General features: G+C 60.5%; 46 protein-coding genes, 1 tRNA gene and 1 other RNA gene (1 of these 48 only partly in view). 37 read left to right on the top strand and 11 right to left on the bottom strand.

Going from position 1 to position 57,671, the window contains the following annotated elements; translation table 11 throughout:
• Window positions 1-312: 312 nt before the first annotated feature.
• Window positions 313-1,191, bottom strand: coding sequence for an ATP-dependent sacrificial sulfur transferase LarE (locus DW661_RS02740; RefSeq protein WP_118373170.1), 879 nt, complete (start codon window positions 1,189-1,191; stop codon window positions 313-315).
• Between the two features lie 173 nt (window positions 1,192-1,364).
• Here DW661_RS02740 and DW661_RS02735 point away from each other — a divergent pair, with 173 nt between their 5' ends.
• A complete protein-coding gene (locus tag DW661_RS02735; protein WP_089573501.1) occupies window positions 1,365-2,015 on the top strand; it encodes an HAD family phosphatase in 651 nt (216 codons plus the stop codon).
• Window positions 2,016-2,252: 237 nt separating this feature from the next.
• Here DW661_RS02735 and DW661_RS02730 read toward each other — a convergent pair whose 3' ends face one another.
• Entirely contained in the window at window positions 2,253-3,386 is a 1,134-nt protein-coding gene (locus DW661_RS02730) for a LacI family DNA-binding transcriptional regulator (RefSeq protein ID WP_233542314.1), read from the bottom strand.
• Window positions 3,387-3,698: 312 nt separating this feature from the next.
• Between DW661_RS02730 and glmS the strand changes: the two genes are divergently transcribed.
• A complete protein-coding gene (gene glmS / locus DW661_RS02725) occupies window positions 3,699-5,546 on the top strand; it encodes a glutamine--fructose-6-phosphate transaminase (isomerizing) (protein WP_118934489.1) in 1,848 nt (615 codons plus the stop codon).
• Window positions 5,547-5,833: 287 nt separating this feature from the next.
• Here the strand turns inward: glmS and DW661_RS02720 are convergent, their stop codons facing one another.
• Window positions 5,834-6,535 carry a GntR family transcriptional regulator gene (locus DW661_RS02720; RefSeq protein WP_117635995.1) on the bottom strand — a complete coding sequence of 234 codons (702 nt, stop codon included), beginning with the start codon at window positions 6,533-6,535 and terminating at the stop codon, window positions 5,834-5,836.
• Between the two features lie 193 nt (window positions 6,536-6,728).
• Here DW661_RS02720 and DW661_RS02715 point away from each other — a divergent pair, with 193 nt between their 5' ends.
• The 3 genes from DW661_RS02715 to DW661_RS02705 all read left to right on the top strand — a co-directional run bounded on the left by DW661_RS02715 (window position 6,729) and on the right by DW661_RS02705 (window position 9,914).
• Complete coding sequence (locus tag DW661_RS02715) at window positions 6,729-7,763, top strand: YeiH family protein (RefSeq protein WP_117817017.1); 1,035 nt, start codon at window positions 6,729-6,731, stop codon at window positions 7,761-7,763.
• Window positions 7,764-8,036: 273 nt separating this feature from the next.
• Entirely contained in the window at window positions 8,037-9,254 is a 1,218-nt protein-coding gene (locus DW661_RS02710) for a helix-turn-helix domain-containing protein (RefSeq protein ID WP_118373166.1), read from the top strand.
• A 234-nt stretch (window positions 9,255-9,488) separates the two neighbouring features.
• Entirely contained in the window at window positions 9,489-9,914 is a 426-nt protein-coding gene (locus tag DW661_RS02705; RefSeq protein WP_147346300.1) for a hypothetical protein, read from the top strand.
• Between the two features lie 41 nt (window positions 9,915-9,955).
• Here DW661_RS02705 and DW661_RS02700 read toward each other — a convergent pair whose 3' ends face one another.
• Entirely contained in the window at window positions 9,956-10,477 is a 522-nt protein-coding gene (locus DW661_RS02700) for a nitroreductase (protein ID WP_117564325.1), read from the bottom strand.
• 294 nt (window positions 10,478-10,771) lie between these two features.
• Here DW661_RS02700 and DW661_RS02695 point away from each other — a divergent pair, with 294 nt between their 5' ends.
• From DW661_RS02695 to DW661_RS02680, 4 genes are all read left to right on the top strand, one after another.
• Window positions 10,772-11,062, top strand: a complete 291-nt coding sequence (locus tag DW661_RS02695) for a hypothetical protein (protein WP_055251737.1) — start codon at window positions 10,772-10,774, stop codon at window positions 11,060-11,062.
• A 181-nt stretch (window positions 11,063-11,243) separates the two neighbouring features.
• A complete protein-coding gene (locus tag DW661_RS02690) occupies window positions 11,244-11,744 on the top strand; it encodes a MarR family winged helix-turn-helix transcriptional regulator (RefSeq protein WP_117629839.1) in 501 nt (166 codons plus the stop codon).
• The gene (locus DW661_RS02685; RefSeq protein ID WP_117629838.1) at window positions 11,744-13,468 is read left to right on the top strand and encodes an ABC transporter ATP-binding protein; all 1,725 of its coding nucleotides are present in this window, start codon (window positions 11,744-11,746) and stop codon (window positions 13,466-13,468) included. Before DW661_RS02690 ends, DW661_RS02685 begins: the two co-directional genes overlap by 1 nt.
• A gap of 1 nt (window position 13,469) precedes the next feature.
• Window positions 13,470-15,485 (top strand): ABC transporter ATP-binding protein, encoded by a 2,016-nt coding sequence (locus DW661_RS02680; protein ID WP_118934487.1) that lies wholly within the window; start codon window positions 13,470-13,472, stop codon window positions 15,483-15,485.
• Between the two features lie 111 nt (window positions 15,486-15,596).
• On the opposite strand, the gene cysE is transcribed toward DW661_RS02680, so the two are convergent.
• Window positions 15,597-16,301 carry a serine O-acetyltransferase gene (gene cysE / locus DW661_RS02675; protein ID WP_089573511.1) on the bottom strand — a complete coding sequence of 235 codons (705 nt, stop codon included), beginning with the start codon at window positions 16,299-16,301 and terminating at the stop codon, window positions 15,597-15,599.
• A 224-nt stretch (window positions 16,302-16,525) separates the two neighbouring features.
• Between cysE and DW661_RS02670 the strand changes: the two genes are divergently transcribed.
• Both DW661_RS02670 and DW661_RS02665 read left to right on the top strand, forming a co-directional pair.
• Entirely contained in the window at window positions 16,526-17,173 is a 648-nt protein-coding gene (locus DW661_RS02670) for a DedA family protein (protein ID WP_117629836.1), read from the top strand.
• 289 nt (window positions 17,174-17,462) lie between these two features.
• Window positions 17,463-18,515 (top strand): branched-chain amino acid aminotransferase, encoded by a 1,053-nt coding sequence (locus DW661_RS02665; protein ID WP_089573513.1) that lies wholly within the window; start codon window positions 17,463-17,465, stop codon window positions 18,513-18,515.
• A 561-nt stretch (window positions 18,516-19,076) separates the two neighbouring features.
• On the opposite strand, the gene DW661_RS02660 is transcribed toward DW661_RS02665, so the two are convergent.
• The gene (locus tag DW661_RS02660; protein ID WP_089573514.1) at window positions 19,077-19,628 is read right to left on the bottom strand and encodes a LemA family protein; all 552 of its coding nucleotides are present in this window, start codon (window positions 19,626-19,628) and stop codon (window positions 19,077-19,079) included.
• A 212-nt stretch (window positions 19,629-19,840) separates the two neighbouring features.
• Here DW661_RS02660 and DW661_RS02655 point away from each other — a divergent pair, with 212 nt between their 5' ends.
• Window positions 19,841-20,425, top strand: a complete 585-nt coding sequence (locus DW661_RS02655) for a TetR/AcrR family transcriptional regulator (RefSeq protein ID WP_117757518.1) — start codon at window positions 19,841-19,843, stop codon at window positions 20,423-20,425.
• Between the two features lie 3 nt (window positions 20,426-20,428).
• On the opposite strand, the gene DW661_RS02650 is transcribed toward DW661_RS02655, so the two are convergent.
• Window positions 20,429-20,518 (bottom strand) — tRNA-Ser (locus DW661_RS02650).
• A gap of 51 nt (window positions 20,519-20,569) precedes the next feature.
• On the opposite strand from DW661_RS02650, the gene tadA reads away from it, so the two are divergent.
• From tadA to DW661_RS02595, 11 genes are all read left to right on the top strand, one after another.
• The gene (gene tadA / locus DW661_RS02645) at window positions 20,570-22,351 is read left to right on the top strand and encodes a tRNA adenosine(34) deaminase TadA (RefSeq protein ID WP_118289254.1); all 1,782 of its coding nucleotides are present in this window, start codon (window positions 20,570-20,572) and stop codon (window positions 22,349-22,351) included.
• Between the two features lie 453 nt (window positions 22,352-22,804).
• Window positions 22,805-22,900, top strand: an RNA gene (gene ffs / locus DW661_RS02640) — signal recognition particle sRNA small type.
• 238 nt (window positions 22,901-23,138) lie between these two features.
• Window positions 23,139-24,983 (top strand): ABC transporter ATP-binding protein, encoded by a 1,845-nt coding sequence (locus DW661_RS02635; protein ID WP_118934485.1) that lies wholly within the window; start codon window positions 23,139-23,141, stop codon window positions 24,981-24,983.
• The gene (locus DW661_RS02630) at window positions 24,984-26,843 is read left to right on the top strand and encodes an ABC transporter ATP-binding protein (protein ID WP_118934483.1); all 1,860 of its coding nucleotides are present in this window, start codon (window positions 24,984-24,986) and stop codon (window positions 26,841-26,843) included.
• A 323-nt stretch (window positions 26,844-27,166) separates the two neighbouring features.
• Window positions 27,167-27,718 (top strand): flavodoxin family protein BilS, encoded by a 552-nt coding sequence (gene bilS, locus DW661_RS02625; RefSeq protein ID WP_117716340.1) that lies wholly within the window; start codon window positions 27,167-27,169, stop codon window positions 27,716-27,718.
• 809 nt (window positions 27,719-28,527) lie between these two features.
• Entirely contained in the window at window positions 28,528-29,085 is a 558-nt protein-coding gene (locus tag DW661_RS02620; protein WP_334203957.1) for a signal peptidase I, read from the top strand.
• A 70-nt stretch (window positions 29,086-29,155) separates the two neighbouring features.
• Entirely contained in the window at window positions 29,156-29,914 is a 759-nt protein-coding gene (locus DW661_RS02615; RefSeq protein ID WP_117716342.1) for a SipW-dependent-type signal peptide-containing protein, read from the top strand.
• Window positions 29,915-30,004: 90 nt separating this feature from the next.
• Window positions 30,005-30,652, top strand: coding sequence for a hypothetical protein (locus DW661_RS02610; RefSeq protein ID WP_117716343.1), 648 nt, complete (start codon window positions 30,005-30,007; stop codon window positions 30,650-30,652).
• A 30-nt stretch (window positions 30,653-30,682) separates the two neighbouring features.
• Window positions 30,683-36,127 (top strand): hypothetical protein, encoded by a 5,445-nt coding sequence (locus DW661_RS02605; RefSeq protein WP_118934481.1) that lies wholly within the window; start codon window positions 30,683-30,685, stop codon window positions 36,125-36,127.
• Between the two features lies 1 nt (window position 36,128).
• The gene (locus DW661_RS02600) at window positions 36,129-36,710 is read left to right on the top strand and encodes a hypothetical protein (RefSeq protein WP_117640426.1); all 582 of its coding nucleotides are present in this window, start codon (window positions 36,129-36,131) and stop codon (window positions 36,708-36,710) included.
• Window positions 36,711-36,712: 2 nt separating this feature from the next.
• Entirely contained in the window at window positions 36,713-37,411 is a 699-nt protein-coding gene (locus tag DW661_RS02595; protein ID WP_117843266.1) for a hypothetical protein, read from the top strand.
• A 711-nt stretch (window positions 37,412-38,122) separates the two neighbouring features.
• Here DW661_RS02595 and DW661_RS02590 read toward each other — a convergent pair.
• On the bottom strand, window positions 38,123-40,423 hold the full coding sequence (locus DW661_RS02590) for an LTA synthase family protein (RefSeq protein WP_118934480.1): 2,301 nt from the start codon (window positions 40,421-40,423) through the stop codon (window positions 38,123-38,125).
• Between the two features lie 213 nt (window positions 40,424-40,636).
• Here DW661_RS02590 and DW661_RS02585 point away from each other — a divergent pair, with 213 nt between their 5' ends.
• The 5 genes from DW661_RS02585 to DW661_RS02570 all read left to right on the top strand — a co-directional run bounded on the left by DW661_RS02585 (window position 40,637) and on the right by DW661_RS02570 (window position 46,385).
• Window positions 40,637-41,509 carry a nitroreductase family protein gene (locus DW661_RS02585; RefSeq protein ID WP_118934478.1) on the top strand — a complete coding sequence of 291 codons (873 nt, stop codon included), beginning with the start codon at window positions 40,637-40,639 and terminating at the stop codon, window positions 41,507-41,509.
• A 159-nt stretch (window positions 41,510-41,668) separates the two neighbouring features.
• Window positions 41,669-43,696 carry a KUP/HAK/KT family potassium transporter gene (locus tag DW661_RS02580; RefSeq protein WP_118934476.1) on the top strand — a complete coding sequence of 676 codons (2,028 nt, stop codon included), beginning with the start codon at window positions 41,669-41,671 and terminating at the stop codon, window positions 43,694-43,696.
• A gap of 60 nt (window positions 43,697-43,756) precedes the next feature.
• Window positions 43,757-43,927 carry a hypothetical protein gene (locus DW661_RS10140; RefSeq protein WP_156333780.1) on the top strand — a complete coding sequence of 57 codons (171 nt, stop codon included), beginning with the start codon at window positions 43,757-43,759 and terminating at the stop codon, window positions 43,925-43,927.
• Window positions 43,928-44,041: 114 nt separating this feature from the next.
• A complete protein-coding gene (locus DW661_RS02575; RefSeq protein ID WP_118934474.1) occupies window positions 44,042-45,667 on the top strand; it encodes an ATP-binding protein in 1,626 nt (541 codons plus the stop codon).
• A gap of 4 nt (window positions 45,668-45,671) precedes the next feature.
• Entirely contained in the window at window positions 45,672-46,385 is a 714-nt protein-coding gene (locus DW661_RS02570; RefSeq protein ID WP_199665671.1) for a response regulator, read from the top strand.
• A gap of 94 nt (window positions 46,386-46,479) precedes the next feature.
• Here the strand turns inward: DW661_RS02570 and rlmKL are convergent, their stop codons facing one another.
• Window positions 46,480-49,038 carry a bifunctional 23S rRNA (guanine(2069)-N(7))-methyltransferase RlmK/23S rRNA (guanine(2445)-N(2))-methyltransferase RlmL gene (gene rlmKL / locus DW661_RS02565; RefSeq protein WP_118934472.1) on the bottom strand — a complete coding sequence of 853 codons (2,559 nt, stop codon included), beginning with the start codon at window positions 49,036-49,038 and terminating at the stop codon, window positions 46,480-46,482.
• 251 nt (window positions 49,039-49,289) lie between these two features.
• Between rlmKL and DW661_RS10135 the strand changes: the two genes are divergently transcribed.
• Complete coding sequence (locus DW661_RS10135; RefSeq protein ID WP_158558713.1) at window positions 49,290-49,439, top strand: hypothetical protein; 150 nt, start codon at window positions 49,290-49,292, stop codon at window positions 49,437-49,439.
• 52 nt (window positions 49,440-49,491) lie between these two features.
• On the opposite strand, the gene DW661_RS02560 is transcribed toward DW661_RS10135, so the two are convergent.
• Entirely contained in the window at window positions 49,492-50,319 is an 828-nt protein-coding gene (locus tag DW661_RS02560) for an HAD hydrolase family protein (protein WP_117640421.1), read from the bottom strand.
• Between the two features lie 49 nt (window positions 50,320-50,368).
• The gene (locus tag DW661_RS02555) at window positions 50,369-51,232 is read right to left on the bottom strand and encodes a MurR/RpiR family transcriptional regulator (protein ID WP_117635579.1); all 864 of its coding nucleotides are present in this window, start codon (window positions 51,230-51,232) and stop codon (window positions 50,369-50,371) included.
• Window positions 51,233-51,481: 249 nt separating this feature from the next.
• Between DW661_RS02555 and DW661_RS02550 the strand changes: the two genes are divergently transcribed.
• The 8 genes from DW661_RS02550 to DW661_RS02515 all read left to right on the top strand — a co-directional run.
• Entirely contained in the window at window positions 51,482-52,735 is a 1,254-nt protein-coding gene (locus DW661_RS02550) for an MFS transporter (RefSeq protein ID WP_370448136.1), read from the top strand.
• A 114-nt stretch (window positions 52,736-52,849) separates the two neighbouring features.
• Window positions 52,850-53,704 carry a class II fructose-bisphosphate aldolase gene (locus DW661_RS02545; protein ID WP_117635577.1) on the top strand — a complete coding sequence of 285 codons (855 nt, stop codon included), beginning with the start codon at window positions 52,850-52,852 and terminating at the stop codon, window positions 53,702-53,704.
• Between the two features lie 10 nt (window positions 53,705-53,714).
• Window positions 53,715-54,143, top strand: coding sequence for a PTS sugar transporter subunit IIA (locus DW661_RS02540; protein ID WP_117635576.1), 429 nt, complete (start codon window positions 53,715-53,717; stop codon window positions 54,141-54,143).
• A 29-nt stretch (window positions 54,144-54,172) separates the two neighbouring features.
• The gene (locus DW661_RS02535) at window positions 54,173-54,676 is read left to right on the top strand and encodes a PTS sugar transporter subunit IIB (protein ID WP_117635575.1); all 504 of its coding nucleotides are present in this window, start codon (window positions 54,173-54,175) and stop codon (window positions 54,674-54,676) included.
• 64 nt (window positions 54,677-54,740) lie between these two features.
• Window positions 54,741-55,535: a PTS sugar transporter subunit IIC gene (locus tag DW661_RS02530; protein ID WP_199584829.1), complete on the top strand. Its 795-nt coding sequence runs from the start codon at window positions 54,741-54,743 to the stop codon at window positions 55,533-55,535.
• A complete protein-coding gene (locus DW661_RS02525; RefSeq protein ID WP_117635573.1) occupies window positions 55,532-56,368 on the top strand; it encodes a PTS system mannose/fructose/sorbose family transporter subunit IID in 837 nt (278 codons plus the stop codon). Before DW661_RS02530 ends, DW661_RS02525 begins: the two co-directional genes overlap by 4 nt.
• Before the next feature lie 97 nt (window positions 56,369-56,465).
• Entirely contained in the window at window positions 56,466-57,410 is a 945-nt protein-coding gene (locus DW661_RS02520; protein ID WP_118934465.1) for an aldo/keto reductase, read from the top strand.
• Window positions 57,411-57,412: 2 nt separating this feature from the next.
• A protein-coding gene (locus DW661_RS02515; RefSeq protein ID WP_118934463.1) for an alpha/beta hydrolase crosses the window boundary here: on the top strand, window positions 57,413-57,671 show its beginning. 821 nt of this gene lie beyond the right edge of the window; only the first 259 of its 1,080 coding nucleotides appear in the window; it begins with the start codon at window positions 57,413-57,415; its stop codon lies beyond the right edge, outside the window.

Below are 57,671 nucleotides of genomic sequence, written 5' to 3'. Positions count from 1 at the left end.
AGATTCTTAAAGATTGGGGAGGCGCGCTATCGGTCCATTTGTCCCAGAAGGGACTGCGATGGTTGGGATGTGCGGGGCTATCCGACGTTTCCCAAGATAAAACCTACCAAAATAAACCAGTCCCCTTTTGGCAGGTCAGTTAACGCAGTTCAGGTTGAGCACGCGCGAGCGAGCAGGTTCCGGGTGCGGCAAGGTGACGTGAAACAAGCGGGCGCTGACCTTTTGGTCGCGCCCGTGCAGTTGAACGTCAGATTGCCGTGCCCGGGGCCTGCGCAGCGCCGAGCGGTTACGCCGTTTGTAAAACGGCGTAACTTAAAGATTCATGTTGCCGTGGATGTAGGGGGCGACCTCGGGGGAGATGTGTCCGCAGCCTAGGTTGCGCAGCGCGGACTCGATGGCGGCGGGAAGCGTGGCCTTGCCCTCGTCGTTGACCGCGGTGCTGCCGAGGGCGGCGATCTTGGCGACGTCTGCCGGCGCGGCCTCGATATGCATGCAGCCGCCGACGAGGCGTGCGCGGACCTGGTCCAGGCCAAGGTCGTGTAGGTAGTCCTCACAGGTGCGGATTACATCGACCTTCTCGCGCGTGAGCTCCTCGCCCGTGGGGACTCGCGTGGCCAGGCAGGCTCCTGCCGGCAGGTTCCAGACGGGGTATCCCCAGGCGCGTAGCAGCTCGCGCTCCTCGTCCTTGGTAAAGCCGACCTCCATAAGCGGCGAGCGCACGCCGAGCTCCTGGGCGGCGCGCATGCCGGGGCGGTAGTCGCCGCGGTCGCTTGCGTTGCTGCCGTCGATGACGGTGGGAAAGCCCAGCGACTTGGCGTGGTTGACGATGGCGGTAAAGCCGGCGCGCTTGCAGTGGTAGCAGCGGTCGGCGTCGTTGCAGGCTACCTGGGGGAGCTGCAGCTGATCGACCGAGAGGTTGAGTACGGGAAGCTTAAAATGCGGCCCCTCATCGGCCTGCCCGTCAACCGCCCGCTCAAACGAAGCCTGCTCGGGCGTGCCGATGAGCGGCGTGGTGAGGTGAACGAGAAGCGTGCTGGCGGGCATGATGCGGGCGCAGACCGCGGCCAAAAAGCTGCTGTCGACGCCACCGGAAAAGCCGATGGCGACGCGTCCGTATGCTAAAAGCAGCTGCTCGAGCGCTGCGAGTTTGTCCTGAAGCCCCTCTGCGGGTGCGGTGGTGTCTGAAAGCATAAGTCGATCCTTGCCGTTGAGTACTCGGTCGAAAACTATAATCCTACCGAGTCGCTTGTCATAAGACTTCTATCTATGTAACGAAAGTGCAATATGCTATATACGTTATATACAAGTTTACAGGTGCGGTAAAGTTGCGGGAGTACAGCAGCGCGAAGCGATGGGGGACCGATATGATCAAGGCCGTTATTTTTGACATGGACGGAACGCTGGTCGATACCGAGCGTTTGGGTATCAAGGCGTGGAAGGCGGGCGCGGCCGAGCTGGGATTCGCGATTGATGATGCGCTGATCCATCAGTTTATCGGTCGCACGCTGCCCGATGTCATGGAGATCCTTGATGAGCATTACGGCAGCTGCGAAACCGCTGAGGCAATCTATCGTCGCCATAGGGAGATTCGCGACGAGATGGTCAAGACCGATCTGGAGCTTAAGGACGGTGCCGCCGAGTGCCTCGACGAGCTGCTGGCTGCGGGCTATCACGTGGGTCTTGCGACGTCATCGCGCCACGTTACGGCCGAGCGCAACCTCAAGACGGTTGGCCTCTTTGACAAGTTTGAGACGGTGACCTGCGGCGAGGACGTCGTGCGCGGCAAGCCCGACCCCGAGATGTACCTGCTCGCCTGCGAGCGCGCGGGCTTTGCCCCCGAGGAGTGCGCCGTGGTCGAGGACTCACGCAACGGTTGCGTCTCGGGCATCACGGCCGGTTGCCATGTGTTTGCCGTTCCCGACATCGTGCCGCTGCCGCAGGACGTGGTGGACGGCTGCGAGGCTGTGCTCGATACGCTGTTCGATCTGACAGCCGCGGTCAAGGTCGTGTGTTAGCGTTCGCACGCGAGTCGCCATGCCCCGCGCCCGATCCCGCAGGACGGCGACGGCAACGGCGCCCGCGCGGAGGCACTGTTCTAAAAAATGGAATTGAATCCATTTTTGCAAAAAAGCTAATGAAAAATGGATTACATTCCATAAAAATCCGTAGCCGCAGGTTCGGCTAAACGGGGAAGGCCCGTGGGGTCAGCAAAAACGCCGCAGCGGGGCTGTTTCCGTTGCGGCGTTTTTTTGTTACAGGTAGGCGCCCAGGTTGATGTCGGTTGTCGGGACTATGGGTTGGCCCGTCGGATGCGGCTTGGCATTTTGGGTGCTTACGCGCTCGAGCAAGAAGGGACGCACGATTTCCTGACGGTTGATGTCCTCGGTGGCCGGGACCGTGGTGACGGTGCGCGCGGCGGAGCCGATGCGGACTCGTTTGGTCTTGGCGGCAGGTTTATCCTCGATTTGTTCCATGAGCAGCTGCACGCCCTTGCGGCCAATCTCGTAGCCTGGGGGTGCTACCGTGGTGAGCGGGACCGATCCGCTCCAAGCGAGCGGGTTGCCGTCGCAGCCGGCCACGCGGACCTGGCCGGGGACGGAAATGCCTTTGTCGGTCAGCGCCGAGATAACGCCCGAGGCCAATACGTCGGTCAGGCCGATGACAAAATCGGGGCGCTCGTCAGCAGGGCGTTCGGCAATCTGGGTACCGATGCTGTAGCCGTCGGCTGCGGTATTCCACTCCCCGGCATCGATGACCTCAATTTTGATATCAGGATGCAGGGCAAGTGCCTTGTGGATGCCAAGGACGCGCAGGCCGAGCTGCATAAATGCCGCTCGGCCCACAACGGTGATATGGCGTGCGCCGCGGGCGATGGCGAGCTCGGCGATAATACGCCCCTGTGCCTCGTTGTCGGCGGCCACGTAGTAACCGGGCTCGGAGCAATGGATGTCCAGATAGACGATCGGCACGGGCATCTTGGTCATAGCGGGGTGCCAGTCGGGGGACGCCATGGGCTGAACCATGACGCCGGACATCTGCGTGCCCATAAAATAGCGCAGGTAATGATCCTCGAGAATATCGTCGTTATCGGCATTGGCGATGAGCAGATCGTAGCCGTGCTTGCGGGCCTCGTTGTGGGCGCCGCTGGCGATTTGGAGCGAAAAGCCGTGGTCGAGACGGGGGAGCACCAGGCCAAAGGACTTGGTGGCGCCGCCCGCGAGCTGACGAGCGCTTTGGTTGGGCAGGTAGCCCAGGCGATTGATGGTCTCGTTGATGAGCCTGAGGGTCTCGGGGCGCAACTTCTCGGGATGGTTGAGCGCGTTGGAAACCGTGCCAAGCGAAACCCCGGCCTCGCGCGCGACGTCGCTGATTTTAACCTTTGCCATAGCGGCCCCTTTGATGCGTTTCAAGTACAAGCCAGATTGTAGCATCCTAAACCAACCAAAAAGTGACAGGTTTATTTTGGCAGGTTTTATCTGGGGAAACGCCGTTGCCAGCGCGACCACCACAAAGGTGCCTGTCCCCATTGTGGCGGTTTGGACCGGCTGGGCATGTGTGCATCGGGTGGTATCTAAGTTGAGATACCACTTCTGGTATATCAGCTTGCGCTTGCGTGAGTACAATACTCGAACGTTATACGTCTCAGCGCCCCCTGTGCGTGGACGTCTTGCAGTCACGCGAACGAAGGGATTTATCCTATGTGCGGAATCGTCGGCTACACCGGCTCTGATATTGCAAAGAACATCCTGGTCACAGGCCTTAAGCGCATGGAGTATCGCGGCTATGACTCCTCGGGCGTTGCGCTCGAGGTGGGCGAGGGCGCCGCGGCACACCTCGACGTCATCCGCCGCGTGGGCAAGGTTGCGGGCCTGGAGAGCGAGCTTTCCAATATCGATAGCGACGCAACCTGCGGCATCGGTCACACCCGCTGGGCCACCCACGGCAAGCCTTCTGTCGTTAACGCTCACCCCCACACCAGCTGCGACGGTCGTATCGCCATCGTCCACAACGGCATCATCGAGAACTTCGCCGAGCTGCGCGAGGAGCTGGAGGGCCGCGGCCATCACTTTAAGAGCGAGACCGATACCGAGGTCTTCGCGCATCTGATCGAAGAGGCCTATGCCGAGACACACGACCTGATGGCCTCCGTGCGCGAGGCTTGCACCCACGTGGTGGGCGCCTATGGCTTGGCCGCCGTGTGCGCCGACGAGCCTGGCGTAATCGCCGTTGCCCGCAAGGACTCCCCGATCGTGGTCGGCGTGGGCGAGACCGGCTCCTACGTTGCCTCCGACGTGATTGCGCTCATCGACGCCACCCGCGATGTCGTGGTGCTCGAGGACGGTCAGTTTGCCAAGCTCACGCCTGCGGGCGTCGAGTATACCGACGAGGCCGGCAATGTCATCGAGCCCAAGGTCACCCACATCGATTGGGATCTGGATATGGCCGAAAAGGGCGGTTATCCCGACTTTATGCTCAAAGAGATTCACGAGCAGCCGCGCGTCGTGCGCGATACGCTGGTGGGTCGCATGACCCCCGCCGGTGAGCTCGATATCGACGAGCTGGGCCTGTCCCTCGAGGAGCTCAACGATATCGACCGCGTGTATGTGATTGCCTGCGGCACCAGCTACCATGCCGGACTCATCGCTAAGAACCTTATTGAGGGCTGGGCTCGTATTCCTACCGAGGTCGAGGCTGCCAGCGAGTTCCGCTACCGCAACCCCATCATCACACCGACGACGCTCGTCGTTGCCGTGTCCCAGTCGGGCGAGACGGCCGATACCCTCGCCGCCATTCGTGACGCGCGTATCAAGGGCGCCAAGGTCTTTGGCATCACCAACGTGGTGGGTAGCCCCGTGGCGCGCGAGAGCGACGGCGTCATCTACACCAAGGCCAACAAGGAGATCGCGGTCGCCTCGACCAAGAGCTTCATCGGTCAGGTCGTTAGCCTCACGCTTTTGGCCCTGCTGCTGGCGCAGGTCAAGTACCGCATGACCACCAAACAGGCACGCATGATGTTCCGCGAGCTTTCCGATACGGCCGAGCAGATCCAGTGGATTTTGGACACGCAGACCGAGGCCGTTCATGAGGCCGCCCTGCTGTGCAAGGACGCGCAGTCGGCACTGTTTGTGGGCCGCGGTATGGGCGCTGCCATCTCCTACGAGGGCGCGCTCAAGCTCAAGGAGGTCAGCTACCTGCACGCCGAGGCCTACGCCGCCGGCGAGATGAAGCACGGCCCCATCGCGCTGATCGATCCGGGCTTCCCCGTCATCGCCGTGGCCACCAAGAGTGCCACCTACGACAAAACCGTGTCGAACCTTATGGAGTGCAAGGCGCGCGGTGCCAAGGTCATCGTCGTTGCCACCGAGGGCGACGAGGAGATCAACAAGATCGCCGACTGCATCATCCGCGTGCCGGCCGTCCGCGACGTGTTCAGCCCCATCACGGCGAGCGTCCCGCTGCAGCTGCTCGCCCGCGAGGTGGCCATCCTGCGCGGTTGCGACGTTGACCAACCTCGAAACCTCGCTAAGAGCGTGACCGTCGAGTAATTGTTGTTCCGGCGTTTTACCAAACGCCGGAACTGCTCGACGCTGCGCGAGCCGCATTCACGCCAATCTGACGTTCAATTTCGAGGGCGCGACCAGAAGGTCAGCGCCCTCTCATTTCACGTCACCTTGGCGCAAATGCGGCTCGCTCGCTGTTGGTGACTGACATCAGGTGCTCCGTTGTCGAAACGCGCTAACAAGAAGGGCCCGGCTCCGTTGTGGCGGAGTCGGGCCTTGTTGCGTTTGCCCAGATAAAACCTGCCAAAATAAACTTGTCCCTTTTTGGCAGGTTAGCGGAGCTTGCTGGTCTCGAAGTACTTGGGATATTGGTCCAGGACCTCGGTCTGGTTGCGGAACATCATATGCAGGTGCTTGCTGACCAAAAAGCTCGCCTCGATGGGGTCGCGACCGGCGATAGCGCGGCGGATTTTCTTGTGCTCGTTAACAATCTCCTGATTGTCGAGCCTCTGCGTGGCGGCGCGCAGCCAGCGGAAGCGCTCCAGGTCGGCATTGGTCGCCTCGAGCCACGACCACACGGTGCTGCGGCACGCGATGTTAAAGATCATGCGGTGCATGAGGTTGTCGCTTAAAAAGAAGCCGATGCGATCCTCCTCGGCCATGGTCTTTTCCTGCAGCGCGATGGCTCGGTCGAGCTGCTCGATGCCTGCCGAGGTGGCACGGGCGCAGCACTCTACAATCACCTGCTTTTCCAGGTGTTCGCGAATGTAGCAGGCGCTCTCGGCAAGAGTGAGGTTGATGGGCGAGACATAGGTGCCGCTTTGGGGCACGGTACGCACCAGGCCCTCTTGCGCCAGACGCACCAGCGCCTCGCGCACAGGGGTGCGCCCCATATCCAGGTCGTCACAAAGCTGCTTGACACCCAGTTTTTCGCCCGGTTTGTAGTCCAGGTAGACGATTTTGCGTCGAATGGTGTGGTAGGACTGGTCCTGTAGGCTCGTTTCCTGCTCGCCGACGTGCATCGATTCTTCCATAGTGCCTCGCAACCGTTCTATCACACTGATATGTCAGCTGTTAATTATGCCGCGAATCGGCTCTCCGCGGTGGGTAATTCGACTGTTGCCCAAGAACTATTGCGGCATCTTGGTCTGTGTTTACGCATGGCTGTGCTCAACGTTGCCGTATCATAAGCCGTCGCAAACGTGAAATAGAAAGAAGGAATCCCATATGCAACTGGCAAATATCGTACGCGAGCGCTGGAAGGGCGTTTTGTTCTGCCTGATCATCGCCATTCCCGCAACGCTGCTCGGCAAACAGATCGAGGTGGTCGGCGGGCCGGTATTCGCCATCCTCATCGGCATGGTTCTGGCACTTGTCTTTCCCAAGCATCGTCGTGAGCCGCTTGCCGCCGGCGTTACCTATACGTCTAAAAAGATCTTGCAGTATGCGGTCATCCTGCTTGGCTTTGGCATGAACCTCTCCCAGATTCTGTCCAAGGGCGCCCAGTCGCTGCCGATTATCGTGGCGACGATCTCGACCTCGCTTGTCATCGCCTTTGTGCTCTGCCGCGTTATGAACGTGCCGGGTAAGATCTCGACGCTTGTGGGTGTGGGTTCGTCGATTTGCGGCGGTTCTGCCATCGCCGCGACCGCACCCGTCATCGATGCCGACGATCGCGAGATTGCCCAGGCTATTTCGGTCATCTTCCTGTTTAACGTTATCGCGGCGCTCGTGTTTCCGACGCTCGGTGGTATGCTCGGGCTGACCAACGAGGGCTTTGGCCTGTTTGCCGGCACCGCCATCAACGACACCTCGTCCGTAACGGCTGCGGCGAGTGCTTGGGACAGTATGCATCCCGGTGCCAATGTGCTCGAGAGCGCCACGGTGGTCAAGCTCACCAGGACGCTGGCCATTATTCCCATCACGTTGGTCCTCGCATGCTGGCAGATGCATCTGGCGCGTAAGGCCGGCGGCGACGCCAAAAGCACGTTTTCGCTTAAACGCGCGTTTCCCATGTTCGTGCTGTTCTTTGTGCTGGCAAGCGTGGTCACCACGGTGTTTCAGCTTCCCACGTCCATTACGGCGCCCATCAAGGAGCTTTCGAAGTTCTTTATCGTGATGGCCATGGCGGCTATTGGCTTTAATACCGATATCGTCGAGCTGGTCAAAAAGGGCGGCAAGCCCATCGCGCTGGGCTTTTGCTGCTGGATTGGCATTGCGTGCATGAGCTTGGGAATGCAGCACGTGCTGGGAATCTGGTAGAGAAGTAGCTTATTCGCGTGCTGGTTGCTGGTTGCTGGTGAGCGCAAGCCTGCGGTGGAGCGATAGGAGCTCTTGCGGGTATGGCTTGTCCGCAGGTTTATAAGTCCCGAAGAGCTCTTATCGCCCCGCCAGGATGGCGATGCGGGGCAACACCTATACTCGCAGGACGGCGCTTTCTGCCCTATAGTGTTTGGTGAGCAATATCGTTCAATTTTGAAACACTCGGTCGTGCGACCGTCGGCGGTTGCACGTCGCCGCGGACAGGGGCAAATCATGGATAGCGATGCCAAGCTGAACATCTTGACCGAGGCCCTGGCTGCTGCCGGGGCCTCGGCATTGGCAATCGATGCGCGTGGGGACGTCGCGATTTCGACCATGAATGACGCGGCGCTTGAGCGGGATGTGGCAGCTTTTGTTGCCGAACGCCTCGACCGTATAGGAGACGGCGCGCGTCTGGTTATGGGGCGTGCGGGTACGCGCCTGAGCCTGACCGTTCGCCCCGCCGACAAAGAGGGCGGGGGCCTTTGGGTCGTCGTGGTCCGCGAGGTGCGCGGCGCCGCGGCGCACGCGGGCATCGAGTGGCTCAACGCCGACGAAGTTGAGGCCCGCTACGAATCGAGCGCGTACGGCATCGTTGAGGGGCCTGCCTCGGTGGCTGCGCCGGTCGCCGAGAGCTACGCGCGCGGTGTGCCCCTTATGCTCGAGGGCGAGCTGGGAACGGGTCAGGTCGAGATTGCCATGCGCCTCTATCTGGACGGTCCTTTTGTCGATCAGCCCTTTGTTGCCGTTGCGCTCGATGAGCTAACGGATCGCGGCTGGCGCCATCTGCTCAAAAGCGCCGAATCGCCGTTGTTCCAAACGGGGCTGACGCTTTGCATTGAGGGCTGGAACACGGTTGGCCCCCAGCGTCTCCGCGAGCTCGTTTCCACGATGGCCGACACCGCGTTGGCGACGCGCTGCCATGTGGTGCTGACGGCGAATGACATGCCGGGCGGCAGCGAAAGTGATCAAGCCGCCTTTGTGACCGAGCGCTTCGCCTGTGCGGTGAGCGTGGCGCCGGCAATCGTCGAGCAGGGAGCCACGTCGCAAAAGATTGCGCGCTATTTGGAATATCTCGCTGGTGCATTTGGGACGGCAGCGCCCACGCTGTCTGCCGCGGCGACGAAGGCGCTCGATGCTTACCGCTGGCCGCGCAATTATCTGCAGCTCCGCGAGGTCTCGGAACGACTGTATATATTGGTGGGGGCGGGCACGGTGGATCGCGCTGTGGCGGAGGAAGTGCTAGCCCAAGAGGACGTGATTAAGACCGCAACCTTTGGCGCCCCGACACTCGAAAGCGACCTGTATATCCTGCGACCGCTGGCCGATACCGAGCGAGATATCGCGCATCTGGTTGTAGATCATCTCCACGGCAACCGAACCCGTGCGGCGGAGGTGCTGGGCATAAGCCGAACAACGCTGTGGCGCTTACTGAAGGACGATGACCGTTGAGCGAGGCGCCCGTGACCGCGCGCGACGCGTGTGCTACAGTCCAAAGCGTTATTGTTTCGATTTGGTTACGGCGTGCGGGGGCGTATGGCTGAGACTACAAAACCGAGCCGCAGAAGGCGGAGCGCCGCGCCGGTTAACCGACGCACAACATCGGTGACGTGGGGCAAACACGCCTCGGGGTTTGACGGCTCGTTCAAGCGCACTAAATACGGCTATCCTTCGACAGGTGCCCGCTTGGCAATGCAGGCAGAGTCCTCGCTGTGGGACCGCAAACGCGTGGTGGGTTCAAAGCTCAAGCACGACGGCACGCTCGGCTACATCAGCCGCGGGGCGGCTCGTCGCAGCGGACTCAATCCGGCTGGTTGGCATCGTTATGTTCCGATCGCGGTCGTCGTTGCAGTGATCGTCATCGCACTCGCTGCGCTTGGCTACGCCGGCGACGGTGCCAACTTGGACGCGATGTTTAAATCGCCCGAGCTCGCGCATGCAGGCACAGAAATTGTCGAGGGCGCTCAGACCCAGACGGGCGTCGCGCCCCAGCGCGGTATCGTTGCGGCGGCCTCCACCATCGCCGACGCTCAAAAGGACGAGGGCGAACAGGGCGACGGCGCCGAAACGACCCACACGAACGAAACGACGACAACTCCATCGGCAAGATAAGTTGCGAGCGGGTCCGCCGTTCGTTAGAACGGCGGAACTAATTACCTAACGTACACCACGTTGTCGCGGCGGGGTTTGGGCTCGGGTAGCGTGTCTTCGGCATAGCCCAGAATGCAGTGACCGACGCCGCGCAGGCTGCCGTCGGCGGGCAGGCCCCAGCTGGCCAGCAGCTCCAGGCCCTCGGGCGAGTCAAAGACCTCATGCGCGCGGTGAATCCAGCATGAGTCGACACCCAGTGCATAGGCGGCGTTGAGCAGGTTGCCCATGGCGAGCGATCCGTCTTCCAGGTGCGTGGGCACGCTGCGGTCGACCAGTACCACCACAACGGTCTTGGCGCCATAGAAGGGGTCGCTGTTGCTGCCCATGACCTGTGCGTTGAGCTGCGAGAGGCGCTCAACGGTCGTGGGGTCGGTGACGGCGACAAACGTCACCGGCTGGCGCCCCATGCCACTGGGTGCATACTGGCCGGCCTCGATAATGCGTGCGAGCTTTTCGGCCTCGACGGGACGATCACTGTATTTGCGGCAGCTGCGGCGGTGGATGAGTGCTTCGATAGTCTCCATGGTGTCTCCTTGCGGTGGCGTTGCAGATGCCCCGTTCATACCCGTCGGGCTCAAACGATAGACGGTCAATTGCCCGGCCAAAAGGGTAGATCCCAATTGGGAAAGTAGGTTTGCATAAAAGTACCTTCAGAATGTGACAAACAAATGGGATGGTTAAACGTTTTATCCCGTCTACCCTGCGGTTTTTTACCACTTGCCTAAATGACGAACGCATAACCTCTGATAAAGGTTTTACTAAAGGAGTACCAACGTTTATCAATGCGCCGTGGTGGCGCCGGGCCAGGAGGTAACATCATGTTCCAGGCTGGAGATGTCGTCGAGACCGACTTCGAAGGATTTCTGAAGCTGCTGCGTTCCAAGACGCGCGCTTTTGTGACGATTGACGATCACGAGTACTACATCACGCACACCGATGGCTATTGGCGTGTTCAGGATTGCGAGGCCCTCAACGACAAGGGCCACTTTACTGACTGCTCCGAGCTGGTCAACACGGTCTGCGAGGTCGTCGAGCTGCCGTGGATTGCCGGCAAGAGCCTGCATGACAGCTTCTCGGGCGCTACGGTCTATGAGGCCGTCGCCGCTTAACGGGCAATAAAACCCGATTTTCACGTGACCGCTGGCGCTGCCCCCGCGCCGGCGGTCTTTTTCTGCCGATAGGCCATAAAAGTGCAAGCATTTGCGGAGAGCCTGTTGACGATAGTCAAAACTCGGACTAATCTAGAGATACAAAATTGGTCAAAAATCGGACAATCGAATGGTGGGATAGATGAATAGTGCGGTTACGCTGGTCGACTTCGACCGGTTGCTCAATGGACTCGACCATATCTATTCGGAGTTCTCGCGCGCCTGCGGTCTTTCGGACTGCGCTTACTGGATGCTCGTCGATACCAGCACGGCGGGCGGCAGTGTTGCCGTAAGCTGTCTGACAAGCGAATGGTTCTACAGCAAGCAGACTATCAACTCGGCAATTAAAACCTTGACGGCGCGGGGCTTCGCAACGTTGGAGTTTGCCGAAGGCAGCCGTAAGAACAAGGTTGTGCGTTTGACCGAAGCGGGCATGCGGTTTGCCGAGCGTTATGCGTTGCCGGCACTCAAGGCCGAACAGCGAGCCTTTGGTGCGCTTGAGCCATGTGAGCAGCGCGAGATTATGCGCTTGATCGGCAAATTCTCTCGGGTGCTCGGCGATGAGTGCGATGCCTTTAAGCAGCATATCGCTGCCGAGAGCCAGGCCGAGAATCAAGGTGAGGGGGAGTCGTGCGACTCTTAATGAGGTTTATGAAGCCGTATCGCAGGCTTGTCGCGGTGACGTTGTTGGTGCTGCTAATCGACAACGTCGGTACGCTGTTGGTTCCCACGATGCTGGCGAACATGGTCAACACCGGCATCACCACGGGCGATGTCGACTACATCCTGCGCAACGGCCTCTACATGCTTATCGCGACCGGCATGGCCAGCGGCGGCGCGGTGCTGGGCTGCTATCTTTCGGCGCGCCTGGCCGCCAACGTGGCCTGCGATATCCGCAACGCCGTCTACGACAAGTCGCTTGAGCTGTCTGCCAGCGACTTTGAGCGCTTTGGCACGGGCTCGATGATCACGCGTTCGCTCAACGACATCAACGTGATCCAGCAGGCGATTCTGCAGACGATTCAACTGGTGCTGCCGGTGCCGTTTTTGGCCGTGGCGGGCATCATCTTCGCCTGGTTTATCGATCCCGCCATGGGCACGCTGCTGGGCGTCGTGGTTGCGATCGTGCTGGTGGCGGCGGTCTTTACGGTCGCTAACGCCGCGCCGATTTTTATGCGCCTGCAGAGCTTTATCGACCGCATGAACGTGGTGCTGCGCGAGAACATCGTGGGCGTTCGCGTCATCCGCGCCTTTAATAAAGAGCGCCACGAGGAGCAGCGCCTGGACGAGGTGTTTAGCGAGTACGCGGACAACGCCATTAAGGTCAACCACCTTTTTGTGGGGCTCGACAGCTCCAGCTTCTTTTTGATGAACATTGCCGAGGTGGCGGTGCTGTGGGTGGGCGGCAACCGCGTGGGCGCCCACGCCATGCAGATCGCGAGCATCTCGGCGGTGCTGGAGTACGCGCTTCTGATCCTGTTCTTTGTGATGATGGCGCAGATGGTGGTGCTGACGCTTCCGCGTGCCGCCGCATGTCTGAACCGCGCACAGCAGGTGCTGGAGATTAAGCCGAGCATCGTCGATGGCCAGCGTACGCTCGATGCGGCCGCGTCCGACTCAAAGGACGGGGCCGATACGGTCGCCGTGTTCGATCACATGTCGTTTCGCTTTGACGATGCCGACGAGGACACCCTGTGCGACCTGAGCTTTGCCTGTCGTCGCGGGCAGACCACCGCGATCGTGGGCTCGACGGGCTCGGGCAAGTCGACGGTGGCAAAGCTTCTACTGCGCTTCCACGATGCCACCAAGGGCATCATTCGCCTGGACGGCGTCGATCTGCGCGAGCTTTCGCAAGGTGAGATTCGCGGGCGCATTGCCTATGTGCCGCAGAAGGCGTGGCTGTTCTCGGGTACCGTGGCAAGCAATCTGCGCTTTGGCAACGAGGACGCGACCGAGGCGGACATGCTTCATGCGCTGCAGGTTGCCCAGAGCACCTTTGTGCTCGATCAGCCGCAGGGGCTCGATACCCCGGTGGTGCAGGGCGGTACGAACTTTTCGGGCGGCCAGCGCCAACGTCTGGCCATCGCCCGTGCGCTCATGAAGCATGCCGATCTATATATCTTCGACGATAGTTTTTCGGCCCTGGACTTTAAGACCGATGCAGCCCTGCGCCATGCGCTGCAGGACGAGACGCGCGACGCCGCGGTGCTCATCATCGCGCAGCGCATCTCGACGATTCTGCACGCCGACCAGATTGTCGTGCTCAAGGATGGCGAGGTCGTGGGCCTGGGCACGCATGGCGAGCTTATGGAAACCTGCGAGGTGTACCGCGCCATCGCGGAATCGCAGATGAAGGGAGGTGAGTAGCATGACCGAGGAGCTCAAGAAGCAGGGCGACCTTGTCGATGCCGCCGCTGCGGACGCTGCCGATAAAACGGTCGACCAGGCTGCCGCGTCGACCGAGCTGGATGACGCCGCCAAGGCGGCGGCCGGGCGCGAGGCTCGTCGTCAAGCGCTTTACGAGGAAAACGAACGAGCCGAGGATGAGCGTGCCCGCGCCGAGGCAGAGCGCATGCGCGACGTGGATGACGAAGACGAAGACGAGACGCCCCGTGATACCTGGGCGACGGTGCGCCGCCTGTGGAGCGAGGCTGCCGGCGACCATTGGCGCTTCTATATCGTGTTTGCGAGCATTGTGTTCTATGTCATCTTTAACACCGCCGCGCCGGCATATAGCGCCCGCGTGATCGATGAGCTGTGGGGCCACATTCAGGTGGCGTTTGCCAACGGAACCACCTTCAACATCACCTGGGAGAACTGCGGCAAGACCATCTTCGTCTACTTTATGATCTGGACTGCCGCCGCCTCGTTCTATGCGCTCCAGAGCTTTTTGATGTCGAGCGTGGCCGAACGCCTCAACCTGCGTCTACGCAACCGCATCGCACAAAAGCTCAACCGTCTGCCGCTTGCCTTCTTTGATGCGCATCGTCCCGGTGAGGTCGTCAGCCGTGCGACCAACGACTTGGACAAGATGTCCGAGAGCATGCAGCGCGGATTGCTGCAGCTGCTTGTGTCGATCGGCACCGTGGTGGGCGCCGTGGGCGTGATGTTCGTGTTTAGCGTGCCGCTTACGCTAGTCTTTTTGTTCTTTACGGCGTTGTCGCTGCTGGTGACCAAGGTGGCTTCGCGCCGTACGCATGATGTGACGGGCGAGCGTCAGGAGTGGGTGTCCAAAATCACGAGCGCGGTCGAGGAAGGCTATTCGGGCCGTTTGGTGATTCGCGCATTCAACCGCGAGCACCAGAGCTCTGCCGAGGTGCACGAGGCCTCGGGCGAGCTGGCGCGCGTGAGCACCAAGGCCGACTTTATGATTAACGCCGTCGGACCCGCGGTTCGCTTTATCGGTCGCCTGGCGCAGATTGTGATTGCGCTCGTGGGCTGCAGCATGCTGGTCGCCGGTCACATGACCGTCGGCGTGTTCCAGGCGTTCTTCCAGTTTATCTACGAGGCGTCCGAACCCATGACGCAGCTGTCGTTCACTTTTAACTCGCTGCAGAGCGCGCTGGCGAGTGCGGAGCGCGTGTTCGACCTGCTTGATGAGCCCGAGATGGAGGCCGATCCGCTGCCGGACGAGGCCGCCAAGCTGCCGGGTCGCATTGAGGGCCGCGTCGCTTTTGAGCACGTGCGCTTTGGTTATTCGCCCGACAAGCCGCTTATGCGCGACGTGTCGTTTGCCGCCGAGCCGGGCCAAAAGATCGCCGTGGTGGGAACCACGGGTGCGGGTAAGACCACGCTCATCAACCTGCTTATGCGCTTTTACGAGATCGACGGCGGCCGCATTACGCTCGACGGCGTGGACACAAGCTGCATGGACCGCGGCGAGCTGCGCCAGCAGTTTGGCATGGTGTTGCAGGACGCCTGGCTGTTCGATGGCACCATTGCCGAGAACATCGCCTATGGCTGTCCCGAGGCGACGCGCGAGGAGATTGTCGCGGCCGCACGTGCCGCTCAGGTCGACTTCTTTGTGCGCACTATGCCGCAGGGCTACGACACACGGGTGGCTAACGATGCCGAGAGCATCAGCCAGGGCCAACGTCAGCTGCTGACCATCGCGCGCGTGCTGCTCAACAACCCGGCGATCCTCATCCTGGACGAGGCGACGTCGAGCGTGGACACGCGCACCGAGCTTGCCATCGGCCGCGCCATGGACGCGCTCATGCGCGGGCGCACGAGCTTTGTGATCGCGCACCGTCTGTCGACGATTGTTGATGCCGACCTCATCCTGGTCATGGATCACGGCAATATCATCGAGCAGGGTACGCACAAGGAGCTGCTGGCTGCCGAGGGCGCTTACGCCGACCTCTACCTAAGCCAGTTCGCATAAGGTGACAAAGGGGCAGTCCCGCATGTCGCATCGAAAAGAAGGCGCGCCGGGGGCTGATTCCCTGGCGCGCCTTTTGTGCTGGCGTTCATGCTGTGGCGGCTGCCCACGGCCCTAGCGCTCGTCCACGAGCTTGGCGACGAGGGCTTTGAGCTCGGCCACCTCTCGCTCGAGTTCCTTGACGCGACGGGCGTTTTCGTTGATGCCCTGGCGGTTGAGGGCGCTCTGCTCGGCGGCATCGTCGGGCATGTACTCGCGATGCTGCTTGGCGTCGAAGCTCTCCTCGAACACGCGGCAGCCGTTGCGCTTGATGATGCGCCCGGGCACGCCCACGACGGTGCAGTTGTCGGGCACGTCCTTGACGACGACCGAGTTGCCGCCGATCTTGACGTTGTCGCCAATGTGGATGTTGCCAAGCACCTTGGCGCCCGTGCCCACCGTGACATTGTTGCCCAGGGTGGGATGGCGTTTGCCGGTCTCGTTGCCGGTACCGCCGAGCGTGACGCCTTGGTAGAGCACGCAGTTGTCGCCCACAATGGTGGTCTCGCCGATGACAACGCCCATGGCGTGGTCGATAAAGAAATGTTTGCCGATCTGTGCAGCGGGATGAATCTCGACGCCGGTGATGTGGCGGGTGATTTGCGAGAGCACCCGGGCGAGCGAGCGATGGCCGTGCTCCCACAGCCAGTGCTCGGGCACGTGGTTCCACTTGGCGTGCAGGCCGGGGTACGAAAGAAAAATGACCAGACCGTTTTGCGCGGCGGGGTCCTGCGCTTGGACGGTCTTGATGTCCTCGCGAATGGTATTGATAAAGCTCACTGGCCGCCCTCCCTCAGCGCCGTGACAATGCGATTCAATAAAGTATAGCGATTCGCTAGGGATTAAGAAGGGCGATCTTGCTTTGCTTTGGGCGACAAGTGTCAGTTATGCAAACTTGCTGGTAATGGAGTCATGCTTTTGTGGGGTTGCGCACGAGGGGGCGCCGCAACCGTATACTGGTCAACTTGGACGTGTCCGCGCCCACAACTGAGAGGTTTTACTTCATGGGTTTCATTAACTTTATCGCCGAGCTGCTCAAGGACCCGCGCACCGCGATCGCCAGTTGGATCGCCGCCGGCCCGCTTATGGCCTACGGCTGCGTGTTCCTAATTATCTTTATCGAGACGGGCGTGGTGTTCTTCCCGTTCCTTCCCGGCGATTCGCTGCTGTTCGCTTCGGGCTTCTTTGCCCACAACGGCGGCTTTAACATCGTGGCCCTGTTGGCCGTCGCATGGACGGCCGCCATCTTGGGCGACCAGTGCAACTTTATGATCGGCCATTTCTTTGGCCGAAAGATCATCGTCTCGGGCAAGGTCAAGGCCATGACGCCCGAGCGCATTAAAAAGTCCGAGGACTTCCTTGACAAGTGGGGCCACCTGGCCATCTTCCTGGGTCGCTTCTTCCCGTTTATCCGCACCTTTGTGCCCTTCATCGCCGGTATGGGCGGCATGCACTGGCGCAACTTTGTCATCTATAACGTGCTGGGCGGTATCACCTGGTCGACGGTCTTTACACTGCTGGGCTATTTCTTTGGCGGCATTCCCTTTGTGCAGGAGCACTTTGAGCTGCTGATCGTGGGCATTGTTGCCGTGTCGATTATTCCGACCGTGGTCGGTTTGGTTAAGGCAAAGCTGGGCAAAAAGAACGCGTAGCTCGAGCCGGCGCACAAATCGTGTCGTTGAGGCCCGTCACCGTTTACGGTGGCGGGCCTCTCTAGCTTCGGTCAAATGAAAATACTTTAGTTAGTTAAAGAAAAACGTTTTATCCGATGCGTGTGCGGAGTACAATCTCGTGCATGCGAATCGACGTGTCATCGGCTTCGATGTCGTCCGCGTGTCCCGTCCGGCTCTACGCTCCGGGCGTGTGACGTTGCGACACGGTCGGCCCCGGTCCTTGCGTGCGGGTTCGCGAGTATGCAACTGTGTATGTAAGGAGCGACATATGACTGTCGAGAAGAAGGATATCGATTGGGGTAGCCTCGGCTTTGGCTACATGAAGACCGATTACAGCTACGAGGCTCATTGGAAGGATGGCGAGTGGGACGAGGGTGGCCTGACCACCGACCACACCCTGCATGTCTCCGAGTGCGGTGGTATCTTCCACTACTGCCAGGAGGTCTTTGAGGGCCTGAAGGCCTACACCGCCGAGGACGGCAGCATCGTCTGTTTCCGTCCCGACATGAACGCTGAGCGTATGTACAACTCTGCGCAGCGCCTCGAGATGCCCCCGTTCCCCAAGGACAAGTTTGTCGAGGCCGTCAAGCAGGTCGTCTCTGCCAATGCCGCATGGGTTCCGCCCTTCGGCTCTGGCGCAACCCTGTATGTGCGTCCGTTTATGATCGGCTCCGGTGACGTAATCGGCGTGGCTCCCGCTCCTGAGTACACGTTCCGCATTCTCGTGACCCCGGTCGGTCCGTACTTTAAGGGCGGCCTTAAGCCCGTCAAGCTGCGCGTTTCCGAGTACGACCGCGCCGCACCGCACGGCACCGGCAACATCAAGGCCGGCCTCAACTACGCCATGTCCCTGAAGCCCACGATGGAGGCTCACCGCGAGGGTTATGCCGAGAACCTGTATCTCGACTCCGAGTCCCGCACCTATGTCGAGGAGACCGGTGGCGCTAACGTCCTGTTCGTGAAGGAGGATGGCACCCTCGTCGTTCCGCAGTCGCACACCGACTCCATCCTGCCCTCCATCACCCGCCGTTCGCTCGTTCAGGTTGCTCAGGACCTGGGCATGACCGTCGACCAGCGTCCCGTCGAGTGGGCCGAGGTCAAGGCCGGCACCTTTGTTGAGTGCGGCCTGTGCGGCACCGCTGCCGTTATCTCCCCGGTCGGCGAGATCGACAACAAGGTCTACGGAGCCGATGAGACCGTGACCTTCCCGGCTGGCTACACCGAGATCGGTCCTGTGATGAAGAAGCTCCGCGAGACCCTGACCGGCATCCAATCTGGTGCTGTCGAGGATAAGCACGACTGGGTTTACACCGTCGCGTAAGCTGCCATAGCTGTTCGGCCCGAGGGCAACCTTCCTTTCCGGCGCGTCCTCGGACATGCAAGAACCTCCGCAGCGCACTTCGTGCGGCGGAGGTTCTTTCGTCCTGCGGAGTGCGCCGGAAAGGAAGGTTGCCCTCGGGCCTGCGTTACCTCGGCGCTGCCGTTACGGGCAATATAGATCTGAATGAAAGATGGCGCGCGGCTTTTTAGGCCGCGCTTTTGTTTTGCGTCGCGCCATGTGGGGGTGGTGGCGACGTGCATTTTTGCGAGTATTCTGCAATCGAAGGCCCTTGCATACCGACCTCGGGCGAAAAATCGGGATTTATCGATGTTTTCTACGAATGATGGGCGGGGTTATGGGCTGACAGCATTTGATTTGCAGGGATATTCGCGGTCTTTGGCATTTATCGTGGCGCTCGAAGCTGTCGGGCATGCTGAATACTCCCAAAAATGCACGGCGCCTTGAGGGGGACCTTCGCGACAAGGGAAACCGCCCCGTCGAAGTATGCATTCGACGGGGCGGTTTATGCATATAGCGGATTAAGGATGCGCTGGCAACCTGTTAGAACTTGACGGTCGGTGCCTGGCGGGCTGCTTCGGCGGCCTCGAAGCCCTGGCGCTCCTTAAACTGGAAGATGCCGGCAAAGATGACGGCAGGGAACGTCTGGATGGCGTTGTTGTAGCTGAGCACGCAGTCGTTGTAGCTCTGGCGCGCGTAGCTCACCTTGTTCTCGGTGTCTTCGAGCGTGGCTTGGAGCTGCGTAAAGTTGGTGTTCGCCTTAAGATCGGGGTAAGCCTCGGCCACGGCGAAGAGCTGGCGCAGAGCGCCGGTCAGCACGTTGTCGGCTTCCATCTTGGCTTCGGGCGTGGTGGCGCTTACGGCGGCGTTGCGCGCGTTGACCACGGCGGCAAGCGTGTCCTGCTCGTGTTTGGCATAGCCCTTGACGGTCTCGACTAGGTTAGGGATCAGGTCGTTGCGGCGCTGCAGCTGCGTGTCGATATTCTGCCAGGCGTTATCAATGCGATTGCGCTTGGTGACCATGTTGTTGTAGATGCCGGCGATGGCGCAGACAATCACAACGACAACAACGATACCGATGATGACGGGAATCATGGTGTCTCCGTTTCGAATGGCCGCGGCGTCTTCCGCCGGCTGCCGTTGGTGTAACGCTACTAGTATACCCGCAACCCTTGGCGATACCGAACTTTCCGGTAAGCGTTATGTTTCCACCAAGGTGAGGCCGTTCGCCAGGGGGTGGGCGATACAGGTGTAAGATATGCGACAGATTAGTGAGCGATGTCTTTTCCTTGAGGAGGGCGATACGTATGGACCTTCGCATCAAGAAAACCTATCGGGCCCTGTTCGAGGCCTTTACTGAGCTGCTCGAAGAGCATCGGTTTGAGGACGTGACGGTTGCCATGCTGTGCGACCGCGCTATGATTCGTCGGACGACGTTCTACAAGCACTTCCGCGACAAAAACGATTACTTTGCCTTCTATATCGATGAACTCATGTCGGGTCTGCCGCAAAAGCGGGCCGATGCGGATGGCGCGGAGGGCGCCGAGGACGTGCGCGCGCTTCGCCACGAAGTGTTCGCCGATGCCATGGATCTGATTCTGGCGCATGAGCAGCTCATGGATAACATTTTGGCGAGCAGTATGTCGGGCATGCTGACCAGCATGATTTGCGACCGCATCGCGCGCTCCATACGCGGGCGCGTGATGAGCGCGCTTGACGAGGATGCGCTTGCGCCCGTATCGCTCGAGACGACGTCTGAGTTTGTCGCCGGCGGCATTATTCGGCTCTTCACCATGTGGTGGGAATCGGGCCACGTACTGGAGCGCCGATCCGAAATCGCCGACGTGGTCGATGCGCTGTTCGAGCGGACCATGACGCCGGTGAGTCACTAAGAGTGGCGGAGAGAGGGGGATTCGAACCCCCGGAACGCTCTCGCGCTCAACGGTTTTCAAGACCGCCGCATTCAACCGCTCTGCCATCTCTCCGTGAGTCGTAATGATAGCATCGTTTTGGATTTGCAACAGGGGAGGCGAACGATGACGAGCACCGGAATCGATGAGAAGTTCATGCGTGAGGCGCTGTCGGAGGCGCGTGCCGCCGCGGCGGTGGGCGAGGTGCCGATCGGTGCCGTAGTGGTGCGCGCGGGTGAGATTGTCGCGCGGGCGCATAATCGCCGCGAGCTCGACCAGGATCCTTCGGCGCATGCCGAGTTTGCGGCCCTATGCGCCGCCGCTCAGTCGCTCGGTCGTTGGCGCCTTTCCGATTGTACGGTCTACGTGACGCTCGAGCCCTGCTGCATGTGCGCGGGGCTTATGGTTAATGCGCGCGTGGGGCGCTGCGTGTACGGCGCGGCCGATGCTAAGGCGGGCGCCCTGGGGTCGCTATACGACCTCAATGCCGATTCGCGCCTGAATCATCGGTTTAATGTGACGGCTGGGGTCTTGGCGGATGAATGCCGCGAGCTGCTGAGTAGCTATTTTGGCGGTCTGCGCGGAGCGGGCGGCGCTGATTGCGGTTGTGGGGCCGATCTTGAAGCACACGCCGCTCACGCCGCAGCGCTTGCAGGTGCCGGTGAGGATGCTGGCGCGGCAGTTGACTTTGGTCCTGCGTGCCGCCGGCCCCGCCGTGTGCTGCTGGCGATTGACTCCTTTAAGGGCAGCGTGTCGAGCGCGCAGGCGGAGGCGGCAGTTGCCGGGGGCGTGCGCCGCGTGTGGCCCGATGCCCAAGTAAGCGCGCTGCCGCTGGCGGATGGCGGTGAGGGAACGCTCGATGCCGTTGCCGCGTGCGGCGGTGAGATTGTGACCTGCGAGGTGGCGGGTCCCTTGGGCAAGCGCGTGGCTGCCCGGATGCTGGTGGACGGCGAGCACGAGTCGGCTGTCATTGAGATGGCCGAAGCCGCGGGCATCGGGTACTCGCCGTGCACGGAGTCGGCGGCGTTGGCCGCGACGACCTATGGCGTGGGCGAGCTGATGCTTCGTGCGGTTCGCGCGGGGGCGAGGACCCTATATATGGGACTGGGCGGCAGCGCCACCAACGACGGTGGCGCCGGCATGCTGCAAGCGCTGGGCGCGCGTCTTGTCGATGACCGTGGCTGCAATATCGCTCCCGGTCTTGCGGGCCTTGAGCAGGTGGCGAGCGTTGATTTGGCGCCAGCGCTGCAGGCTTTGGATGGCGCGCGTGTCGTGGTGCTTTCCGATGTCGAAAACCCGCTCGTGGGGCGTCGCGGGGCACTTGCGGTGTTTGGCGGGCAAAAGGGCCTGCCGACAGACGATGTCGAAGCGCTGGGCGGGTGCGACGGCTGGATGGTCGGCTACGGCCGCCTGCTCGATACGGCGATTGCCGAGGTACGGGCTCAGGGATTGCTGCGCGTGTCCGAGGGTGCGCGGACGTTTGGCTCGGTGCTCGGCGTGCCCGGCGCCGGTGCCGCTGGCGGTCTGGGCGCCGCGCTGCTAGCGCTCGGTGCAGAGCTACATTCGGGCGTGGAGACGGTGCTTGATCTGATTGGGTTTGACGAGCGCGTGCGGGATGTCGATCTGGTCATAACGGGCGAGGGCAATATGGACGAGCAATCCGCCGCCGGCAAAGCGCCGGTGGGTGTGGCCCGCCGTGCCAAGCGCTATGGCAAGCCGGTGGTCGCCGTCGTGGGCGGTCGCGCTGACAACCTGGATGCGGTGTATGAGCAGGGCGTCGACCTGGTTTTGACGATCTGCCGCAAGCCCATGGGCCTTGAGCTGGCGCTCGATCCCCAAGAAGCCATAACCAACCTTATCTGCGCCGGCGAGTCTGCCGCTCGATCCTACGACCTCGCCCGCCTCTAAAACCCATCCCCTCGATAAGTTGCGGTGAAATACGGAGTGTTTTTGCCTTTAAGGTGCCAATTCAGTCCGTATTCCACCGTAACTTCGTGAATGGTCATCCGAGGCTGGTCGACATGGGTTTCGAGTCGGACCGTTTGCCACGAAACACGGCTATCTACTACGTTTAACCGACCACCCTCGACTATCTCGGAATTTGCAAAAATGAAACCGCAGGTAGAGAGCTTGCCGATTTCCGAAAAAGTCGGCTATGGTCGACCCCTGCGACCAAAACGTAGTAGATGGGGCCTTTTCGTGGCGCAGCACCAGATCAGTCTTTTTGGGACGGGGCTTTCTTGGCTACTTTCGTCACCCTGATGTCCCCAGTCAAAAAGTAGTCAAAAAAGCCCCGTCCCAAATTAGCTGTCTTGCCCCATCGGGCGGGAGCAGGTAAGATATATCGAGCGCCTAGCGCGTTCGATGGGTTCGGATGACGACATGTTCCGAATCTGGTCAGGTCCGGAAGGAAGCAGCCATAAGGAGCCTCTGTCGGGCATCCGAATCCATCGAGTGCGCAGGCGCTTTTTCGTGCCGCGGCTACCCGCGAGTGCCGGCAGGGTCACATTTATCTGATAATTGAATCCCTGGCGTTATGTCGCTCGCTGGCGTTGCCAAAACATCGGCTGCTACGTGCCTTGGGCGCTAGCGGCCGTTGCCCTTACATCTGTAACGAGTTGCTTACGCATCTTCAGGGTTCGCCGTACTATCATGAATCAGATTGAAGAGAGATGATGATAGGGAGCGCCTTTTTATGATTGAGCTGCTCAGGCGTTTTGGTGGTAAGTTTCGCCGATATATGGTGATCGGCCCTGCGTGCAAGTTGATCGAAGTGATCTTTGACCTGCTGACGCCGCTGGTGATTGCCCAGATGATCGATAAGGGCATTGGCTCGCACGACGTTAATGCCGTTATCCACTACGGCATGGTACTTGGCGCCATGGCTGTGATCGGCATCTCGTTTACGCTCGTCTGCCAAAAGATGGCGGCGCTCACCTCGCAGGGCATGGGTACCGATATCCGTGGTGCGCTCTACCAGCACATCAACAAGCTGAGCTATGCTGAGCTCGATCGCTTTGGCACGCCGTCGCTCATCACGCGCATTACCAACGACGTCAACCAGGTGCAGCTTGCCGTGGCGCTGGGCGTGCGCATGCTCATCCGCTGGCCTTTCCTGGCGGTGGGCTCCATGGTCGCGGCCCTTGCCATCGACCTTAAGCTTGGCGTGATTTTCTTGATTTGCACGCCCGCCATTGGCCTGGTGTTTTGGTTTGTCATGGCGCGCTGCATTCCGTACTACAGGCAGCTGCAGGCAAAGCTCGACCGCATCGCGCTTATTTGCCGCGAGGGGCTTTCGGGCGCCCGCGTGGTTCGTGCGTTTGTGCGCGAAGACCACGAGCGTGAGCGCTTTGCCCAAGCCGCCGACGACCAGGCCCATACCGCCATCGCGGTGGGCAAGCTCTCGTCGATCCTTAACCCCGTAACGTTTTTGGTGATGAACCTGGGCGTGTGCGCCATCCTGTGGGTGGGCGGCATTCAGGTCAACGTGGGTGAGCTTACGCAGGGCCAGGTCATGGCGTTCGTCAACTACATGACGCAGACCCTCACCTCCATCGTGTATGTCGCCAACCTGGTCGTGGTCTTTACCAAGTCGAGCGCCAGCGCGTCGCGTATCAACGAGGTGCTCAATTGCGTGCCGAGCATCACCGACGGGGGCAACCAGCCGGTCGCACTGCCCGAGCCGGGCAATGTCGCTCCAGTTCCTGCGCTGAGCTTTAGCCATGCGAGCTTCTCCTTTGGCGCCGGCGCCGCCAACGTCGTCAACGATGTGACCCTGGAACTGCCGCTGGGCAAAACGCTCGGCATTATCGGCGGCACGGGTAGCGGCAAGTCCACGCTCGTCTCGCTTATTCCGCGCCTCTACGATGCGGGCACCGGCAGCGTGAGCGTGATGGGCTCCGACGTGCGCGCCTGGCCGCTCGACCAGCTGCGCCATGTGGTTGCGACCGTTCCGCAGCGTGCGTCGCTGGTGAGCGGCACCATCCGCAGCAACCTGACCTGGCGTGACGAGTCGGCGACCGACGAGGAGCTCTGGGCGGCGCTCGAAATGGCGCAGGCGAGCGAGTTCGTGCGCAACAAGCCGCAGGGGCTCGACGCCCCGGTCGAGGCGGGCGGCAAGAACTTCAGTGGCGGTCAGCGCCAGCGCTTGACCATCGCGCGCGCCCTGGTGGGCTCGCCACAGGTCCTGATCATGGACGACTCCGCCTCGGCGCTCGACTTTAAGACCGACGCAGCGCTTCGCCATGCCATTCGCGAGCGCAGCGTGCGCGGTGCCGCCGAGGGCGGGCTGCCGCTGACCACGGTGATTGTGAGCCAGCGCGTCTCGACCGTGCGCGACGCCGACATGATCTGCGTGCTCGATCACGGTTCGGTCGCGGGCATGGGCACGCACGATGAGCTGTACGCGACCTGCCAGCTCTACCGCGAAATCTGTCAGTCGCAGCTTCGCCGTGAGGAGCTCGAGGGTCAGCAGGGGAGTATGGCGCCCACACCCGCCCCGACTGCCCCTGCGCCTATCTGCACAAAGGAGGGCTGCTAGATGAATCCGTATACTTCCTCCGGTTCGGTCGCCACGATGACCGCTAACGTGTCCGGCAACGATAACCTTAACGACCTGGGCGACGGTCCGCGCCAACCCGGTGATCCCGAGCGCTATCCCGTGGGTGCGGTGACCCGCCGCCTGCTGGGCTATGTTCGCCCGCACCGCGTCTCGTTTGCGGCTTCGTTTGTGAGTGCCGCCATCTCCGTTATCCTGCAGCTCTACACGCCCATCCTCATCGGCGAGGGCATCGACCTCATCGTTGCCGCCGGGCAGGTGGACTTTGACGCGCTGCTGCCGCTCGTCACCAAACTCGCGATTGTCGTCGTAGGTGCCGCGGCCTTCCAGTGGCTGCAGGGCTACTGCGTTAACCGTCTGTCCTACGAGACGGTGCGCGACATGCGCGTGGAGGCGAGCGACAAGCTCAGCCGTATGCCGCTCAGCTTTATCGACAGCCATGCCCACGGTGACCTTATGAGCCGCGTAGTCAACGACGTCGACCAGGTGGGCGATGGTCTGCTGCAGGGCTTTACCCAGCTCTTTACCGGCGTCATCACCATCGTGGGCACGCTCGCGTTTATGCTTTCCATCAACCTGACCATGACGCTTGTGGTGGTGCTCGTCACGCCGCTTTCCATCTTTGCGGCCGGTGCCATCGCCAAACTTTCCAATAAGAGCTTTACGGCACAGCAGCGCATCCAAGGCCAGCTCGGTGGCCATATCGAGGAGTATGTGGGCGAGCAGAAGCTGGTGGATGCGTTTGCCTATGGCCCGAACGCTCAACAGCGCTTTGATGCCCTTAACGCCGAGCTCTATACGGCAGGTGAGCGCGCGCAGTTTATGGGCTCGCTCTCCAACCCCGGCACGCGCTTTATCAATAACATCATCTATGCCGTGGTCGCTGTGATCGGCTGCGCGGGCGTGATCACGGGCGTGCCTGCGGCGCTCACGGTGGGCGGCGTGCAGATCTTCCTGTCCTACGCCAACCAGTACACTAAGCCGTTCAACGAGGTCACGAACGTCATCACGCAGATCCAGACTGCGTACGCCTCGGCGCGCCGCATGTTTGCACTGCTCGATGCGCGCGAGCAGGAGCCCGATGCGCTAGATGCCGTGGAACTTGCCGCCCCGCAGGGTGAGGTGACCTTTGAACATGTGGACTTTAGCTATGTGCCCGACCGCAAGCTGCTGCAGGATGTCTGCATCGAGGCTAAACCCGGCATGCGCTTTGCCCTGGTCGGTCCTACGGGCTGTGGCAAGACAACGCTCATCAATTTGCTGCTGCGGTTCTACGATATCGACGCCGGTCGCATTGCGGTCGATGGCCGTTCCTCGCGTGACTACACGCGCGCAAGCCTGCGCCGCGCCTTTGGCATGGTGCTGCAGGACACATGGCTGTTCGAGGGCACGGTGGCGGACAACATCGCTTACGGTTGCCCAGGAGCCGCGCGCGAGCAGGTTATCGAGGCCGCCAAGCGCGCGCACGCGCACAAGTTTATCGTGCAGCTGCCAGGCGGCTACGATACGGTAATCGGCGAGGACGGCGGCACGTTTAGCCAGGGTCAAAAACAGCTGCTGTGCATCGCGCGCGTCATGCTCACCGATCCGGCGATTCTGCTGCTGGACGAGGCGACGTCGAGCATCGATACGCGTACCGAGCTGCAGGTGCAGGCGGCATTCGACGAGCTCATGGCCGGTCGTACGAGCTTTGTCGTGGCGCACCGCCTGAGCACCATCCGCAACGCCGACTGCATTCTGGTGATGCGCGACGGCGAGATTATCGAGCGCGGCACGCACGACGAGCTGCTCGCGGCAGGCGGCTTCTACGCCGAGCTCTACCGCAGCCAGTTCGCCCAGTGAGCAAGCCCGTGGGGCAAATTAATCAGGTTTGTTTGTCCCATAGAGCGATCTTGTTATATAGCGTTCTACCAGCGCGTGAAACATTTTGACGATACTCCGTGACGCAATTTGACGGCGTTTTGTGAAACAGTTTTTCGGCCATTCGTGAAACGTTCTGTGGCGGTTTCAATCCGAAGTACATACTGTTCGAAATCTGTCCAAAGATGTCGTCTGCGTCGCCAATCGACAGACGGTGGTTTACATCTGTCACGTTAGTACTAAGATATTCATCTAATAAATTGCATTAGTGGCTTTAGTTTTGGGGGAAACGAGGCAACGTGACTATGACGTGCTCTTTGGTGGTTAACAGCAAGAGCGGTAATACCAGGATGGTTTCGGGTGCGATTAAGCGCGCTCTGCAGGCTGCGGGCGTTGAGTTTGTCCATGCCGCGGCGTTGAGCGACGATGCGGATGCAGATCAGGTTGCGCTCGAGGCGCAGGGCGCCTGCGCGGCCGACACGGTGCTCGTCGGTTTTTGGTGTGACAAGGGCGCGTGCACGCCTTCGGTCGCGGCGTTGCTCTCCGCCTTGCACGGTAAGCGCGTCTTCCTGTTTGGCACCTGCGGTTTTGGCGCCGACCAGAGCTACTATCAGCAGATTATCGACCGCGTAACTTCCAATTTGGCTGGGGATGCCGAGCTTGCGGGCTGGGCGATGTGCCAGGGCAAGATGGGCCCCGCGGTCAAGCAGCGCTACGAGGCCATGCTCGAGCAAGATCCCGAAAACGCCCGATTTAAGATGCTGCTCGACAACTGGGTTGCCGCGAAGGACCATCCCACCAAGGAAGACCTGGACAACATGGCTGCAGCCGCCAAGAAGGCCGTGCTGGGAGAGTAGCTTCGCCGTTCGCGGTCCTTCGTGCAAAACAATACAAATGTGAAAGCCTCGAAGTTCTCGAGGCTTTTTTTCATGACACGAGGGCGCCCCTTTATTGATGGAAGGCCTAGTAAGCTGATTGTTCTATGCCCGGATGTGTGCGGAGTGGGATGGGATTTCCGGATGGGTGGGGTTGCGGAAGCTGCGTCCCGGAATTTGCCTTTGGAATGGGATGCGGTTTCCCGGTGAAGGGCTCTGTGGAAACTACATCCCAGCATTCGGTCGAGAAATGGGATGAAGTTTCCGGTTGAGGGTCTTGGCGGAAAGTGCGACCCGGAATTTGTGATCGAAGCGGGATACGGCTTCCCAACGGGGGCACAAGCGGAAGCCGCATCCCACTCCGGACGGGAATTCTGGGACACGGTTTTCAGAGGGTTATGGGCTGCGAACTACATGGGGCTGTCATAAAACTCCAGTAAAAGGGGTCGGAAATAAAGGACACTTCCAGCAATTTGTTTTAATGTGGGGGGGGGTACCATTATTTTAGTTTCGCAAAAAATAATCCCTCTATGGGGAAGTTGCGTAGGGGGTTAGTCACAGATATTGGATAAAGCAGACCAATTTGGGGATAAATGACCACTTACGCCAAAATTAGTAGCATTTAGCGACAAAACATTGAAAAATGTGTAGCACATCGCTATGTTTTTATTACGAAAAGATTCCAAATTGGCTTATTTCGGACTCACTTTTCAAGCGCCTTGCGGTTCCTGTTGAAACTTGCTGACCTTTGGATGGGTCGAATAGGTCCTCAAGGGGGATGAATTATCACTTTGACGGCGCGTAGACTCAAACGATTTATTGCACTTTTGAGTAGCTTGGCGTTCGCGCTTGTCATAGCCCTTGCCGTTGTTTCTTTTGTTCCTCGTGCATTTGGATACATGCCCTTTGCTGTGCTCTCGGGCTCTATGGAACCCGATCTTCCCGTTGGCTCCATGGTGTTTGTCCGCCAGGTTGAGCCAACGGATATTACCGTGGGCGACAATGCAACCTTTTACCGATCGGACGGCGCCGTGGTGACGCACCAGGTGTACGAGATCGACCCTGCCGCGCAGATGATCGGCACGCAGGGAATTGCGAACAAAAATGCAGACGGAAGCATCATGCACGATGCCGAGCAGACGCCTTTTTCGAGTGTTATCGGCACTGTTTCTTTTTGTGTCCCTTACCTGGGCTTCGTTAACGCATATTGCACGACGATGCCCGGTTTGCTTGTTGTGGTGGCCGTTCTGGCGCTGCTGGCCGCGGCGTCGATTGTGCTCGATCGGATGGTTCCCGACGAGCCTGCGGGCAAGCATACCCGCGTGCATGCGAGGGAGCGGCGTTCATAGCGGCAGGGAAAAGCGTCGGCGGCGGTAGGGGCCGTTGCCGGGGAAAACGATTCTCGAAAGGAAGAGAACGATGGAAAACAAGAAGAAAAAGCGCTACGGCATCATTGCCGCCCTGTTGCTGTTGGTGCTGGCTGCCGGCGTGGGTACCTATGCATGGCTGACGGCGCAGGAGCACATTGACAACGTGTTCACGGTGGGTAGCTTTGGCCACCCGGAAAACAAGCCTGATCCGACCGATCCCGAGAAACCGGCCCCCGATAATCCGAACACTGAAAAGGCCTACCTGTTCGAGACCCAGTGGGTTGCCAACTCCAAGATGGTTCCTGGCGCCACTGTGGCCAAGAACCCCAATGTCGGCATCAAGGCTGGCTCTGATGATGCATACGTATTCATTTACGTAAAGAATGCCATCGTCAAGCCTGGCACCAGCCTTGAAAAGACCCCGTACTTTACGCTCAAAAATACGAATTGGAAGCCCGTTGAGGGTCAAGTCAAGACCAACCAATCTGACAACTCTGGCAACCAGTACGTGAGCGGTCTGTTTATGTACTCCAAGAACCCTGCCGCAGAGAACCTGCCTGCAAAGCTCGAAGCCAACAAAGCAGCGCAGGACGTTTATACCGATGAGCTTTTCACTGCCGTGACGATTCCCTCTGCCATGAACAACACCGATGTTGTCGAGACTACTACTGACCCGAAACAGGCTCCCACGATGACGGTCTCTGCCTACATCTTTGGCGCGGGCCAGAATGGCACCGAGCAGGGTGAAAATGCTGACGCGCAGAATGCCCTTAAGCAGGCCAAGGAATGGGCTAAGACTCAGGCTTAATCCCCCTCCACCGAGATCCCGGCCCGCTCCCCATCCCCATTTTCGGGCTGGGATCTCGGTCCCCCTTTTTATCGACGACTGGCGAACGTAATGCTCAATAATCTTTCCGACAATCAGAAACGCACCTTGGCGCTTGCTGCGATGGCGCTGTTGGCCCTGGCGTGCCTGTGCGGCACGCTGGCTTTTACCGTTGATATGGTTCCGGCGAACAACGTCCTATCGTTTGGCAGCGTGAAGGTACGAGTCTGCGAATACACCCTCAACGTGCAGGGCGAGGAGATTCCGTTTGATCCCAACGAGCACGGTGACTATCCCGACACCAAGGCCGGGGGTTCTGACATCAGCCGCATTGTGCGCGTGGAGAACGTCGGCGCGCAGCCTGAGTACGTTCGCGCGCGCCTGCGCATGACGTCGGTGGCGCCCGACGGTTCGAGCGCGGATGCCTCGGACAACGTCGCGTTTCATGTGAACGCGGGCGAGGGGTCTCCGTGGATCGATGGCGGCGATGGGTGGTACTACTACCGTGGATTGACCGGGCGTGGCGGCGTGCTCGACCCCGATGCTATGACGGAGAGCCTCATGGACTCGCTGCGTTTTGTGGGCGACTACCATGATGCCGCGCGCGGTGGCTCATTCAGGCTCGATATCGATGTTCAGGCCGTGCAGGCCAAAAACCAGCAGACAAGCGATACCGCCCTCGACGTACTTGACGTTGTGGGTTGGCCGGAGGCGAACTAGCCTATGAAGATCAGGAACATAAACCGGGGCATGCTTAGCAGGCTGGTTGCCGTCGCAGCGATTGCCCTTTGCTGCGTTATGGCGCTGCCAACGGTGGTGCATGCCGAGGACGTGCCCGAGAACACAAACGAATACCACATCAAAAACGCGAACGACTTTTTGGTGTACGTGGCGCTTTCGCGTGAGCGCGATACGTCCGGCTGGCGCGTTTATCTCGATAACGATATCGTGCTTAATGATGACGACATGAAGACCATTGTCTCGCACACCGTTAAGCATCTGTCGTTTGGCAACAAGGAGCATCCGTTTAAGGGCGTGTTCGATGGTCAAAACCACACCGTTGAGGGCCTGAGCTACGATAAAGACGCTTTTGACCCCGAGCGCGATACGGGATTTTTTGCCGAGACCAACGGTGCCACCATCAAAAACTTCCTGGTCAAGGACGCCAACGTGTGGGCGGACTTCCGCGGTGGCATTATCGTGGGCAAGGCCGTCAAAACGCGCTTCGAAAACGTTATGGTCATGGAGAGCACGCTGCACGTGACCTGCGCCAACAATGCTCTCAACCTCATTACCAACGCAGGTTTTGAGGGCGGTCTCATCGCCGGCGAGCTCGACGGCTGCACCCTCTACAACTGCGAGGTCCGTGGCGGCCGTGCCGTCAACAACGCGACCTCGGGCGTGCAGGCGCTCGGCGGTGAGGGTCTGTATATGGCGGCGTTTGCCGGCTACGTTAAGAACTCGACTATCGAGTACTGCCGCGTGACGCCGACGCGTAAGGACGACGGCTCGATTGCCGAGAAGGGCATGACCGACGTCACCAATAAGTACGACGTGGCAATTGGCGCCCTGGGCGGCAACAACGTGTACGCCTCGGGTTTTGTGGGCTGCATGGCGGGCGAGGCCAAGATTATCGACTGCTTCTCGACGGCGCAGTGCTACAGCTATGCCGCGTCATATGTGGGCGTCGTCGCCGTGACGCGTGCGTGGACAGGCGGCCTGGCGGGCCGAATTTTGACCGCCGAGGGCAACGAGCTCGTCCGCAGCCATTTTGCGGGCGATTTGAGTTCGCGCCAGTACAATCCCATCGCCGTGATCCCCATCATTCAAAACGATGTGAACCTGGGCGGCATTGCCGCGCGTGCCAACAGGGATGATGCCACGGTCACCGAGTGCTACTTTAAACCGAGCGTGAGCTTGAATGGCAATAGCCAGGGCAATCCCGCTAAAAAGAAAATCCCCGCGTTTGGCGGCGACGGTACCACTAAGGGCGACGGCTATGGCCCGTGGGACGACGAGCGCTACATCACGCGTGAGCTATGGGAAGAGCACGACTACGACTTCTGTGCCCGCACCATGCGCTCGACCGCCAACGACGATGCCCTGGGTGGCCAGCACACCAATGAGTGGGCGATGGATTACAAGCTGAATATCCCCGTGCATGGCCAAAGCGTTAAGGCGACGATCGATTTTCCCGGTGCGGGCACCGCGACAATCGAGAAGACCAAACTTGGCAAAGACCAGGCGACCTCGGATCCGTACGCCTTTGCCGTGAGCGCCGTGCTGGCGGGAACGGCCCAAGGCCTGGCCCAGGGCGATACATCGGTAACGTTTAAGCAGGATACCTCCGCAAAGCCAGAGGGTTTGACCGAGGCCAACGGCGGCTACCGCTTTATGGGCTGGTTCCGTGAGCCCGGAGTCAATGTGAACCGTATCGATGCCGATAACGCCTGGTTTAACGGCAAGACCGATGCCGATGCCGTTAAGGCTGGCAAGCAGGTCCAGAAGAACGAAGCGCACGAGATAACGTCGAGCTATACCGCCGATAACGCGAAGGGGGCCGAGGCCTTTAAGGGCAACGACCTGTTTATTGCTTCGTACGAGGCGCAGGTACTGTTCTATAACGTCAAGGGCGAGACGCTCGCGTGGCAGAGCGGCGAGGAGCACGACAAGTCGACGGACTGGTACCGCTATGGCGTCGGTTTAACGCCGGCTGCCCCTGCGGACCGCGGCACTCTTTCTGCCAGCGCCACCTTTATCGGTTGGACGACGCAGCCGAGTGGCGAGGCCGGGATGCATGGCGGTTACGCGGCCATCACCTCGCCTGAGCTTGCCGAGTTAAAAAACGCCGGTGCGTTCTATCCTGCCGGCACCGAGATCACTGTGCTTGGCCCTACCGATTTTTATCCGGTGTACACCGACTATGTGTCGAACATCATGACGGTGTTTGAGGGCAATGAGCAGGATGCAACCGACGATCAGACTCGGCGCGACGGTGTGGGCAAAACTGACGTTAAGGTTGAGACTGCAGAAGATGGCACAAGCGCGTATACCGTACAGGTGCTCGACGTATCCGGTAAAGCTATATCCGAGGAGGGCCAGCTGCCCGACGGCTATCGTTTCCTGGGTTGGTATGAAAACAAGGGAACCGAGGATGCCCCGCTCGAGGTGCGCGTAAGCCGCGACCCCAGCTATACGCTCCCCGCCGATGTCGATTTAACCGCGCCGCATACCTACATCGCCCGCTTTGAGTACCGAGTGGATTATTACGTTCGGGCTTATACCAACCATGAGTTTACGGACAGCAAGCTACTTTGTTCCGTTTGGAATCGCTATCAAACGCCCTTTGAGGAAAACGTCGGTAGTACCTTCGTGCGTGAAAACGTCGTCCACTGGGGCCCGGAGCATGTTGACCACGGTATAAAGGATAGTTATGAAACGTGTGGCACGCGCTTCACGAAGGAAACCCTTGTCGTGAGTCCCCTTAACGCGTACTCGCACAACGTTAAAAACGATACGGGAGCCGATACTCTAAAAAACCTCTATGCCGATACCGATTTTCCAGGCGCTGCAACGCTAAGCGATACTTGGACTTCGGCTTCGCTGAACGTAACGGTCAAACCGGTGAATGATCGCTATCGCCTGAATTTCTGGACGCTTGAGCGCGATGGTGAATATTGGACATATGTGAAAAATCCCATCGAGAGCATGGTGCGTACAGATAAGAAGTACTACGTTCGCGCGATGATTACCACGGACGTTAATTTCTACAACAAGGGCGATAATGTCGTGAGGACTGCCACGCGGCGCTATGAGAGTAACTTGCTGCAGACCAAGGTGAACGGGGCGGATCCGACGTTCACGTATTACTACCCGCATGTTAATAAGTCGGTTAAAGTGGCCGAAAAGCCAGAAGATGGTGAGAAGGGATCGTATGAGAGCCCCCTGACCCTCGAAGCTTCCCCGACCGATGCCGACATGGCCGTGCCGGGCTATAAGTTCCTGGGCTGGATTTCGACCGCCGAGGTCCAGAGGGATTCTGACGTCTGGAAGTATATCTACGATGTCGAGGGCGATTCCTTCACCACTTCTGACCCGGATAAGGCCGAACCGTATCTGGTGAAACCAGATTTTAAGGTCACCCAGTGGCAGGATGCCTATCCGGTGTACGCGAAGTACGATGTTAGGTACACCACCAACCTGTATCGCGCCGGTTTTAAGGGCACGGACAAGGTTAATGTGCCTAGGTACGACATCGATCCCGTTATCAACGCGGGCACCGACCCTGCTACGGCAACGGTGACCCCTGACGTCACGACTCCGGTTTATAAAGCAGGCGGTGAGCTGTATAAGTTGCAGAAGGTTGAGATCGAGCTTCCGAATGGCGAAGTTGAAGAGATCGAACCTAACGGCGATAACTCGTATTCCCATCAGGTGGAACCCGGCGGGGCCTATACATTTGTGGCGTACTATTCGCCGTTGGCGGTCGTGTACCATCTCAATGCCAAAGATGTTGACGGCAAAGTTGCTCAGCAAGGCGATATGCTCGGCAACCTTGATGGCGGCATCCCGAAGCCCACTTATGACGTCAGCGCTATCGATAGGGATACAGGAGGTGCGTTCAACGCCTTCGTGGGCTGGACGGAAGCCAAGCCGGCACCTGTCAAGGGCTATGTCGCTTGGTCGGAGGGTATCCGCATGGTGAGTGCTTCTACCGTGGTCAGGGCCCCCATGGAGCTGTACCCGGTCTACCGTCCCAGCCTGGTTACCGTTCAATCGAACATCGACTTAAATCTCGCGAATCCTGCTCTTGTCCGCGGTCTCGGCCGTACTGATTCCGGCGACCAGATCTCTCTTGAGGTCAAGGCTGTCAAGGAGGTTGTGGGCATTGACGGCACCAAGTACGACTTTGTCGGCTGGTCGCGCGATTATGTCAATGACGGGCAGTACACCCTGATGACTGACGATGAGAAGTATCCCCTCGAGGGCAGCGAGCCCTTTGAGAGCGTGACCTACACTGCGGTGTACAAGAAGACGCCGCTTAAAGTGCGCTATCACGACACCGAAGGCAACGTCATCTACACCGCTACGGTAGACCCGAACGATACGAGTGTTCTGCGTGGCCAGGATGGCAATGCCGGCTTTGTTCAGACAGTTAAGGTGCCCAAGATGTACGAGAACGGCAACCCGGTCTATGACGACAAGGGTGAACCCGTCATGGAGCCAAAGGAAGTGGCCTACGATCCCGAAGCCTACTCCGCAATCGTCGCATTCCTGGGCGAGCGAGCGGATAGCAGCTTGAAGGAGTTGTTCTTGGAGTGGCAGTGGGTTAATGGCGACAAAGCTGTGGCGTGGAGCGACTTCAAGGGTAAACCGGTTACAGCCAACATGGATTTGTATCCGGTGACGTATAAGGTCGTCGCTAACGACACATCGGACGATGCGAGCCCTAAGAATGTGACCGGGCAGCTCAAGTGGTTGCTTGATCCCAATGCCGCGAACACGATAGATGACAAGAGCGATAAGGCGCCGTTCAAGGCTTGCTTTGCAAAGCCCTTCATGGGCACGCAACTGACGGTGCACGTTGACCGCGTGGGCTATGGTCTTCCTGGCCAGACTCCTGCGCCTGTCAACGGGAAGTATGTCTCGCTTTACAGTTCGGGTTCAGGCGAGGGCTCGTTTGAGCTGACGAATCGTTTGGACTACAAGCTCACGGGCGACGGCACTCAGAGCGATGGCAATGCGGTGTTCGATTTCGCCGCTACGCATACGCTCAAGATCGTCAAGCAAACCCAGGATAGCTGGGCGAAGGGCAAGACGTTCCGCTTCAAGGTTTCCCGGGCCGGCATGGACGGCAACGCCTTGGAGGAGCGCACGGTTGAGGTAACGGTGTCATCGGATGCGCAGCTGAAGGACGGTTCCGCCTGGTACTCCGGCGCTATCGAGCTTGCGGTCCCGGCGGGTATCTACACCGTCGAGGAGGACTCAGCGTGGGCATGGCGCTACAGCAACCAAATCGGCGTCCCTGGCAAGCAGCCGGGCGATAAGGCGCAGGCGACTATCTCCGCTGCATCGAGCGCGAACGATGCCACGTTCACCTGCACGAACACGCGTGTGAACGACAAATGGATCGACGGCAGCAATCGTGCCCATAACGTTTGGAGCAACGGCAACGTAGCAAAGAAGGAGGATTAGCATGTCCAAGCGCAAGCGCATCATCGCCTTGCTGGTGGGGGTTATCCTCCTGGCCGGTACGGCAGGCACGTTGGCCTGGCTTTCGGTTACGGGCGTGCTGGTCAACCAGTTCGGCATCGGGTCGGTGACGCCATCGGTTCAGGAAACGCTCAACGGCAAAGTGAAAAGCGATGTCAAGGCGAAGAACACGGGTACCGCGCCCGCCTATATTCGTGCTGCAGTGGATATCTACTGGCAGGACCAGGATGGCGCACGCCTGTGGGATGAGCCGAAGGAGGAGCCGAAGGGTGAGGCGGATTACGAGATTGCGTGGAGCGTGGCTGATGCCTCGGGCGCGAACTCGGCTTATAACTGGGTTAAGGCGAGCGACGGGTTCTATTACTGGACGTCGCCCGTCGCTCCCGGCGCGGAAACCGGCGTGCTCATTAATAGGGTTACCGAGCTCAAGGCAACCGAAGGTCGCAATCTTGTCGTGGATATCTCCACTCAGGCGGTCCAGGCGACGCCCGATGAGGCCGTGCACGACGCATGGGGTTGCTCGGTCGAGAATGACGTGCTGGTGCCGCCGCATGGAGGTGCGTAAGTATGGCGTTCCCGATTCGTAAAGGTGTTGCGCGCTCCTTGCGTTGCATGGTCGCGGCCATTTTCTGCGTGGTCGCGCTCGCTGTTCCCGCCCGTGCGTTTGCCGATACTCCCGCGATAGCCTATGACGGAAATGCGCGTCAGCTGACGGTCTCGGGGGCGACGGACTCCTCGGGGGAGCCCGATCTGTTTTTGGCCTTTAAAGATCTGATGCCTGGCGATGTGCGTGATCAGCAGATAGAGATTCGTGCCACGGGCGTAAAGTCCCAGGTGCGCGTGTTTGTGCGTGCCGTTGTCGATCACGAGACGGCACGCCTGCTGTCGCCCATTACCCTAACGGCGTCGGCGGGCGATGGCTCTGCAGGTTGGCTCCAGACAGGAACACCGGGCAGCGCGTTCGCTTATCCCACGCAAATCGCCACGTTTACGAGCGATGGCAGCACGGTGCTTAATTTGCAGTTAAACGTTCCGACATCGGTGGGCAACGAGGTTGCCGACGCAAACAAGACCATTCGCTGGGAGATTACCGCCGAGGACGATGGCGAGAAGATTCCCGTGCAGTCTGCTGACAGCAAGAAGCTCGGCTTGCTTGGTCTGGCGGCAACGGGCGACAACACGCTCACGTTGCTTTTGGTGTTGCTGACACTTGCAATCATCGCATTTATAGCCGCACTTCTTTTGTCCCGGAGGGATAAGCGCTAGGTTCATCTTCTAAACGCAACGCCCTCCCGGGCGGCGGGCACGAAGTTCCCTGCTCTACAGTCCTGCGCAAGACGAAGGCCACATTAAGTGGCCTTCTTTGCGTGCGGAACTCGCGATGAACTTCGAGCCCGCCGCTCGGGAGGGCGCCCCTTTATTGACGAAAGGCCTAATAAGCGGATATTCCATGCCCGGATGTATTCAGAGCGGGACGGGCTTTCCGGATGGGCGGTGTTTCGGAAAGTGTGTCCCAGAATCGGCGCTCAGAGTGGTCCCCACTTTCCGGTTGATGTCTTGTCCGGAAACTATGTCCCGGAATTAAGGCTTGGAATGGGATGCACTTTCCGGTTGAGAGCCTTAGCGGAAAGTGCGACCCGGAATTTACTCTTGAAGTGGGATGCGCTTTCCCAACAGGCCCTCAAGCGGAAACTGCGTCCCATTCCGAAGGCAGATTCCGGGACACACTTTCCGAATACAAAGAAGGCCACTTAATGTGGCCTTCAACTTATATATGTTCAGCGGATACCCCGATGACAAGCCGCGCTCCAACAACAAGGCGTCTGTCCGGGCGGAGGCAAATAAGGTTCATCGCGAGTTCCGCAAACAAAGAAGGCCACATAACGTGGCCTTCGTCTTGCGCAGGACTGTCCGAGCAGGGAACCTTATATGCCTCCGCCTGGACAGACGTTTCAGTTGTGGCTCAGCAGCTAGCAGCTACTTAATCTTGGTCGTGCCCGGCGCCAGGTTGGGGTCGGTCTCGTTGGCTTCGGTCTGGAAGTGCTCCGTATAGACGTTCTTGCCGTCGCGGAACATCTCGTAGTACTGCATCTTCGCGTAATCCTCGCGCGCCTTGGTTGCGGCAGCGGCGGCGTCGTCGTCACCGGTGACGTTGGAGGAGAGCGCCCAGCGCAGGCTGGCGTCCTCGTAGCCCACGGAATTGATGGCGGGCAGCGACTCGCGCAGCGTCATGTGCGCCTTCTGATAGTCGGTCAGCGGTGCGCCGATCAGCTGCATCAGCTGCGTGGACAGATAGTTGGTGGACAGGTCGTCGCCCTCACTCGTCTGGTTGCAACCGGCAACGTCGTAGTTGGCCCAGATGATGTAGTCGGTCTGCCACAGGCGTTCCTGGTGGGTGGCGTCGTCCTCGTCGGTAAACCACTTATCGTTGAACTTGGACGGGAAGAACGGCTGGTGGTCGCCCCAGAACACCACGACCACCTTACGGTCGAGCTTGCTCAGGGCGTTGAGGAAGTAACGCAGCGCCTGGTCGGACTGCTCGATGCACGAGACGTACTCGTCGACATCGGAGGGCGTACCGTCCTCGATGGTCTTGGCATCCAGATCGGTCGTGTCGATGTTCAGGTGCATCTGCTTGTCGACCGGCAGCAGGCCCGTGTCGTAGCCCGAGTGGTTCTGCATGGTTACGTCGAAGATAAACTGCGGATCGGCATTCTGGTCGAGCAGCTCAAGAATCTTGTCGTAAGTAGCCTGGTCGGTCACCATGCCGCGCAGGGTGTCGGCTCCCTGGAAGTCGTTGATGGACAGGAACTGGTCAAAGCCAAAGTCCTTGTAGACGTTCTCGCGGTTCCAGTTGGTGGCGTGGTTGGGGTGCATGGCCGTGGTGGAATAGCCGAGCGATTTGAACTGCTCTGCCAGGTTCCCGGTCGTCTCCATGTTGTAGATGGTGTAGGGGTACACGCCTGCGCCCAGGTTGGCCATGGAGTTGCCGGTCATAAACTCAAACTCGGTATTGGCCGTGCCGCCGCCGTAGGCGCTCACGTAGAGCTTGCCGCGGCTGAGGCAGTTGGACAGGTTCTTAAAGTACTGCGGGCCCTCGTAGCCGGCGCGCATGTTCTGGTAGATGGACAGGTCCGAGAAGGTCTCGTTCATGATGGCGATGACCGTCGGCTTCTCGCTGTCGAACTGCTCCTTTGCGGCGGTGCGCTCGTCACTCTTGGCGGCGTCGGACTTGTCATAGGCCTTGGCGTACTTTTTGAGCGTGGCCTTGGCGTCATCGACGGAGTAGTCGGCGGGTTTGGGCGGCTTAATGGATTGCGCTGCACTAATAAAGGCGGGCAGGTAGCCCTCGCGCCAGTAGCTCTCGAGCGGGCGCCAGGTGTAGACGGTGATGCCGAGGGTGTTGTAGTAGTCGATGAGCGTGACATGCGCAGTCACGCCACCCAGGCACAGCACCGCCACGAGCAGGTTGGTGAGCAGCATGCGCTTGGCGTTGGCGGCACCCTTCTGACGGTGCGGTGCCACCAGGCCGGCGTACTCGCATAGCAGCATGGCGATGGCGGTAAAGCCCATGGACAGCACGCAGAACAGCGAGATGGAGAAGGTGTAGCCGGTGCCGGCGACCGCGGCGGCGGTGGAGATGGCCGAAAGGTCGCCCGGCTGGATGGGCATGGATTTAAACGTGATGACGAAGAACTCGGCAATGCCCAGGACAAAGAGGGCAAAGGTCAGGACCGCGGGAGCTGCGCCGTGGCGCTGGAATAGGAAGAATAGGCCGACCATGAGCACGGTGATGATGGCCCACTCGAGCAGGATGCACAGGGGGTAGACCCAGGTAAAGTCGTGGTTGGATGAGACCTCCATGCCAAGCAGCGCAAAGACGCCGGCGAGCAGCAGGCACAGGACGGCGGCGACGAGCGGTTTACCCACAAAGGCGCCGCGCAGGCGGGCGAGCTTGCCAGTGGGGGCGGGCGCATCGGTGGCAGCGAACGCAAAGACGCGCGGTGCGATGCGGTCGCGGGCGATGCTGGCCCAAGCGCATCCGGTGAGAATGGCGTTGGTCAGGATGAGCATCACAAAGGCGAGCGGCTCGTTTTGAGCGACGAGGCCAATGGCGCCCCAAATGGTCAAAAAGAGCTGGAACAGGCCGAAGGCGACACTCCAGGCGATGGCGCCTTTGGCGACGGTGCCCGACTGTGCGCAAATGGCCTTGGCCTCGCGCAAGACAAGGTAGACGGTCGCCGCAAGACCGACGAGCGAGATGGCGGCAGCGAACATGCTGAGACTCCTCACAAACTAAAACCTACGAAAGCGGGGATTTACCCGATTGTTACCAAGATATGCGCAGCGATTGGTGGCTGCGCACAACAACCAGCCATATTAACGCGCGCGTGTGGCGGTGTGACGCAATGTAGTGGCGACCTGCGCGATAATGGACGGGAATTACACGGAAACGTAAAGGCTTCTTAAAGAAATGGCGAGGGTAGGGCGATGAGCGAGCAGGTTTGCGAGGCGGACATGGGCGGCGACGGAGCTGCGGGCGTGGATACGTACGGCTATCCGGTCGAGACTACGGGCAACGCGGTACTGGACATTTTGGAGCACCGTTCGTCCACGCGCGCTTTTGCGCGCGATGACGACGACCGTCCCGTGGCGGTGACCGACGAGCAGCGGGCGGCGGTTTTGCATGCGGCGAGTCGCGCACCGTCGGCGGGCGCCATGATGATGTATTCCATCGTGAGTATTCGCGAGCAGGCTACGCTGGACCGTCTGGCCGACCTGTGCGATCACCAGCCCATGATCGCCAAGGCGCCCTGGGCACTTATATTTGTGGTCGATTATGCCAAGTGGATCGATCTGTTTGAGCACGTGGGCTGCTTTGAGCCCGAGTTTGTCGAGCGCACGGGCAAGGCGCCCCGCCGCGCGCCGGGTTTGGGCGACTTTGCCATCGCGGCCCAGGACGCCGTGATCGCTGCACAAAACGCCGTGGTTGCCGCCGAGGCCCTGGGGCTGGGGAGCTGCTACATCGGTGATATCGTCGAGAATGCCGAGGAAGTTGCCGAGCTGCTCGATCTGCCGCCCTATACCATGCCGCTGTCGATGCTCATCATCGGCACGCCCCGTAAGGAGCGCCCGGCAATCGCGCACCCCGTGGTGAACCTGGTGCACGAGGAGCGCTACTGCCGCGCGGATGCCGCGACCATGGACGCGCAGGTGGCCGAGATGGACGCGATGTTTCGCCCGCATGCCCGCGAGGTGGGGGAGCGCGTGGTGGATATCTACACCCGCAAACACACCAGTCCCTTTATGGCCGAGATGAGTCGCTCCATGGAGTGGTGGTTCAAAAACTGGCTCGGAAAATGACGAATGTGGCAAAGGGGGCGTCCCTTTGTCACATTCCATATCGCCGCGGTGGCCTAAAGGCCGCATAAATGTTTATCTAGCTGGGAAAACGGTGCCATTAAAATATGTGCTGATTACATATAATCCCGTCGAACGTTAAAATTGGGAGGAAACCGGCTTATGGAACAAAAGGCAAAGGAAGTAGCCTCGCACGCTGCGATTCCTGTGAGCATCTCGGCGATGCTCGTCACGCTGGGCGTGGTGTACGGCGACATCGGCACCAGCCCTATGTATGTAACCAAGGCGCTCGTTGCCGGCAACGGCGGCATCGGAAGCGTGACGGAGGAGTTCGTGCTCGGCGCGCTCTCTCTTGTCGTGTGGACGGTCACGCTGCTGACGACCGTCAAGTACGTGCTGATCTCGCTGCGCGCCGACAACCACGGCGAGGGCGGTATCTTTGCCCTGTACAGCCTGGTCAAGCGTTGCGGCAAGTGGCTTATCATCCCCGCCATGCTGGGTGGCGCCGCGCTGCTCGCCGACGGCATCCTGACGCCGGCTGTTACCGTTACCACGGCCATCGAGGGCCTGCGCACCATCCCTGCGGTTCACGCCGTGCTCGGGGATGACCAGGGCCGCGTTGTCGCCATCACGCTCGCCATCATCATTGCGCTCTTCTTGGTGCAGCGCATCGGCACGGCCAAGATCGGTCACGCCTTTGGCCCCATCATGACGCTGTGGTTCCTGTTCCTGGGCGGCACGGGTCTGTTCTTTGTCTTCCAGCACCCCGCCGTGCTGCTGTGCCTCAACCCGGTGCGCGGCATCGCCTTTTTGCTGAGCCCCAACAACCACGCGGGCATCATGATTCTGGGCAGCTGCTTCCTCGCCACCACCGGTGCCGAGGCGCTCTACTCCGACATGGGCCATGTGGGTCGCGGCAACATTTACGCCACCTGGCCGTTCGTTAAGTGCTGCTTGCTGCTGTCCTATATGGGCCAGGGCGCTTGGCTTATGAACAACGCTGCCAACCCCGAGCTCATGGGCATTGCCGACCTTAACCCGTTCTACCAGATGCTCGCCCCGGGCCTGCGTCCGTTTGCCGTCGGCCTTTCAACCATCGCGGCCATCATTGCCTCGCAGGCGCTCATTACCGGCGCGTTCTCGCTGGTGTCCGAGGCCAGTCGCCTGGACCTCATGCCGCACATGCAGGTCTTCTATCCGGCCGAGACCAAAGGCCAGCTCTACATCCCCATGGTCAACAACGTCATGCTTGTCGGCTGCGTCATCGTGGTGCTGCTGTTCCAGAACTCGGCTCATATGGAAGCCGCCTACGGCCTTGCCATTACGCTGACTATGATGTGCACCACGCTGCTGCTCTTCTTCTACCTGCACGAGGAGCGCAAGCTCAAGGTTGCTCCGTGGATCTTCGCGGCCTTCTTCCTTTTGCTCGAAGGCTTCTTCTTCGTGAGCTCACTCACCAAGTTCTTCCACGGCGGCTACTTCACCATCCTCATGGCTGCACTCATCATGGGCATTATGGTGTGCTGGTACAACGGCACGGCGGTCGAACAGCGCCAGTTTACGCTGCTGCCGCTGCGCAGCTATCTGCCGCAGCTCAAGCGCCTGCGCGACGACGACCGTTACGAGCGCATGAGCGACAACATCGTGTACCTGACCAAGGACACCCATACCGACTACATCGACCGTGATATCGTCTACTCGATCTTGGACAAGCATCCCAAGCGCGCTCGCGCCTGGTGGTTCGTGAACGTCGAGACCATGGACGAGCCGCATACCTTTGCCTATTCGGTCGAGACGTTCGGCACCGACTATGTTTTCCGCGTGCATCTGTACCTGGGCTACAAGATTAACCAACGCGTCAACGCCTACCTGCGCCAAGTTGTTCAGGACCTGGCTGCCACCGGCGAGCTGCCGTCGCAGACGCACGACTACTCGGTCTATAAGGATCCGGGCAACATTGGCACGTTCAAGTTCGTCATGATCCGCAAGCTGCTGGCGCCCGAAAGCGACGTGGAGCCGAGCGAGCGCACGGCCATCACGCTCAAGTACATCATCCGCCGCGCCGCCGGCACGCCCGCGCGCTGGTACGGCCTGGAGAACTCCAACGTGAGCTTTGAGTACGTGCCGCTGTTCACCAAGTTTAAGGCCGTGAGCAAGATGCAGCGCCTTGCCCCCAACGAGCGCCCGTAGCCGACGGAGACTACACGGAGTTGGTTATCGATGAGCAAAACTAAAGCCGGGGAGGTAAACATGGATGCAAGGACACTTGACGTCCGTGAGGCGCGCGTCGACGCCGCCGAAGATCGGTTCTTTACGAATCGGGCCAACATGGACATGGTCGATCGCGTGATTTCGATCGTGGCATTGGTATTTGGAGCGGTGTGCGTGTGCGCCCTGCTCGCGCACGTGCTGTTTGTCTAACGACCGCAGGCTGTAAAGGCTATACACTTGGAACCACCACAAGGAGGCCACCACCGCAAAGGTGCCAGTCCCCTTTGTGGTGGTTTTTGTTTTTGAGAGAGGGGCGGGGCGCTGATGGACGTCCGTGCGGACGGCGATATTGCCGAGAACTTTTGGTGGCGGCGTACAACGCTGACGCGTCGCAGCCCTCTGTATGACGCCTGCGTATCGGCGGGGCTGCTAGCCGCGGCGACGATTGTGGGCGCGCTGCTCGACCATCCGGGGCTCGCGCCGAGCATCATGATCGTCTATGTGTTCGCCGTGCAGCTGTGCGCTTTCTTTACCTGGAGCCGCCTGTACTGCCTGCTGAGCTCGGCTGCCGCCGTGGCGCTCTACAACTTCTTGTTTGTCGACCCGCGCTACGCGCTGTCGTTTATCGACCGCGTCTATCCCGGCATGTTCTTTATCATGTTTGCGGTCTCGCTCGTATCGAGCTCGATCGCGCTGGCCCTGCGCCGCGCCTTGGCGCAGGCTGCCGCCAGCGACCGTCGCACGCAGATGGTGCTCGAGACCAACCGCATGCTGCAGCGGTGTGGCGATCAGCAACAGATTGTGCACGCTATGGCAACGCAGCTGGCGCGTCTTTCGGACTGTCCGGTCGTGTGGTACGGCGCCGACGCCGAGGGCGATGACCTGCTGCCGCGCACGACGTACACGGCCGTGGGCGATGCCGCGCCGGTACACCAGCTGGCGCCGCAGATGCCGCCGCGGCTCTCGGCGTCCGCCTATGTGGGAACGCCGCTCGATGCCACCTATGGCGCCTCGGCGTTCTTTGGCACATACCTGACCGTGCGCTCGGGCGACACCATGGTGCGCGCGGGCGATCCCGCCTCGGTGGTGGGGGTGTTCGCCATTGTCGCCGAGCCCGATGCGCTGACGCCCGAGGAACGGACGCTTGCCGATGCCATCGTGAGCGAAGGCGAGCTGGCGCTCGATCGCGCCCGCGCCATGGAGGCCCGCGAGGAGGCGGCGGTGCTTGCCAAAAATGAGCAGCTGCGCGCCAACCTGCTGCGCTCCATCTCGCACGACCTGCGCACGCCGCTCACCAGTATTTCGGGTAATGCCGACGTGCTGCTCGACCAGGGCTCGACCGGCACCGCCGTGCTCGATGCCCAGACGCGCCGCGGCCTGCTCCTGTCCATTCGCTCGGATGCGCAATGGCTCAACGCCACTGTCGAGAATCTGCTCGCCATCACCAAGCTCGAGGGTGGCGGTATGCGCCTGTCGACCACGCTCGAGCTCATGGACGATATCGTCGAGGAGGCGCTGCGCCACGTAAGTCCGGCCGTGCGCGAGCACGATCTTAAGGTGGTGCCGTGCGACGAGCCGGCGCTCGTCAACGTCGATGCGCGTCTGATGGTACAGCTCGTGGTGAACCTGGTGAACAACGGCATCACCTATACGCCCGCAGGCTCGCATATCGTGATTTCGATTGGCGTCGACGATGGGCACGTGACGTGCTCGGTGGCCGATGACGGGCCGGGCATCGCGCCCGAGGACCGCGAGCGGATCTTTGAGTCGTTCTACACCGCCAACCATGGTCTGGCCGACAGCCACCGTAGCGTGGGCCTGGGTCTTTCGCTCTGCCGCTCCATTGCGTTGGCACATGGCGGTAGCATAGAGGTTGCCGCGGCGGACCCGCACGGCTCGGTCTTTACGATTGAGCTTCCCGTCGCCGATGTTTCGTTTGATAAGGAGTAGCGCCGTGCCGAACTCTGCCGTGAAACCGCTTATCTTGGTCGTTGAGGACGATCCCGCCGTCCGCAACCTTATTGTCGCCGCGCTCGAGGCGCACGGCTTGCGCCATATGGCCGTGGAGACCGCCCATGCCGCCATCGCCGCCGCCTCGTCGCAGGCGCCGAGCATTGTGCTGCTCGATCTGGGCCTGCCCGATATGGACGGCGTCAAGGTGGTGGAGTCGGTGCGCGCATGGTCGGGCATGCCGATTATCGTGGTCTCGGCGCGCAGCGAGGATGCGGACAAGATTCGCGCACTCGATGCTGGCGCCGACGACTATCTGACCAAGCCGTTTTCGGTCGAGGAGCTGCTCGCGCGCATTCGCACGACGCTCAGGCGCCTTTCGTATGCGCAGGCGGGCGGCGTTGCCTCCGAGGGGTCGTTCGATACCGGTGAGTTGCATATCGATTTTGATGCCGGCATCGCCACGATGGATGGCGAGGAACTGCATCTGACGCCGATCGAGTACAAGCTCTTGTGCCTGCTGGCCCATAATGCCGACAAGGTGCTGACGCACCAGTTTATCTTGCACGAGATCTGGGGCACGGCGACCAAGAGCGACTTGGCGAGCCTGCGCGTCTTTATGGGTACGCTGCGCAAAAAGATCGAGTCCGATCCCGCGCACCCGCGCTACATCCAAACGCACGTAGGCATTGGCTACCGCCTGGTCACCCAAGGCTAGATCGCCAACCGCCATCCCAATATGAGTTGCGGTGAAATACGGTCTAAAACTGCCTAATTCCAGGCAAAACAGTCCGTATTCCACCGCAACTTTGTTATTTGCCCTTGGGCTTGCTGGCGTAGAACTTCTTCTTTTTGGGCTTGCCGGCAGAGGAGGGTTTGCCGGCAAAGTTGGACTTGCCGTTGCCGGCCTGCGCGTGCGCGGGTGCTGCCGCGCGAGGCTTGCGGGCCTCGGGGTTGCGCAGCTCCTCGGTTCGCTCGGCAATCTCCTCGGCGCTAAAGCCGACTTCGGCCATGGCGTCCTCGATGGGCAGGCGGCGCACGATGTAGCAGTGGTGCACCTTCTGGTTGCGCGCGAAGTCCTCGGGGATGGTCTGCGCCGTAATGTCCTCCAGCACGACGCCCGCGCGTGCGAGCTTGCGCGTCTCGGGGCGGAAGCCGCGCAGGTTGCAGCTAAAGATGGCATGGCCGCCCTGCGCGAGCAGGCGCGATACGCCGGCCAAAAGCTCAACATGGTCGCGCTGAACATCCCAGGTGCGGCGGCCCATCTTGGACGAGTTCGAAAACGTGGGCGGATCGACAAAGATCAGGTCCCAGCGGTTGCGCGTCTGGCGCTGGTCGCGAATCCAGGCGAGCACGTCGTCGCGCACAAAGTGATGCTGCGGCCCCACAAAGCCGTTCTGACGCATGTTGCGCTCGCCCCAGTCCAGATAGGTGTTGGAGAGGTCGACCGTCACGGTTTCCTCGACGCCGCCGTCGGCCGCATAGCAGGTAGCGGTGCCGGTGTAAGCGAACAGGTTGAGGAAGCGGCGCGCCTGCTTGGCGTGCTCGCGCACCAGATTGCGCGTGACGCGGTGGTCCAAGAAGATGCCCACGTCCAGGTAATCGTCAAAGTTGACGGCAAAGGTAAGACCGCCTTCTTCGATGAGCGGCAGGCGACGGCGCGCGATGTTGGCGCGCTCGCCTGAGCCGTCCTTGCCGGCGCCCTGCTTGCCGTACTGCGAGCCGCCGCGCGAACGCATGCGGGCCTTGGCGTGCACGTGCTCGGCCGGAACATCAAGGATACGCGGCGCGATGGCCAAGATGTCGAGCATGCGGGCCTGGGCCAGTGCGGGGTCGATGGTCTTGGGCGCGGCATATTCGGCGATGACGAGCCAGCGGCCCGGCGTCTGCGGGCAGCCTTCGTACAGATCGATGGCGGCGGAGTAATCGGGCAGGTCGGCGTCGTAGACGCGGTAGCAGGTAACGCCCTCGCGCTTGGCCCACTTGCGACGCAGGCGGGCGTTCTTGCGCAAGCGGTTGGCGAACTGCTCCGACTCGGGGATGAGCACGGGTAGCGGCTTGCCGTCGCCCAGGTCGAGCATGGCGGCAGGTTCGGGCATGGGGGTGTTGGCGGCTTTGTCTTGAGCGCCTGCGGTCTGCTCCTCGGCATCTGCGCTGGTCGCAGCTTCAAATGCCGCGGCGGCGTGGTCGAGCGAGGGCCAAACCTCGATAGCTGCTTCCTCGTTATTGGGCATGACAGCGATCGAGTGCTCGGGCTCAGCGTGGAGCGCGCGGGCCAGCAATCCGTCGCGGGTGAGTGCGGCGACCGGTGCCGAGGCGAGCTCGGGCGCACGGCGCAGCTCGCCGACCATCGTCATGGCGTCGTGCATAAGCGAAAGCGGTGTCTCGGTCGTATCTGCGACCACGGCGGCACCGGCGACGGCGCCCGCGTGGTCCAGTACGGTGGCAGATTTGGCAGCGCAAAAATCGACAAAGCGCTTGTAACCGGTGCACTTGACCATGCGCTCGGCGGTCTTGCGGGCGGCGGGGTCAATGTCCACGGCGACGATGCGCGCCTGGCGCTCGCGCGCTGCCGCCTCGCGCTCGCGCGCCTCGGCAAGCAGCTGCTCCCACAGGGCGGCGTCGTGCAGCTGCCAGCCCCCAAAGCCCCAGCGCTCGCGTGCGGCGCCCGGGGCGCGGTCGGTCAGAATATTCACTGCCTCCAGTAACAGGCCGCCGCCGGCGCACGAGGCATCGACCAGCGTGGGCAGGGCTTCGTTCTCGTAATCGTCGGCCGTTAGCTTGCGCTCGCACAGTGCGGTCCAGCCGACCTGTGCCAGCACCAGGGCGGCGTAGTCGGGGCGCAGCACGTGTGCGCCCTCGCCGGCGCGGGTCGCTGCGGGCGGCAGGCGTTTGAACAGCGGGTCGCCCGAAAGGTCCAGGCTGATGCTCGCGCGGCGCTGACGCAGCGAAAGCAGCAGGTGAACGTCGGGGTCGGCGGCGTCGACATCGGCGCGACGGCCCGTGGTCTCGGCCAGACGGTCGCACAACGCGTCCTTGGCGCGCAGGGCCGAGAAGCGCGTGTTGCGCAGCTGCTCGGTCACGCCGCGGGCGGTGATGGCGATGGTGGCGCCGGGGCGGATGATAGTCTCCCAGGCGATGTCGTAAACGCTGTCGTACAGCTCGTCGGCATCCTGCGCCTCAAAGCGCCCAAGCACCACAAACACGCGGCTGGCCAGGCGCGACCACAGACAGGCGCGGTAGCCTTCTTCGAGCTCGCCCTCAAACGTAGCGCGGCCCTTCAGACGGCGGACATGCGAAAGCCCGAGGTGTTTAAGCTCATCGGCGAGTGCGGACTCAAAGCCCTCGGGGCAGCTTGCGTAAAATTCCATGGGTGACCTCTCTGATTGCGTCGCTCCATTATATGATGGATGCTTCGTTTGCCCTTATCCTCGAAAGGAACCCATATGATTGATGCGTGCCCCTTGATTCCCATTTTCATTGCAACAGCCTCAGGACTCGGGGCCTCGCACAGGCTCCCGCCGCCTTACAGAACTGAAAGCTGGGCGTAGGGCAAATCCATGGCACGTGACCTGCGATTGCTCGGCCATAGATGGCGTAATCGAGGCTAAGGGAGGGCATCATGCGCAAGGGAAACGAGAGCTGGTTCTGGCACGCGAACGACATGGTGGTGGCGGGCGACATGAACCCCGTGGTCCGCGTCCTGTGGGCCGCGCTCATCGTAGGCATCGGCGTCGCGACGATGGCCACGCTCTGGATCGTCACGAGGTAGCGCGCCACGAACGGATGACGAGGCACGCGGCGCATGCCACGCTGGCGGAACCCTAGCCTCGCTGCTGGACAATCTGTTCGATGAGCTTCGCGACGGAGTCCTCGGCTGCGTTCCCGATCAGGTGATGGGCCGCGGCCTTCGCCTCTGGCATCGCGCCCGCGACTGCGTAGGAGTTCGGCACCTTTTCGAGGAGCGTCACGTCGTTTTCCGAGTCTCCGATAAAAGCGACCTCGTCCAGCGTGACCCCAAGGCTGCCGAGAAGCGCGTCGAGTCCGTTTACCTTGCTCCAGCCAGCCGGAACAACATCGAGGAAGAATGGGACGGGCGAGGGGAAATCAAGTTCTGGGCAGGCTTCCTTGCATCGACTCCGAACGACTTCCGTCGGGGCGGAGCTGACGTTGACGAAGATGCCGGCGGTTATGACGTCACGGTTCGTGGGCACGTCTCCGAGCGCCATGTCTCTTCCGGAGTCCTTAACGACTTCCAGGGCGAATTCGTCGCCAGGCTCGACGGCGCAGAGGAACTGCTCGCAGCGCTTGCCTGTCTCATCGACATCGGCGACTAGCCAGAGTGACGTCCCCGCGTAGGGGCGTACAGCGCTATCGAGCTTGACGAGGGCCTCCGTCGAGAGCGTCTTTTTGAACACGAGTTCGCCGCTGGAGAAGACCTTCTTTCCGTTGGCCATGATGCCGGTCGAGAAACAGCGCGCGTCGCCGTCAAAGGCATCGGCCAGGTCGGCGTAGTCGCGCCCGCTTGCGGGGCCGAACGCGATGCCCGCATCGAGCGCCGAAAGAATCGCGCTGTGCGTGCGCTCCGATACGACCCTTGAGCCAAACGGCAACAGGGTCCCATCCATGTCTGCGAGGATGAGCTTTATCAAGGGGTCCTCCCGTTTCGGTCTGGGCATCGGTGCGCCGGCGTGCGTCGTCCTAGCTGTATTGCTTGTCTCCCATGAGATTCTTCGAGATGATCCTGTTAAACTCTACCGGGTCATCCCAGCAAGAGGTCAGGAAGAGGAACAGCAGCTCGATGACGAAGTTGATCGAGCTGTGCGAGAAGGCGATCTCGGTTCCGGTGATGGCCTGATCTCGCGAGATGGCTCGGATGATATGCGTGGCACGCTTCGCGAGCGGCGTATCCGGGTTGTCTGTGATCATGATGATGGGGGTGTTCGAATCCTCGGCAGAGTCGAATATGTTGACGAGGCGCTTCGAGTATCCGGACGTCGAAATGACGAGCAGAACGTCATTCTCCTTGAGGCTGGTTGCGACGGAGACCATGGCTTCGGTGGTACTGGGGCAAAACGCTCTGACTCCAACCTGCGAGAGCTTGAACGCCGCGTTTACGCCCATGTTAATCGAGTTGCCGACGCCCGCGATCAGGACGAGGTTGGCGTTGTGGAGCAGATTGACGACTGCCGAAAAGTCATCGGAGTCAATGAGCGAGGCGGTTTGGGAGAGCTCCTTGACCTTGTGAGACAGGACGTACTTGATGGAGCCCTCGACATCGTCCAGAGTAATCCTGCCGTCCGTGGCCTTTTCTTCGCCGGATGCCCTGCTGATGGATATGCCGAGCGCCAGACGCATGTCCGAATAGGTTCGGTAGTCAAGCGTCCTTGCGAATCTCGAAACAGACGCCGGTGACGTACCGGTTTCTGCGGCGAGTTCGCGGACGGTCATCGTTGCGACATCCGACGGGTGGTCGAGCACATACGTTGCGATTGCCTTCTCCGAGGGGGATAGGCTGCTCATGACCGCGCAGATGTGGCTGAGCACATCCCCTGTCTTATCCATGGTTACTCCTTGGTCCTAGCTTGCTTTGTATCTTAGGTCAAGAGAGGTGAAAATTAAGCAAAATGTTTCATCAGCGGTGAAATAGCGTTTCACCGCTGATTTCCTACCGTTCACGGTAAATCGGTACTTCCTCGGCGCAATCTCAGCTTGAGCTGCTATCTTATGAGCCGTGAAACAACGGCACGAAAACGATGAAACAACAGAACATTGTTTCAACGCCTCGCAACTCCGTTTCACGCTAGATGGTGAATCACTTCGAAGCCCAGACAGGCACCCGGCGAGCAAGAAGGGAGAAGCATGATGCACAACGCCAAGACAAACGCAAGCATGACTTCGCTGTTCTTCGCGAACGTACTCTACTGGGTCTGCGCGGGCGTGTACTCGCCGTTTCTCTCCGCTCACTACACGAGCCTCGGCCTCAGCGCGGCCCAGACCGGCATTCTCCTCGCGGCGACCCCGGTGTGTGCGCTCGCCATCCAGCCGCTCTGGTCGACGATCGCCGACAAGCTCGGGCGCCGCCGCGCGGTCATCGTGGCCCTCTGCCTTGCGGCGGCGGTACTCGCTCCGCTGTATTACCTGGCGTCGACGTTCGTCCCGGTCCTTCTCGTAACCTTTGCATTCTCGGCGTTTTTCTCGGGGCTCCTGCCCCTGAGCGACTCCCTCGTCATCGAGCTCGCGGATCGCTCTGGCCTGGACTTTTCTCGCATTCGCATGGGTGGCACTATCGGCTATGCCATCGTCGTCCTGATCGTCGGTCGGCTGCTCGACATGGCTCCTCAAATCCAGTTCACGGTGGTCTCCGCCGCGCTGGTGGTCTTCGCGGCTCACATGTGGCGCCTCCCCGAGGCGGGAATTCGCGCCAATGCCGCGGACGATCCCAAGGTCTCCCACGGAAAGGGCCTCCTCTCGCTGTTCACCAGCAATGAGATCGCCTTCGTCTTGGTCTTCGCCTTCATCAGTTCGGCCGCGATTGGCTTCATCGGGGCGTTCTTGGGCCGCTACGCGGTCGAGCTTGGCGAGGGTCAGAACCTCGTGGGCGTCCTGAGTGCGGTCTCCGCTGCGAGCGAGATCCCCATCCTGCTCGTTTCCTCCAAGCTGGTCAGGCGCTTCGGCGAGATGAACCTCCTGATCTTTTCCTGCTTCATGGCGGCGCTCAGGCTCGTGCTTGTGGGCACCGGCATCGTCCCGGTCATGGTCTGCGGCCAGCTGCTGCAGAGCGTGAGTTACATGACCGTCTACTACTCCTGCGTTACCTACATTGCCAACCACACTTACGAGGATTGTCGCGCTCGAGGTCAGAGCGCCTTCGCGATGGTCCAGAGCGGTCTGTCCGTCGTGGTTGCGAACCTGTTTGGCGGTTGGGCGTGCGATGCGCTCGGCACGCACGCGGGTTTCCTGGCCTTCGCCCTCGCTTCAACGATTGCTGCAGTCGCTGCTCTTGTGGCGTACGTGCTATGGCGTCGAAGCGCGGCGCCGCAGCCTGAGGGTCAGGCGGCCGCATAGGCTCCACCGCGCCTCGCAAGCGCCTGCCTGCCTCGCGCTTCGCTTCGTGTTCAACCAGCTGACGAGCTGAGAACTGTCCGATCCAATGATTATTCAGGTGAAAGGAAGACAAAGATGTCACTCATCAAGGTCAACGAGCTTCTTCAACATGCGACCGAGCACCACTATGGCGTGCCCGCGATTAACGTCATCAATACGGAGACCATCCGTTATGCGATCCAGGCCGCCGAGGATGAGCACATGCCCATCATCATCCAGTACTGGCCTGGCTTCGAGGACCACTGCGCCCTCGACATCATCGCCTTCGCCGCCCGCTATTACGCCGAGCGCGCGAGCGTGCCCGTCGCCGTCCACCAGGATCACTCCGCTGGTTACGAGATCGCCGTCAAGGGCGTCAAGGCCGGCTTCCCATCCGTCATGGTCGACGGCTCCTCACTTCCCTATGAGGAGAACTTCCAGCTCACGAAGGACGTCGTCCAGGTCGCCAAGATCTTCGACGTCGACATCGAGGCCGAGCTCGGCCATGTCGGCAACGGCTCTGACGCCAACGACTTCGTGAACAGCGACCACTACACCGACCCGAACCTCGCCGAGGAGTTTGTCGAGGGCACCGGTTGCGGCTCGCTCGCCATCGCCGTCGGCAATGCCCACGGCCCCTATGTCAAGGTCCCGAACCTCGACATGGAGCGCATCAAGGCCTGCAGGGAGGCCGTCAGCGTCCCCCTCGTCATGCACGGATGCTCCGACATCCCCGACGAGCAGCTCCAGGAGGCCGTGAACCTCGGCATGAGTAAGTTCAACATCGCCACGGAGTACTTCCGTTCCATGTACCGCGCCTTCGAGAAGGACATCAACTCCGGTAAGAACGACGGCAACGGCATAGGCCTCCTGATGGACGCCGCCCCCGACATGCGCGCGTTCGTCGTCAGCAAGATCCAGCTTCTGAACCCCAACCACTATTCGCTCTAGGAGAGACTCGATGAAGAAAGTTCTTGTCGCGTCGCACGGCCACCTCGCAAGCGGAATCAGGAGCTCGATCGGAATCCTGACCGGCATGGCGGACATGGTGGAGGCAGTTGACTGCTACGTGGACGACTCCGATTTCACCCCTCGCATCCAGGCCTTTATTGACTCGGTGGGCCCTGAGGACGAGGCCATCATCTTCACCGACATCTACGGTGGTTCCGTCTTCCAGAAGGTCGTCCTTATGGAGCCGGAGAAGCGCGGGATCGTCCACGTCACCGGTATGAACCTCGGCCTCGTGATCGAGACGCTCCTCGGCGCCGAGCCGGTCACGGCAGATTCGATCAAGCAGAGCGTCGAGCTGGCGAGGGCGACGATGCAGGTCGTCGAGCCTCCGAGCAAGGCCGCGGACAACGAGGAGTCCGAGGGAGACTTCTTTGATTAGAGAGTACTAACAAGTAGAGAGAGGAAGCAATGATTGTTCAGGTTCGAGTCGATGACCGTCTGATTCACGGACAGGTCGCCCTGGTGTGGACCAAGGAGCTCAACACCACCAGGATCATCGTCGCCAACAAGCACGCCGTGGAGAGCGACGCCCTTCGCATGACGCTTTCCATGGGTACGCCGGCGGGCCAGAAACTCCTCGTCAAGGACGTTCCGGATGCCTGCCGCATCGCGAACGATCCGCGCGCGGACTCCATGCGCATCTTCGCGCTCACCAACTGCGTGCGTGACGTGCTTGAGCTCGTTAAGGGCGCGCCGGGCAAGATTGAGGGCGTGAACGTTGCCAACGTCGGCCGCTTCGACAAGTCCGATCCGGATAGCAAGGTCGCCCTCAACTCCACGATCATGCTCAACCCGGATGAGCTCGAGGCCGCGAAGGAGCTTTGCGAGCAGGGTATTCCGGTTTTCCATCAGCTTATCCCGTCCAATCCCAAGACTCCTCTCAAGAGTCTGATCGAGGCGGCGGGGAAATAAGGGGATTTGGCCAGGCGGCCAAATGAAATGAAAGAAAGGAAGTCAAATGGTTGGGTTGGCAATAATGGCCTGGTTGACCGTGCTGATTTGCTACGGCGGCAACTGGGTTCTCGGTCAGTGCATGATCGAGCGTCCTCTCGTGGTAGGTCTCGTTGCGGGCCTCCTGATGGGCGACGTCAAGACCGGTGTCATCATCGGTGCCTCTCTCGAGGCGATCTTCATGGGCGCGGTTAACATTGGTGGCGCTATCTCCGCCGAGCCTGTTACCGCGACCGCCCTCGTCGTCGCCTTCACCGTTGGCGCTGGTATCGACCAGGGTGCCGCCATCACACTGGCCGTTCCCGTGGGCGTCGTCACCGCATTTCTCTCGATCTTCATGAACAACGTGTTCCTCGCGTTCTTCGCAGCCACCTTTGACAAGATGGCCGCCGAGGGCAACGAGAAGGGCCTCGCGCTTCAGCACTTCGTTCTCTGGTTCGTTAAGTACGCCGCCTTTGGCCTCATCGCCTTCCTCGGCGTTTACCTTGGCGCCGAGCCCGTTGCCGCCATTGTCAACCAGATTCCGGCCAATGTCATGAGCGGCCTCAACGCCGTGGGTGCCCTCCTGCCCGCCGTTGGTATGGCGCTCCTGCTCCAGATGCTGTGGAGCACCGAGCTCAGCATCTACTTCTTCTTGGGCTTTACGCTCTACCAGTACCTCGGCCTCCCGATGATCGCCATCGCAGTTCTCGGTGTCATCATCGCGGTTGCCTCCGCCCTCCGCGACAAGGAGATCTTCGATCTCACCAAGAAGGGAGTGGCCACCCAGGCCGTTTCCGGCGACTCTGTAACCAGCGACGAGGAGGATTTCTTCGCATGAGCAACCTGACCAAGAATGTGAGCCCTGAAGACAAGAAGATGCTCAACAGCATTTTCCTGCGCTCCTTCTCCGTGTTCGCTTCCTGCGCCGGCGGTTCCGTCAAGGCTGGCGCCGACGGCTGGCTGTACTCCGTCCAGCCCGCGCTTAACCGCTACTACGCCGATGACCCCGAGGCTCGTGCCGACGCCATGAAGCGTCACACGACTTGGTACAACATTACCCAGAACGTCGGCACGTTCGCCATGGGCCTCGTCGCCTCCATGGAGAGGGAGAACTCGCAGCACGAAGACTTCGACACCGAGTCCATCGACGGTATCAAGGTCTCCCTGATGGGCCCGATGTCCGGCATCGGCGACGCAATCTTCTGGGGCGTCCTGCGTGTTATCGCCGCCGGCATCGGCATTAACCTCGCCATGAGCGGCTCGCCCCTCGGCGCGATCATGTTCCTGCTGATCTACAACATCCCGTCGATCCTCTGCCGATACTTCATGACCTACCTCGGCTTCAGCATGGGCACCAACTTCATCTCCGAGATGTACGAGGGCGGTCTCATGAAGCTCATCACCAAGGCGACCTCCACGATCGGCCTGGTGATGATCGGCGCCATGACCGCGGCGAACGTCCAATTCAACACGATCCTGTCCATTCCGGTTCAGGACTCCGACCCCGTCATGATCCAGACCTACCTCGACTCGATCTTCAAGGGCATCGTGCCTCTGGGACTTACGCTCGTCGTCCTCTGGCTCCTGCGCAAGAAGAACGTGAACGTCAACATCATCCTGGTCGGCATCATGGTTCTGGCGCTCGTCCTCGGCCTCGTGGGCATCGTGTAAGGCGGTTTCCGGATCATCCGAAGCCTGTTCAAGGCAATTCCTGGCGGCACGCGATCGAGGACATTCGACGCGTGCCGCCCCATTAGAAGGAGAGAATATGCGCTACACGCACCTCAAGAACTCCGACGTTGACGTCTCCCAGCTCGCCGTGGGCACCTGGGCGATCGGCGGCGACTCCTTTGGTGAGAACGATGACGCCGCCAGCATGTCCGCCATCCGCACCATGCTCGATCACGGCGTCAACCTCATTGACACCGCGCCGTGCTATGGCAACGGCGCGTCCGAGAAGGTCGTCGGCAACGCGCTCAGGGGCGTCGACCGAGAGAGCTACCTGCTCTCGACCAAGGTTGGCCTGATCACCAGCGCCGCCGGCTATGACCGCGACTCTTCGTTCAAGAACATCATAAGGGAGGTCGAGAGCTCGCTGCGCAATCTCCGCACCGACTACATCGACTTCTACTTCGTGCACTGGCCCGACGCCAAGACCCCGTTCTCCGAGACGATGTGCGCCCTCCAGCTCCTCAAGGAGCAAGGCAAGATTCGCCACATCGGCGTCTCCAACTTCACGACCGAGATGATCGAGGAGTGCGAGAAGGTCGCTCAGGTCGACGTCCAGCAGCCGCCCTACTCCATGGTCGACCGCTCCTCCGAGGACCTTATCAAGTGGGGCTACGAGCGTGGCATCGACTCCTTCACCTATGGCTCCCTTGGCGCGGGCATCCTGTCGGGCAAGTTCCGCGAGCTGCCGAAGTTCGAGGAGGGCGATGTTCGTGGCGGCTTCTACGACTACTTCCAGGAGCCCAAGTTCTCGCGCGTCCAGGAGCTGCTCAAGGTCATGGACGAGATCGCCGAGGCTCATGACAAGCCCGTGGCACAGGTCGCCGTGAACTGGAGCACCCAGAAGGAGTACGTGGGCACCGCGCTCGTTGGCGTGCGCACGGACGCCCACGCGATTCAGAACTGCGAGACGTTCGAGTGGGAGCTTTCCGCCGATGAGATGGCCAAGCTTGACGCCAAGCTTGACGAGCTGAAGATCGGCTAGCCATGGGCACCGAGGAGAGGAAGTACCCCACTTCCGAGCTTGAAGTGCTTGAGCGTGGATCTAGGGAGGTCGTGGAGCCCAACGGGCTGAAGCTCCTGCTGAAGCCCGTGCCGGGAGACGAGCGCGAGCGCGTGCTCGATCCGCGCGTCTACGCGCGCGCCCATGCGAAGCTCGCCGCCGGCCCGGCGCCGGCGGGGCCGGTGGACGTGATCGCGTGGCGCTCCGCTCCCAACAAGGAGACCCATGTCGTGAGGGGCTCGA

Source organism: Collinsella sp. AM24-1 (genome assembly GCF_003470325.1).
Taxonomy (GTDB): Bacteria; Actinomycetota; Coriobacteriia; order Coriobacteriales; family Coriobacteriaceae; genus Collinsella.
This window is presented reverse-complemented; position numbering and strand designations above follow the sequence as displayed.

Coding starts and splice junctions, on each gene's coding strand:
- DW661_RS02585 (WP_118934478.1), top strand. CDS start 40,637: ATGAGCGAGCAGGTTTGCGAGGCGGACATGGGCGGCGACGGAGCTGCG.
- DW661_RS02670 (WP_117629836.1), top strand. CDS start 16,526: ATGGGTTTCATTAACTTTATCGCCGAGCTGCTCAAGGACCCGCGCACC.
- DW661_RS02580 (WP_118934476.1), top strand. CDS start 41,669: ATGGAACAAAAGGCAAAGGAAGTAGCCTCGCACGCTGCGATTCCTGTG.
- DW661_RS02630 (WP_118934483.1), top strand. CDS start 24,984: ATGAATCCGTATACTTCCTCCGGTTCGGTCGCCACGATGACCGCTAAC.
- DW661_RS02605 (WP_118934481.1), top strand. CDS start 30,683: ATGCTTAGCAGGCTGGTTGCCGTCGCAGCGATTGCCCTTTGCTGCGTT.
- DW661_RS02680 (WP_118934487.1), top strand. CDS start 13,470: ATGACCGAGGAGCTCAAGAAGCAGGGCGACCTTGTCGATGCCGCCGCT.
- DW661_RS02685 (WP_117629838.1), top strand. CDS start 11,744: ATGAGGTTTATGAAGCCGTATCGCAGGCTTGTCGCGGTGACGTTGTTG.
- DW661_RS02590 (WP_118934480.1), bottom strand. CDS start 40,423: ATGTTCGCTGCCGCCATCTCGCTCGTCGGTCTTGCGGCGACCGTCTAC.
- bilS (WP_117716340.1), top strand. CDS start 27,167: ATGACGTGCTCTTTGGTGGTTAACAGCAAGAGCGGTAATACCAGGATG.
- rlmKL (WP_118934472.1), bottom strand. CDS start 49,038: ATGGAATTTTACGCAAGCTGCCCCGAGGGCTTTGAGTCCGCACTCGCC.
- DW661_RS02715 (WP_117817017.1), top strand. CDS start 6,729: ATGCAACTGGCAAATATCGTACGCGAGCGCTGGAAGGGCGTTTTGTTC.
- DW661_RS10140 (WP_156333780.1), top strand. CDS start 43,757: ATGGATGCAAGGACACTTGACGTCCGTGAGGCGCGCGTCGACGCCGCC.
- tadA (WP_118289254.1), top strand. CDS start 20,570: ATGACGAGCACCGGAATCGATGAGAAGTTCATGCGTGAGGCGCTGTCG.
- DW661_RS02720 (WP_117635995.1), bottom strand. CDS start 6,535: ATGGAAGAATCGATGCACGTCGGCGAGCAGGAAACGAGCCTACAGGAC.
- DW661_RS10135 (WP_158558713.1), top strand. CDS start 49,290: ATGCGCAAGGGAAACGAGAGCTGGTTCTGGCACGCGAACGACATGGTG.
- DW661_RS02740 (WP_118373170.1), bottom strand. CDS start 1,191: ATGCTTTCAGACACCACCGCACCCGCAGAGGGGCTTCAGGACAAACTC.
- DW661_RS02545 (WP_117635577.1), top strand. CDS start 52,850: ATGTCACTCATCAAGGTCAACGAGCTTCTTCAACATGCGACCGAGCAC.
- DW661_RS02710 (WP_118373166.1), top strand. CDS start 8,037: ATGGATAGCGATGCCAAGCTGAACATCTTGACCGAGGCCCTGGCTGCT.
- DW661_RS02610 (WP_117716343.1), top strand. CDS start 30,005: ATGCTCAATAATCTTTCCGACAATCAGAAACGCACCTTGGCGCTTGCT.
- glmS (WP_118934489.1), top strand. CDS start 3,699: ATGTGCGGAATCGTCGGCTACACCGGCTCTGATATTGCAAAGAACATC.
- DW661_RS02615 (WP_117716342.1), top strand. CDS start 29,156: ATGGAAAACAAGAAGAAAAAGCGCTACGGCATCATTGCCGCCCTGTTG.
- DW661_RS02635 (WP_118934485.1), top strand. CDS start 23,139: ATGATTGAGCTGCTCAGGCGTTTTGGTGGTAAGTTTCGCCGATATATG.
- DW661_RS02520 (WP_118934465.1), top strand. CDS start 56,466: ATGCGCTACACGCACCTCAAGAACTCCGACGTTGACGTCTCCCAGCTC.
- DW661_RS02700 (WP_117564325.1), bottom strand. CDS start 10,477: ATGGAGACTATCGAAGCACTCATCCACCGCCGCAGCTGCCGCAAATAC.
- DW661_RS02695 (WP_055251737.1), top strand. CDS start 10,772: ATGTTCCAGGCTGGAGATGTCGTCGAGACCGACTTCGAAGGATTTCTG.
- DW661_RS02555 (WP_117635579.1), bottom strand. CDS start 51,232: ATGGATAAGACAGGGGATGTGCTCAGCCACATCTGCGCGGTCATGAGC.
- DW661_RS02595 (WP_117843266.1), top strand. CDS start 36,713: ATGGCGTTCCCGATTCGTAAAGGTGTTGCGCGCTCCTTGCGTTGCATG.
- DW661_RS02665 (WP_089573513.1), top strand. CDS start 17,463: ATGACTGTCGAGAAGAAGGATATCGATTGGGGTAGCCTCGGCTTTGGC.
- DW661_RS02530 (WP_199584829.1), top strand. CDS start 54,741: ATGGCCTGGTTGACCGTGCTGATTTGCTACGGCGGCAACTGGGTTCTC.
- DW661_RS02660 (WP_089573514.1), bottom strand. CDS start 19,628: ATGATTCCCGTCATCATCGGTATCGTTGTTGTCGTTGTGATTGTCTGC.
- DW661_RS02735 (WP_089573501.1), top strand. CDS start 1,365: ATGATCAAGGCCGTTATTTTTGACATGGACGGAACGCTGGTCGATACC.
- DW661_RS02535 (WP_117635575.1), top strand. CDS start 54,173: ATGATTGTTCAGGTTCGAGTCGATGACCGTCTGATTCACGGACAGGTC.
- DW661_RS02690 (WP_117629839.1), top strand. CDS start 11,244: ATGAATAGTGCGGTTACGCTGGTCGACTTCGACCGGTTGCTCAATGGA.
- DW661_RS02600 (WP_117640426.1), top strand. CDS start 36,129: ATGTCCAAGCGCAAGCGCATCATCGCCTTGCTGGTGGGGGTTATCCTC.
- DW661_RS02525 (WP_117635573.1), top strand. CDS start 55,532: ATGAGCAACCTGACCAAGAATGTGAGCCCTGAAGACAAGAAGATGCTC.
- DW661_RS02575 (WP_118934474.1), top strand. CDS start 44,042: ATGGACGTCCGTGCGGACGGCGATATTGCCGAGAACTTTTGGTGGCGG.
- DW661_RS02655 (WP_117757518.1), top strand. CDS start 19,841: ATGGACCTTCGCATCAAGAAAACCTATCGGGCCCTGTTCGAGGCCTTT.
- DW661_RS02540 (WP_117635576.1), top strand. CDS start 53,715: ATGAAGAAAGTTCTTGTCGCGTCGCACGGCCACCTCGCAAGCGGAATC.
- DW661_RS02730 (WP_233542314.1), bottom strand. CDS start 3,386: ATGGCAAAGGTTAAAATCAGCGACGTCGCGCGCGAGGCCGGGGTTTCG.